This is a genomic window from Chryseobacterium sp. MIQD13, from assembly GCF_050496705.1.
In the GTDB taxonomy this organism is placed as follows: Bacteria; Bacteroidota; Bacteroidia; order Flavobacteriales; family Weeksellaceae; genus Chryseobacterium.
The window spans coordinates 862,906-920,576 of record NZ_JBNWAF010000003.1 but is presented as its reverse complement, the minus strand read 5'-3'; the positions used below and the strand labels follow the sequence as shown (position 1 = coordinate 920,576).

The 57,671-nt window shown below is 36.8% G+C and carries 50 protein-coding genes (2 of these 50 only partly in view); 10 read left to right on the top strand and 40 right to left on the bottom strand.

Annotation, left to right across the window (positions count from 1 at the left end; genetic code table 11):
* On the bottom strand, positions 1–117 hold the 5' end (the start) of the coding sequence (locus tag ACQWU4_RS16510) for a DegT/DnrJ/EryC1/StrS family aminotransferase (RefSeq protein ID WP_429936856.1). 1,008 nt of this gene lie to the left of the window's left edge; only the first 117 of its 1,125 coding nucleotides appear in the window; the start codon lies at positions 115–117; its stop codon lies beyond the left edge, outside the window.
* Positions 118–203: 86 nt separating this feature from the next.
* On the opposite strand from ACQWU4_RS16510, the gene ACQWU4_RS16505 reads away from it, so the two are divergent.
* Positions 204–1,808, top strand: a complete 1,605-nt coding sequence (locus tag ACQWU4_RS16505) for a S8 family peptidase (protein WP_429936855.1) — start codon at positions 204–206, stop codon at positions 1,806–1,808.
* Between the two features lie 85 nt (positions 1,809–1,893).
* Here the strand turns inward: ACQWU4_RS16505 and ACQWU4_RS16500 are convergent, their stop codons facing one another.
* Positions 1,894–4,428, bottom strand: coding sequence for a phosphoenolpyruvate carboxylase (locus ACQWU4_RS16500; RefSeq protein ID WP_429936854.1), 2,535 nt, complete (start codon positions 4,426–4,428; stop codon positions 1,894–1,896).
* A 323-nt stretch (positions 4,429–4,751) separates the two neighbouring features.
* Between ACQWU4_RS16500 and ACQWU4_RS16495 the strand changes: the two genes are divergently transcribed.
* The 5 genes from ACQWU4_RS16495 to ACQWU4_RS16475 all read left to right on the top strand — a co-directional run bounded on the left by ACQWU4_RS16495 (position 4,752) and on the right by ACQWU4_RS16475 (position 8,611).
* On the top strand, positions 4,752–5,156 hold the full coding sequence (locus ACQWU4_RS16495; protein WP_429936853.1) for a hypothetical protein: 405 nt from the start codon (positions 4,752–4,754) through the stop codon (positions 5,154–5,156).
* Positions 5,157–5,196: 40 nt separating this feature from the next.
* Complete coding sequence (locus ACQWU4_RS16490; protein WP_429936852.1) at positions 5,197–5,796, top strand: hypothetical protein; 600 nt, start codon at positions 5,197–5,199, stop codon at positions 5,794–5,796.
* Positions 5,797–5,957: 161 nt separating this feature from the next.
* Positions 5,958–7,121, top strand: a complete 1,164-nt coding sequence (locus ACQWU4_RS16485) for an iron-containing alcohol dehydrogenase (RefSeq protein WP_429936851.1) — start codon at positions 5,958–5,960, stop codon at positions 7,119–7,121.
* Positions 7,122–7,426: 305 nt separating this feature from the next.
* Positions 7,427–7,888, top strand: a complete 462-nt coding sequence (locus ACQWU4_RS16480; RefSeq protein ID WP_429936850.1) for a lipocalin family protein — start codon at positions 7,427–7,429, stop codon at positions 7,886–7,888.
* A 66-nt stretch (positions 7,889–7,954) separates the two neighbouring features.
* Positions 7,955–8,611, top strand: a complete 657-nt coding sequence (locus tag ACQWU4_RS16475; RefSeq protein ID WP_429936849.1) for a GDSL-type esterase/lipase family protein — start codon at positions 7,955–7,957, stop codon at positions 8,609–8,611.
* A gap of 38 nt (positions 8,612–8,649) precedes the next feature.
* Here ACQWU4_RS16475 and ACQWU4_RS16470 read toward each other — a convergent pair whose 3' ends face one another.
* The 3 genes from ACQWU4_RS16470 to ACQWU4_RS16460 form a co-directional block, all read right to left on the bottom strand.
* Positions 8,650–10,002: a DEAD/DEAH box helicase gene (locus ACQWU4_RS16470; RefSeq protein WP_429936848.1), complete on the bottom strand. Its 1,353-nt coding sequence runs from the start codon at positions 10,000–10,002 to the stop codon at positions 8,650–8,652.
* 146 nt (positions 10,003–10,148) lie between these two features.
* Positions 10,149–11,798 (bottom strand): ABC1 kinase family protein, encoded by a 1,650-nt coding sequence (locus tag ACQWU4_RS16465; protein WP_429936847.1) that lies wholly within the window; start codon positions 11,796–11,798, stop codon positions 10,149–10,151.
* A gap of 153 nt (positions 11,799–11,951) precedes the next feature.
* Positions 11,952–12,155 (bottom strand): cold-shock protein, encoded by a 204-nt coding sequence (locus tag ACQWU4_RS16460; RefSeq protein WP_429936846.1) that lies wholly within the window; start codon positions 12,153–12,155, stop codon positions 11,952–11,954.
* 185 nt (positions 12,156–12,340) lie between these two features.
* Here ACQWU4_RS16460 and ACQWU4_RS16455 point away from each other — a divergent pair, with 185 nt between their 5' ends.
* On the top strand, positions 12,341–12,508 hold the full coding sequence (locus ACQWU4_RS16455) for a hypothetical protein (RefSeq protein WP_429936845.1): 168 nt from the start codon (positions 12,341–12,343) through the stop codon (positions 12,506–12,508).
* Between the two features lie 126 nt (positions 12,509–12,634).
* Here ACQWU4_RS16455 and ACQWU4_RS16450 read toward each other — a convergent pair whose 3' ends face one another.
* From ACQWU4_RS16450 to ACQWU4_RS16380, 15 genes are all read right to left on the bottom strand, one after another.
* Entirely contained in the window at positions 12,635–14,143 is a 1,509-nt protein-coding gene (locus ACQWU4_RS16450) for a nitrilase-related carbon-nitrogen hydrolase (RefSeq protein WP_429936844.1), read from the bottom strand.
* Between the two features lie 133 nt (positions 14,144–14,276).
* Positions 14,277–15,221, bottom strand: a complete 945-nt coding sequence (locus tag ACQWU4_RS16445; RefSeq protein WP_429936843.1) for a helix-turn-helix transcriptional regulator — start codon at positions 15,219–15,221, stop codon at positions 14,277–14,279.
* Between the two features lie 190 nt (positions 15,222–15,411).
* Positions 15,412–15,738 carry a helix-turn-helix domain-containing protein gene (locus ACQWU4_RS16440; protein WP_429936842.1) on the bottom strand — a complete coding sequence of 109 codons (327 nt, stop codon included), beginning with the start codon at positions 15,736–15,738 and terminating at the stop codon, positions 15,412–15,414.
* 13 nt (positions 15,739–15,751) lie between these two features.
* Positions 15,752–16,189: a transposase gene (locus tag ACQWU4_RS16435; protein ID WP_429936841.1), complete on the bottom strand. Its 438-nt coding sequence runs from the start codon at positions 16,187–16,189 to the stop codon at positions 15,752–15,754.
* A gap of 101 nt (positions 16,190–16,290) precedes the next feature.
* The gene (locus tag ACQWU4_RS16430) at positions 16,291–17,637 is read right to left on the bottom strand and encodes a hypothetical protein (RefSeq protein ID WP_429936840.1); all 1,347 of its coding nucleotides are present in this window, start codon (positions 17,635–17,637) and stop codon (positions 16,291–16,293) included.
* Between the two features lie 80 nt (positions 17,638–17,717).
* Entirely contained in the window at positions 17,718–17,888 is a 171-nt protein-coding gene (locus ACQWU4_RS16425) for a hypothetical protein (RefSeq protein ID WP_429936839.1), read from the bottom strand.
* Between the two features lie 476 nt (positions 17,889–18,364).
* Complete coding sequence (gene guaA / locus ACQWU4_RS16420; protein WP_429936838.1) at positions 18,365–19,894, bottom strand: glutamine-hydrolyzing GMP synthase; 1,530 nt, start codon at positions 19,892–19,894, stop codon at positions 18,365–18,367.
* 167 nt (positions 19,895–20,061) lie between these two features.
* Positions 20,062–21,300: a phosphoribosylamine--glycine ligase gene (purD, locus tag ACQWU4_RS16415; RefSeq protein WP_429936837.1), complete on the bottom strand. Its 1,239-nt coding sequence runs from the start codon at positions 21,298–21,300 to the stop codon at positions 20,062–20,064.
* 88 nt (positions 21,301–21,388) lie between these two features.
* Entirely contained in the window at positions 21,389–22,906 is a 1,518-nt protein-coding gene (gene purH, locus ACQWU4_RS16410) for a bifunctional phosphoribosylaminoimidazolecarboxamide formyltransferase/IMP cyclohydrolase (RefSeq protein ID WP_429936836.1), read from the bottom strand.
* A gap of 153 nt (positions 22,907–23,059) precedes the next feature.
* Entirely contained in the window at positions 23,060–24,034 is a 975-nt protein-coding gene (locus ACQWU4_RS16405) for a D-2-hydroxyacid dehydrogenase family protein (protein ID WP_429936835.1), read from the bottom strand.
* A 23-nt stretch (positions 24,035–24,057) separates the two neighbouring features.
* Positions 24,058–24,621 (bottom strand): phosphoribosylglycinamide formyltransferase, encoded by a 564-nt coding sequence (purN, locus tag ACQWU4_RS16400; protein ID WP_429936834.1) that lies wholly within the window; start codon positions 24,619–24,621, stop codon positions 24,058–24,060.
* A 76-nt stretch (positions 24,622–24,697) separates the two neighbouring features.
* The gene (gene purM / locus ACQWU4_RS16395; protein WP_429936833.1) at positions 24,698–25,690 is read right to left on the bottom strand and encodes a phosphoribosylformylglycinamidine cyclo-ligase; all 993 of its coding nucleotides are present in this window, start codon (positions 25,688–25,690) and stop codon (positions 24,698–24,700) included.
* A gap of 307 nt (positions 25,691–25,997) precedes the next feature.
* Positions 25,998–26,549, bottom strand: coding sequence for an NADPH-dependent FMN reductase (locus tag ACQWU4_RS16390; protein WP_429936832.1), 552 nt, complete (start codon positions 26,547–26,549; stop codon positions 25,998–26,000).
* Positions 26,550–26,585: 36 nt separating this feature from the next.
* On the bottom strand, positions 26,586–27,314 hold the full coding sequence (locus tag ACQWU4_RS16385) for a pirin family protein (protein ID WP_429936831.1): 729 nt from the start codon (positions 27,312–27,314) through the stop codon (positions 26,586–26,588).
* Between the two features lie 212 nt (positions 27,315–27,526).
* Positions 27,527–27,898, bottom strand: coding sequence for a winged helix-turn-helix transcriptional regulator (locus ACQWU4_RS16380; RefSeq protein WP_429936830.1), 372 nt, complete (start codon positions 27,896–27,898; stop codon positions 27,527–27,529).
* Between the two features lie 83 nt (positions 27,899–27,981).
* Between ACQWU4_RS16380 and ACQWU4_RS16375 the strand changes: the two genes are divergently transcribed.
* The gene (locus ACQWU4_RS16375) at positions 27,982–28,581 is read left to right on the top strand and encodes an FMN-dependent NADH-azoreductase (protein ID WP_429936829.1); all 600 of its coding nucleotides are present in this window, start codon (positions 27,982–27,984) and stop codon (positions 28,579–28,581) included.
* 136 nt (positions 28,582–28,717) lie between these two features.
* Here ACQWU4_RS16375 and ACQWU4_RS16370 read toward each other — a convergent pair whose 3' ends face one another.
* The 10 genes from ACQWU4_RS16370 to ACQWU4_RS16325 all read right to left on the bottom strand — a co-directional run bounded on the left by ACQWU4_RS16370 (position 28,718) and on the right by ACQWU4_RS16325 (position 43,518).
* The gene (locus tag ACQWU4_RS16370) at positions 28,718–29,356 is read right to left on the bottom strand and encodes an MFS transporter (protein WP_429936828.1); all 639 of its coding nucleotides are present in this window, start codon (positions 29,354–29,356) and stop codon (positions 28,718–28,720) included.
* The gene (locus tag ACQWU4_RS16365; protein WP_429936827.1) at positions 29,347–29,874 is read right to left on the bottom strand and encodes an MFS transporter; all 528 of its coding nucleotides are present in this window, start codon (positions 29,872–29,874) and stop codon (positions 29,347–29,349) included. The genes ACQWU4_RS16370 and ACQWU4_RS16365 overlap by 10 nt, the downstream gene beginning before the upstream one ends.
* On the bottom strand, positions 29,871–31,403 hold the full coding sequence (locus tag ACQWU4_RS16360; RefSeq protein ID WP_429936826.1) for a GMC oxidoreductase: 1,533 nt from the start codon (positions 31,401–31,403) through the stop codon (positions 29,871–29,873). Before ACQWU4_RS16360 ends, ACQWU4_RS16365 begins: the two co-directional genes overlap by 4 nt.
* A 460-nt stretch (positions 31,404–31,863) precedes the next feature.
* Positions 31,864–33,282 carry an MFS transporter gene (locus tag ACQWU4_RS16355; protein ID WP_429936825.1) on the bottom strand — a complete coding sequence of 473 codons (1,419 nt, stop codon included), beginning with the start codon at positions 33,280–33,282 and terminating at the stop codon, positions 31,864–31,866.
* A gap of 5 nt (positions 33,283–33,287) precedes the next feature.
* Positions 33,288–33,815 carry a nuclear transport factor 2 family protein gene (locus ACQWU4_RS16350; protein WP_429936824.1) on the bottom strand — a complete coding sequence of 176 codons (528 nt, stop codon included), beginning with the start codon at positions 33,813–33,815 and terminating at the stop codon, positions 33,288–33,290.
* An 11-nt stretch (positions 33,816–33,826) separates the two neighbouring features.
* Positions 33,827–35,677, bottom strand: a complete 1,851-nt coding sequence (locus tag ACQWU4_RS16345; RefSeq protein WP_429936823.1) for a glycoside hydrolase family 13 protein — start codon at positions 35,675–35,677, stop codon at positions 33,827–33,829.
* A 127-nt stretch (positions 35,678–35,804) separates the two neighbouring features.
* On the bottom strand, positions 35,805–37,961 hold the full coding sequence (locus ACQWU4_RS16340) for a glycoside hydrolase family 97 protein (protein ID WP_429936822.1): 2,157 nt from the start codon (positions 37,959–37,961) through the stop codon (positions 35,805–35,807).
* 77 nt (positions 37,962–38,038) lie between these two features.
* Positions 38,039–39,148: a SusE domain-containing protein gene (locus tag ACQWU4_RS16335; protein WP_429936821.1), complete on the bottom strand. Its 1,110-nt coding sequence runs from the start codon at positions 39,146–39,148 to the stop codon at positions 38,039–38,041.
* 16 nt (positions 39,149–39,164) lie between these two features.
* Positions 39,165–40,763: a RagB/SusD family nutrient uptake outer membrane protein gene (locus ACQWU4_RS16330; protein WP_429936820.1), complete on the bottom strand. Its 1,599-nt coding sequence runs from the start codon at positions 40,761–40,763 to the stop codon at positions 39,165–39,167.
* 13 nt (positions 40,764–40,776) lie between these two features.
* Positions 40,777–43,518, bottom strand: a complete 2,742-nt coding sequence (locus tag ACQWU4_RS16325) for a SusC/RagA family TonB-linked outer membrane protein (protein ID WP_429936819.1) — start codon at positions 43,516–43,518, stop codon at positions 40,777–40,779.
* A 331-nt stretch (positions 43,519–43,849) separates the two neighbouring features.
* Here ACQWU4_RS16325 and metG point away from each other — a divergent pair, with 331 nt between their 5' ends.
* Complete coding sequence (metG, locus tag ACQWU4_RS16320) at positions 43,850–45,886, top strand: methionine--tRNA ligase (protein WP_429936818.1); 2,037 nt, start codon at positions 43,850–43,852, stop codon at positions 45,884–45,886.
* 83 nt (positions 45,887–45,969) lie between these two features.
* On the opposite strand, the gene ACQWU4_RS16315 is transcribed toward metG, so the two are convergent.
* The 7 genes from ACQWU4_RS16315 to ACQWU4_RS16285 all read right to left on the bottom strand — a co-directional run bounded on the left by ACQWU4_RS16315 (position 45,970) and on the right by ACQWU4_RS16285 (position 53,921).
* The gene (locus ACQWU4_RS16315; RefSeq protein ID WP_429936817.1) at positions 45,970–46,674 is read right to left on the bottom strand and encodes a class I SAM-dependent methyltransferase; all 705 of its coding nucleotides are present in this window, start codon (positions 46,672–46,674) and stop codon (positions 45,970–45,972) included.
* 169 nt (positions 46,675–46,843) lie between these two features.
* Positions 46,844–47,656: a siderophore-interacting protein gene (locus ACQWU4_RS16310; protein ID WP_429936816.1), complete on the bottom strand. Its 813-nt coding sequence runs from the start codon at positions 47,654–47,656 to the stop codon at positions 46,844–46,846.
* Between the two features lie 122 nt (positions 47,657–47,778).
* Entirely contained in the window at positions 47,779–49,371 is a 1,593-nt protein-coding gene (locus ACQWU4_RS16305) for an MFS transporter (protein WP_429936815.1), read from the bottom strand.
* Between the two features lie 64 nt (positions 49,372–49,435).
* Complete coding sequence (locus ACQWU4_RS16300; RefSeq protein WP_429936814.1) at positions 49,436–50,548, bottom strand: HlyD family secretion protein; 1,113 nt, start codon at positions 50,546–50,548, stop codon at positions 49,436–49,438.
* Positions 50,549–50,571: 23 nt separating this feature from the next.
* Positions 50,572–51,879 (bottom strand): TolC family protein, encoded by a 1,308-nt coding sequence (locus ACQWU4_RS16295; protein WP_429936813.1) that lies wholly within the window; start codon positions 51,877–51,879, stop codon positions 50,572–50,574.
* Between the two features lie 89 nt (positions 51,880–51,968).
* Complete coding sequence (locus ACQWU4_RS16290) at positions 51,969–52,814, bottom strand: helix-turn-helix domain-containing protein (protein WP_429936812.1); 846 nt, start codon at positions 52,812–52,814, stop codon at positions 51,969–51,971.
* Between the two features lie 39 nt (positions 52,815–52,853).
* Positions 52,854–53,921, bottom strand: a complete 1,068-nt coding sequence (locus ACQWU4_RS16285; RefSeq protein WP_429936811.1) for a DUF2891 domain-containing protein — start codon at positions 53,919–53,921, stop codon at positions 52,854–52,856.
* A 150-nt stretch (positions 53,922–54,071) separates the two neighbouring features.
* Here ACQWU4_RS16285 and ACQWU4_RS16280 point away from each other — a divergent pair, with 150 nt between their 5' ends.
* Entirely contained in the window at positions 54,072–54,959 is an 888-nt protein-coding gene (locus ACQWU4_RS16280; RefSeq protein ID WP_429936810.1) for a DUF4349 domain-containing protein, read from the top strand.
* 200 nt (positions 54,960–55,159) lie between these two features.
* On the opposite strand, the gene ACQWU4_RS16275 is transcribed toward ACQWU4_RS16280, so the two are convergent.
* From ACQWU4_RS16275 to dnaA, 3 genes are all read right to left on the bottom strand, one after another.
* Positions 55,160–55,858, bottom strand: a complete 699-nt coding sequence (locus ACQWU4_RS16275; protein WP_429936809.1) for an SAM-dependent methyltransferase — start codon at positions 55,856–55,858, stop codon at positions 55,160–55,162.
* Positions 55,859–55,904: 46 nt separating this feature from the next.
* Positions 55,905–56,354, bottom strand: a complete 450-nt coding sequence (locus ACQWU4_RS16270; RefSeq protein ID WP_429936808.1) for a low molecular weight protein-tyrosine-phosphatase — start codon at positions 56,352–56,354, stop codon at positions 55,905–55,907.
* Positions 56,355–56,490: 136 nt separating this feature from the next.
* On the bottom strand, positions 56,491–57,671 hold the 3' portion of the coding sequence (gene dnaA, locus ACQWU4_RS16265; protein ID WP_429936807.1) for a chromosomal replication initiator protein DnaA. It continues 274 nt past the right edge of the window; 1,181 of the gene's 1,455 nt are visible here — the last part of the coding sequence; the start codon falls outside the window, past its right edge — the gene reads right to left on this strand; its stop codon occupies positions 56,491–56,493.

Below are 57,671 nucleotides of genomic sequence, written 5' to 3'. Positions count from 1 at the left end.
TACTTCAGGGCCGTTGATAAAAGCAGCCGAATCCATTACATTTAAAACCGCATTGTCTACATCATTCTTTATTTTGTAATACTGACTTTGCAAGTCAACCATCTGAATTTTTTTCATAAATAAATATTTGTGTAAAAATAAGGAATTTAAAATCCTATCAAAAATTTTATTGATTTTGTTTTATCTTTATAAAAAATAAGTTTATGAAAAAACTTTTACTCTTTTGTCTTTTAGCGGGTTACTCAGCAGCAAACGCACAAACGGAACTTGTTTTTGTTTATTTTACAGGCAAACCGAACAAAGCCGCTTTTTATGCCAATCCGCTCTCAGAACTGACTCAAAAATCCCTAAACAGACGTACGTCACTGGGTATTGCACTGAATGATCAGGATGCTCCTATTGAACAGTCCTATATTCAAAATCTCCAGAATCTTGGCTTTACGGTTACGGATTATTCCAAATGGCTTAACGGAGCTGCTGTAAATGCAACTCCGGCACAAATAACAATTCTTCAGGCCCAGCCTTATGTATCATCGGTAGAGAGTTTTGCGAGAAACAGTAATTCTGTCCCCAAAACAACCCATCAGAATAAATGGAATTTTTCTTCCGACACTCAAAAAAACCTGACTGTTTTTGATTATGGTTCAGGCTCTGCACAGATTGACCAGATCAATCTAAGACCACTTCACCTTGCAGGATTTACAGGAACAGGAGTTTCCATTGCTGTGATTGACGCAGGTTTTCCTTATGTAAATACCGGATCTGCATTTGAAAGATTACGTACCAATAATCATATTAAGGCTGTTTATGACTTTGTAACCAAAACAAGTGATGTATACAACATAGCTATCAGCAATCATGGATCTGTTGTACTGGGAGCCATTGGAGGCTATATCGAAAATACTTTTGTAGGATCTGCCCCGGATGCTGACTTTTATCTTTACCGCAGTGAAAATGCTGTAGGTGAAATTCCGGAAGAGCAGCTATACTGGATAGAAGCAGCCGAAGAAGCAGACAGAAAAGGAGTTGATATCATCACTTCTTCTCTTGGATATAATGTTTTTGATGATTCCCGCTACAGTTACACTTATTCGGATATGAATGGAACGACCTCTTTTATTGCAAGAGCTGCTGAGATAGCTGCCAACAAAGGAATTTTTGTTCTTGCAGCAGCAGGAAATTCAGGATTACAACCATGGCACTACATTATGACTCCTGCTGATAATACCAAAGTATTCAGCATAGGATCAGTAGACTCAGCAGGAAGCTCTTCTGGATTTTCATCTTATGGCCCTAACTCCCTTGGTGTAGTAAAACCTGATGGAAGCACAAGAGGAACTTCATCTGCTACAGTAAGCAACAATTCTTTAGCTTCAGTAAGCGGAACCTCTATTGCGACCCCTATTGCTGCAGGTGGTGTAGCATGTTTTATGCAGGCTTTTCCTTCTATGAACAGAGACCAGATGAGAACAAAATTACGTCAGACAGCTTCACTTTATCCCAGTCATACTGATCAGATGGGTTACGGTATTCTAAATTTTGGAAGCCTTTACAATCAGGTATTGAATACTTCTGAAATGGTGAAGAAAGAAAAATTTGCAATTTTCCCGAATCCTGTTAAAAATATTTTAAACGTTGCTTCTGAAAATGAAGTTCTGTCGCTAGAAATTTATGATAACTTAGGAAAGCTGATCAGAAAAATCAATGGTCAAAAATCTATAAAAGTGGAGGATTTTCCAAAAGGGACTTATTATCTGAAAATTCAGACGAAAGATCAGATTTTTTATGAAAAATTCTTAAAAGAATAAAGTGATAATTTTCATGTGAAAAAAAATATATTCAACTTATAAAAAGAAAAACGCCTTTCAATCGAAAGGCGTTTTTTATAATCAATTAAGCAGAGTTTCTACTCGCATTAATATTTCCGAATAATGATCTGGTCACCAGTTTTTCATAGGCTTCCCTATTCCCTTCTCCTTTTTGGATCTTCATCAATGCATACTGCTGAATACTCAGCAACGGCAATACAATCTTCTCACGAATTTTTACTGATTTTCTGGAAAGCGGGTCTTCCTCCTGCAACATTTTAAATCCGGTAAGCTCAAGCATAATATCTCTTGAAAGAACATATTCATCAAAAAGCACATTCCAGAATGCCCCGAATTTCGGATTGTTTTTAATATAATAGGTCAGCGGAAAATAAGATTTGTTCATACTCATCATCGAGTTCAGAACTAAAGTTTTAAAGAAATCCGATCCTTTATACAGCTCTTTCACTTCTTCAAGCCTTCCCTTCTCTTTCATCTGCTGCATCGCAAATCCGAATCCGAAAAATCCGGGAACATTCTGTTTCAGCTGCGACCACGAGCCTACAAACGGGATAGCTCTCAGATCCTCAAATTTCAGCTCACTTCCGTTTCCTCTTTTGGACGGACGGCTTCCAATATTCGTTTTACCATAATATTCCAGTGTGCTCATCTCCTGAAGATAAGGAACGAACATTGGATGAGCTTTAAGGTCCGAATATTTTTTATAGCTGATGTCTGCCAGTTCAATAATCAGCTTTCTTTCTTTTTCCGTAAGATCTTTTTTGGAGTTTTTAAAGACATCATTTTCAACTCCGGCAGTAAGAAGCTGTTCAAAATTATATTTAGCCTGCTCTTTATTACCGAAAATACTGGTAATCGTCTGTCCCTGAATGGTCAGTTCTATTTTATTGTTGGCAATGGTATTTCCCTGCGATGCATAGAAATCGTGGGTTTTTCCACCACCTCTTGCTGGTGGTCCGCCTCTTCCATCGAAGAATACGACTTTAATTCCATTCTGAACGGAAAGTTTAGTTAAAACTTCTTTAGCCTTGTAAATTTCCCAGTTTGCTTTCAGATATCCGCCATCTTTTGTTCCGTCTGAAAAACCAAGCATAATGGTCTGCTGATTTCCTCTGCTTTCAAGATGCTTTTTGTAAACAGGGTTCTGATAAAGCTCACTCATTACATTTTCAGCATTGGCAAGACCTTCCATAGTTTCAAAAAGCGGAACAATATCCATTTTAATCTCTTCATCCTTATAGCCGCAGATTTTGAAAAATGCATACACATTCATAACATCTTTTACAGCATCGGAATTCGAGATAATATAACGGTTCATTCCTCTCAAGCCATTCAGATCCTGAATTTCAGAGACCTGTGAAACCGTTAATAATGTATCTTTAACTATATCTTCAAACTGATCTGCATTGACTTTTTCATTGAGCTGAATCAGTTTATTAAACTTTTCTTCTTCGCTAGCTTCGGTATTCCCGTATACTTTTGCAAAAACCTCATCAATTACCTTCTGATGGATTCTGCTGTCCTGGCGGATATCCAGTGTTGCAAAATGGGTCCCGAAAATTTTCACACGGTCCCTGAAATTTGCCAAAAGATCTAAAAACAGGGAATTGTGATCTTTCACTAATATTTTTTCCGCTTCATCAGCCCTTTTCAGAATATCATCTGCTGTGATCATTTTTCCGTTAAAAATAGCACCGTAAAGCTCATCACTTAACTGGGTCAATACTTCGGAGACCCCTCTGAAGCTTAATCTTCTTCTGATAAATTTCAAATGGCTATAGTAGGATTTCAGGATCGCGGAACGAAGCTCCTCTGCCACTCTTTTCGTAACACCAGCAGTCACAAACGGATTTCCGTCCCTGTCACCACCCGGCCAGAAACCAAGCTGAATAATATCTTCATGAAGATGGAAGTGCCCATTTCCAAAGGTCTTTTTGATCTTGGTAAACAGTTCCCCGATCGTGTCATAGTAAACATACCTTAAATAAGAAATAATGCTCAGTGCTTCATCAATCGGAGTTGGTTTCTCTTTATTAACGAAAGGTGTTTTCCCCAATTGCTGGAGAAGCATATCGATCTGGGTAACGGAATCTCCGGTAATAGCTCCCCGTAAATCCTGGATAATCCTCTGTACCGAACTTGGATAAAACTGTGTCGGGTGCGCTGTAAATACCACTTTTACAGTGAAATCTTTCAGTTTTTCACGGACTTTTTCAAGTTTATGATCCTGGTAAGAGCGTTCGAACAGATTGGTTACGGTTCCGCTGTCACTTTCAGAGTGAAGGTTGGGAAATGCAGCATCTTCAATACTGTCAAATAAAACTACCTGTCTTTCGATATATTGAATGATCTTAAAAAGAAGCTCTACTTTTTGCTCCTCCGTTTGGAGATCGGTATGGTTTTTAAAAAATTCTTCGACAATATCTTCAGGGGTTTTGCCTTCTTCGTATCCGTTTCTGCTTTCCTCATAAAGGAAGGGAAGAAGCATCCCGATATTGGTCATTTTATCATAAGGCAGGCTCATAAATAATGAATTGTAGATCTGGAACTTATTCTCCACGATCTGCCTGAATTTTTCTGCTCGTTGGTCGTGTATCATATAACAAATGTAATGGATTTTTATAATTAAATGAATTGACAAATGGCAAAAAACAGTACCGGAGATAAATTTTTTTCAATATTTTTTTAAAACATTTATCAATAAAGAAGACCCTATCCAAAATATTTGTGGAATGACATTCAGCTTGAAAAAATTATTGTGAAACATTTAGTAAGTCGTGAATCCAAACATGATTACAAATCTGAAATTAATTATTTATATTTTTTTCACAACAACCCGTTATGACAATTCATTTTATTATAATTTTGAATACAGCAGTTTAATGATTAATTTTACTTTTCACAGAAATTAATCAACATGCTATGAAACACATATTCATATTCCTTTTAATGACTTTTATTTTCACAGGCTGTAGTGAAGATTGCTATAATGCTCCTCAAACGATTGCTTTTAAATTCGTTGATTCCAATGATGAAAATCTGATCACGAACGGAACACTTACTTCCTATTCAGTCAAAGATGAAGATCAGAATGTCATACAATTAACCAAAACATCTGAGGACATGATCATTTTAGAAAATGTGGGTGCTTATAACGGTACAAAAAATTATACTTTCCAATCTAATATTAAAGTTTTTGATTTTTCAATACAGTCGTCAGAATTTAAAGGCGGTTGTGACGGTTATCAGATCAATAAATTGACATTTACAGGCGTAGGTATTGATGTAACAGACGAAAAAGGATATTATAAAATTGTACTGCAATAGGCTGAAACAGCTGTAATACTTATTTAAGAAAATAATAATTATGAAAATTATTTCAATCATTTCTTTTCTGATACCAAGTTTATTACTTTCCCAAAATACAATTCCCTCCGATTTCAAAAAAATTCCGGATATTCTTGATACTGTGGAATATTTATATCCATTCATTGTTCCTGACAAAGAATATGGATATTGGAGGGTTCTGACTAATGATACAGATCCTGAAAAAGCTGTAATCTACGAAAGCCAGATGCCGGATTTTATGACCATCAATGAACCGGTTCCTGAAAAAGGCTTTTTCCAGAAATGTATTGGCAATGCCTGCTTTTCCTATATTCTTGCCTGTAAAAAAGACCAGTCTGTTTATTTTTCGAATGAACAGCAGCTGAGAGACTTCATCGGAACGGTTGATAATCTTCCGGAAGCTATTCTATTGGCTCAAACTTATGGTTTTAAAATAGATACAAGCAATAGACTAAGTGGTTCTTACAAAATAGAGGACAAACATATTTATCTGTATGTCTCAAAGTCCAAAGGATGCCCGGAAATTAAAGAATCTTATTCTATAAAGATTAACAGAAAAACCGGAAAACTGGAATCAAAAAATAATGGTGTTTATTTTAAAAGTGATCATTGTAACTGAGCCGGTTATCTGGATAAATAAGAAAGTAGTAAACTCTCTCAACTCTCAGAACAGTAAAATTTATATTGTTATTATAAAACATCTTAATAGGAATTTTAAAATTTCATTAACTCAGTTTTCATATTGCATTGCGTAAATTTGAATCAAATAAATTTAGAACAATGCTTAATTTCGAATTTAAAAATCCTACAAAAATACTTTTTGGAAAAGGTGAAATCGCAAAAATCTCCCGTGAAGTTCCAAAAGATGCCAGAATACTAATGATCTATGGCGGCGGAAGCATCAAAAGTAATGGTGTTTACGATCAGGTAAAAGAAGCCCTGAAAGATTATGATTTATATGAATTTGGCGGCGTTCCTGCGAATCCTGAATATGAAGTACTGATTAATGCTTTAAGCTTTATCAAAGAAAATAATATCAATTATCTTCTTGCTGTAGGTGGCGGATCTGTGATTGACGGAACTAAATTCCTTTCTGCAGCTGCCAATTATGAAGGAGAGCCATGGGATATTCTTAGAAATTCCGTGAGGACTTTTGAGGGTGAAGGCATGCCTTTCGGAAGTATCCTGACACTTCCTGCAACAGGTTCTGAAATGAATTCAGGTTATGTAATTTCAAGAAGAGAAACCAACGAAAAATTATCTTCAGGTGGTCCCGGACTTTTCCCACAGTTTTCTGTTTTAGATCCGGAGGTGATCAGAACAATTCCTAAAAACCAAATCGTTAACGGAATTACTGATGCTTATACCCACGTTTTGGAACAGTATATGACTGCTCCTTCTTCTGCAGACCTTCAGGAAAGAATTGCTGAAAGTATTCTCATCAGCCTTCAGGAAACAGCTCCGAAAGTTCTGGCCGATGGTTTTGATTATGATGCTGCAGGAAATTTTATGTGGTGCTGTACAATGGCTCTGAACGGTCTTATCCAGAAAGGAGTGATTACCGATTGGGCTGTACATGCTATGGGCCACGAACTGACTGCTTATTTCGGGATTGACCATGCAAGGACTTTAGCTGTTATTGCTCCTTCCCACTATCGTTATAATTTTGAAGCGAAGAAAGGAAAGCTTGCACAATATGCTGAAAGAGTTTGGGGAATTAAGGATGGAACACTGGAAGAAAAAGCAGAACTTGGAATCAAAAAAATGGAGGAATTCTTTCACAGCCTGGATATTAAAACAAAGCTTTCGGAATATACGGAAGACTATAAAGGTACTGCTGAAAGAGTGGAAAAAGCATTTACAGACAGAAACTGGTCTGGTTTGGGCGAATATAAAAAACTGACGCCTCAGGATGCTTATAAGATTGTAGAGATGAGCTATTAAAAGAAAACCGGAAGAGGAATGAGGAATGATGAATGATGAATGATGAATGATGAATGATGAATGATGAATGATGAATGATAGGCAAAGTTACAACCTATAAAATGATTCATCTTCGCTTGCAAAGCAATGTTTACTATTGACCATATTTAATGGCTGATATGCAAAAATCTTCATTCTCCCTCTTTCTTCTTCCGGCTTTACTACATAAAATTCTTTTATTTATAAACATTCGTTTAAAAAAGCATGATTTCATTATAGATATTTCAAATTTATTTATATTTTAGCATATTCTTAAATTTGTGAAAATGAAAAAACAGCTACTTTTATTTGCCTTTTCAGCTCTGGCACTAACTTCCTGTAAAGATGACAATATCGAAGCTTATGAACTTGAAATGATGAGCGGAGACTGGAAGGTGAGCAAAATAGAAACTATTTCCGGAAAGGACAATAAAACAGTAATTAAGACCGAAACTCCTTCTGACTGTGAGGCTAAAAACATTCTACATTTCAGAAGTGATTATTATACAAGCTATACCTATTATTCCGAAGTTGGGCTTGAATGCCAGATGGCCGGAAAAACTGAAGGTATGTATACTTATACCGAAGAGTCTAAGCTGTTAAGCATTAAAAATGACAATGATACTGAAAGATGGTACAGAGTGGAAGTCCTTACAAGTCATGATCTGAAACTGGCCCACTTATTCGGCGCATTCGATCAGAATGATGATGGTATTGCTGATCTGACCTACGTTTCCTACAAAAGATAAACACAGACTCCCGATAAACCGGGAGTTTTTTATTACATTTATCAGATATTTAAAAAATTGATTACAATGAAGAAGATTCTTTCAGCATTCCTGCTGCTGTATTTTACCTTGTCCTTTTCACAGGAAAAAAAGCCAATGTTCTGGCAGGATATTCAGAACTTCAAAAAAATGGATCAGGAAAATTCTCCGCCAAAAGACGCCATTCTTCTGATAGGAAGCTCCTCTTTTACCAAATGGACAGATGTTTCCAGCTATTTTCCCGGTAAAACAATTATTAACAGGGGGTTTGGGGGTTCAAGAATGACAGATCTCAATGATTTTGCAGATGACCTTTTAAGTCCATATCAGCCAAAACAGATTATTATCTATTGCGGTGATAATGATTTTGCAGACAATCATGACCTGAAGGCCAAAGTAGTAGTTAACAGGTTTAAAACATTCTATAAAAAGATCCGTGAGAGATTTCCGGATATTGAGGTAGACTATATTTCCATAAAATATTCGCCCAGCCGCGAGATCCTTTGGCCGCAGATGAAAAAAACCAATAAGAAGATTGCCGCTTTCATGAAAAAAGAACCTCATGCAGAATTTATTGATATTACAAAAGCGATGGAAGATGCAAACGGTAATGTAAGAAGAGATCTTTTTGTGGAAGATATGCTTCACTTGACTCCGGAAGGATATGCAGCCTGGACGAAAGTAATGAAACCTTATATGAAATAATATCTGATACAGAAAAAGCTCCCAATTGGGAGCTTTTCTTATTTCTTTCTTTTAGATTTTGATATTGCTTTCTGTTGAGCCCTGTTAGCTCCAAATTTCTTCGGTGCTTTTCTTTTTGAAGGTCCACCCCAGTTTTCTTTTTTGTTTTTATCCTTTTTCTCGTGAAATGCTGCTCCTCCTTCATTAAGTTTTACCGGAGCCGGATTTTTCATAACGACCACATCTTCCTCGGAAGCAATCTTCTTAGGATTTATTTTCACTTCTGCAGGGAAATCATTGAACTTAAGATCTTTGTCCATCAATAGCTCAATGTCAAGAACGTAAGCTTCTTCTTTTTTAGTTACAAAAGTAATTGCCTTTCCGTCTTTGTCTGCCCTACCCGTTCTTCCTATTCTGTGGATATACTGTTCAGGAATCTCAGGAGTTTCAAAGTTGATGACATGGGTAATATCTGAAATATCAAGACCTCTCGCCATTACATCGGTAGTAATCAGACCTCTGATCTCTTCATTTTCAAATCTTTTCATGGCCTTAAGCCTGTAGTTCTGAGATTTATTTGAGTGAATCACATCAAACTGCTCTGGAAAAAGCTCATCAATTTTGGTAAACAGAAGATCAGAATTCTTTTTATTATTAGTGAAGATCAATACTTTGGACATATCTTCATTGGTCTTCAGTAAATGTTCAAGAAGATTGATCTTTGTATTAAAGTTTTCCACTTTATATCCGGTTTGCTCTATTTTTTCAAGAGGTGTTCCTGATTTCGCCAGTGAAATTTCGATCGGGCTTGCAAAATACTGATCCAACATTTCATCTACAGCTTCTGTCATGGTAGCCGAGAAAAGAATGTTCTGTCTCTTCGGCTTCATCATTTCAAAAATATGGGTAAGCTGCGGTCTGAAACCCAGGTTCAGCATCTCATCAAATTCATCAATGATCAGCTTCTGAACTTCTTTCAATGAAATTGCGTTATCAATAGCAAGGTCCATTACCCTTCCCGGGGTTCCTACCAGAATATCACAGCCGTCATTAAACAACAGTTTCTGTGTATTGATATTTTTCCCCCCATATATTCCAATCACTCTTGTAGTGATGTTTTCTGTAAGTTTTTCAAGGATCTCAGCCACCTGTACTACCAGTTCTCTTGTAGGTACAAGAATTAAAACGGTAGGATTTCCTGTTTTGTTGTATTTCCATGTTTTAAGTACCGGCAAAAGATAGGCTAATGTTTTCCCGGTTCCGGTTTGTGCAATTCCCATTACATCCCGCCCGGAAAGTATAGGGCCAATGCTCTTTTCCTGAATAGGTGTAGGTTCAAACAGTTCCAGATCCGCTAAAACATCAAGAATTTTAACCGGCAGGTCAAAATCCGCAAAAGTGAGTTTTTCCATGGTGCAAAGATAGTTATTTAAATTTAGAGGCTGGAAATTAGAGATGAGAAGTTAGTCTTCTAACCTGGACCTCTTATAACGATCTCATACTTTCCATCCTATATTCTGATTTTATATCTAGCTTCTAACCTCTGGTTTCGAACTTCTCATTTTCTGGTTACTCTCAATAAAATAATCAAAACCAATATTATTGAAAATACAAAGCCTAAAACCGCAACCAGAGACAACTCTCCTATTCTGGGACCGGATTCTGAAACGAAAACAATAGCTGTGGCAATGATATTAGCTCCCAGAACCATAGCTAAAATTAAATTGATGATACTGGATTTGATCAGCTGGTTGGTTTTTTCAATATTTTTAATTTCACTGGATACTGTGAATTTATTGTCATCCAGTTTCTGAAGTACAGATCTGAGTTCTTTGGGAATTTCATCAACATTATCCGTGAAATTCATCATCCTGTCCATTCCTGTTTTTAAAAGATTTTTAGGCTTGATCTTTTTTGTCAGGATCTTTCTTGTATAAGGGTGAAGACTTTTCACAATATCCAGATCCGGGTTGATTGTTCTTCCAACGCCTTCTATCAGGCTGATTCCTTTAAAAAGAAGATAAAAATAATCCGGCATATGAAGCCTGTTATCTTTCAAAATATCTTTCATCTTATTGATAATCACCTGAACATTGATATCCTGCAGCGAAGAGCTGTGAACGAAGTTCAGAATATCTTCCACATCGTTTTCAAATCTTCTTTCATCAGGGATTTCATAACTGACTGCCATTTTTTTGAGATGACGGACAATTTTATGTGAATTTTTAGCAACAAAGCTTACGATCAAGCTTTCAAGAATCTCCTTATCATTCGGCTGGATCTTTCCTACGGCTCCAAAGTCAATGAAAACAATTTTTCCGTCTTTTTTTACTAGGATATTACCGGCATGCGGGTCGGCGTGGAAAAATCCGTAATCCAGAATCTGTGAAACAAACAGCCTCAATCCTGCTTCCGATACTTTTACGGGATCAATATTATGGGCTAAAAGAGATGCTTTGTCGGTCACTTTGATACCATCAATAAACTCCATACAGAGAATATTGTTGTTCGAATATTCTTCATAAACCTTTGGAACATAAGTTTCTTTATTACCTTTAAAATTCCGGGCAAAATGCAGGATATTTTCTTTTTCGTTGATCAGGGAAACTTCTTCAAGCAAAGATTTTTCAAAAGTGGAAATAGCCTGTTTCAGATTAAGCTTTTCTCCTATTTCAGAATAGGCGGAAACCAATTTTTCAAGGTCTTTTATAAGAAGCAGATCGTCTTCAATAACGGTCTGTACATCAGCTTTTTTAAGTTTGAGGATCACAGGACTTCCGTCCAGCAAAACAGCTTTATAAACCTGTGCGATGGACGCTGTAGCCAAAGGTTCTTTCTGAATCTCCTGAAAATGATCTTTGACTGATATGTTGAATTCATTTTCCAGAATTTCTTCAACATCCATATCTACTGTATCTACTTTATCCTGAAGCTTCTGCAGTTCCTGAATCAGCTCCGGCGGAAGCAGATCTTCCCTGTTGCTGAATGTCTGTCCCAGTTTTACAAATGTAGGGCCAAGCTCTTCCAGCACCAGCCTGATTCTTTCATATACCGTACCTTTAGAAATGACTTCATCCGGATCAACAGAAACCATTTCCTGTTTATTTCCCGTATTCATTCTCGCCAGCATATCTTTAAATCCGTATTTGCTTAATACAGATATAAGCCTTGCCGATCTTTTCAGTTTTCTTTGCTGCTTGTCAAACATATATTTCTAAATAGTTGATGCAAATTACTCCAAAAATTGTTCCTATCGCCAATTTTAGTCCTTTCATTTGTATATTAAACAAAAGAACGGAAAGTCCATGAAAAAAGCTGCCATAAATGGCAGCTTTTATTTTAACAATATCTTAATAAGTTATTATCCTACTACTTTAACATTGTCTGCTTCAGGTCCTTTTTTACCTTCTTTAATATCATATTCTACTGCCTGTCCTTCTTTCAAAGTTCTAAGGCCTGAAGCCTGAATAGCTGAATGATGGCAAAAAATATCATTTCCGCCTCCGTCTGGTGTAATAAAACCAAAACCTTTCGTTTCGTTAAACCATTTTACTGTTCCTGTCATTATATTTTATTTAAATTGATTAGTGAAGATAATGATTTTTAAGAACAATGCTGAAAAAAAGTCATATTCCTGATTCTTTTTTATGACAACTTGAAATATTAAAAGGAAAAAAATTATACTCCTGATGTTATTTAAAGGATTTTTTTATCTTTATACTTCCCAAACTAACCTATAAATATTAAAAAATGAAAAATTTACGTAACAACAAACTTTCGAGAGAACAATTAAAAGGAATTAACGGAAGCGGTATTATTATTGGTGGCAACTGTTCATATGAATGTTGTCCTACTGATGGAAGGCCAAGATGTCCGAGACTGATCTGCCCTGCAGTAATCTGTCCTGAATATGTATAAAAAATGAACATATTTTAAATATAGAGCAGATAAAATCTGCTCTTTTTTGTTTTATGCAACTGTTTTTAATTTCAATAAAAAAATCCTGCCGCTATGGACAGGATATTTGTATTAAAGCTATATTGGCTATTTAAGATAGGTTTCATAAAGATCTTTTCTGCGGTCGTTCATCACCTGTACAGAGCCGTTATGGTGAAGATCTTTAAGAAGATTAAGGTCTACGTCTACAATAAGGGTCATTTCTGTGTTTGGGGTTGCTTCACCCTTTACTGCATTGGACGGAAAGGCAAAGTCTGAAGGGGTAAATACGGCTGCCTGGCCGAACTGGATATCCATATTATTCACTCCCGGAAGGTTTCCGACACAACCTGCAATAGCTACATAGCATTCGTTTTCGATGGCTCTTGCGGCTGCACAGTGGCGTACCCTGATATAAGCATTCTGAGTATCGGTAAGATAAGGCACAAAAAGGATTTTCATCCCCTGATCGGCAAGAATTCTCGGTAATTCAGGAAATTCCACGTCATAGCAGATCACAAGGCCTATTTTTCCGCAATCGGTATCAAAAACTCTGATCTCATTTCCACCTTTCATTCCGTAATATTTTCTTTCATTAGGCGTAATATGGGTCTTTCTGTATTCATCAATTCGGCCGTCTCGGTGTAAAAGATAGCTTACATTATACAGGTCATTATTCTCATTATCAAAAACGGGTATGCTTCCTGAAATAATATTGACGTTGTAGCTGATCGCCAACTCGGAAATTTTATTTTTGATTTCTTCGCTTAGTTTAGCCAGCTCTATCATGCTGTCTCTTTCTGAAAGTTTATTGAACGGAGCCAGCAGTGGTGTATTGAAAAGTTCAGGGAAAAGGACAAAATCGGATTTATAATCGCCCATTACATTAACAAAAAATTCTACCTGTTCATAGAAGGCATCAATATTTTTAAAGTGTCTCATCTGCCATTGTACAAGTCCAAGGCGAATGATACTGTCCTGCATTGTATTCGGTTTTTTGCTGTAATAGATATTGTTCCATTGCAGCAATACGGCATTTTCCAGTGATGATTCGTCTTCGGGAAGGTACTTTTTGAGAATTTTTATGGGCAGAAAATTATTGGAGAGCTGGAAAGAGAGTACTGGATCGTAAATTTCCTTGTCTCTCACTCTGCGGATGTATTCTCTGGGAGAAAGTTCATCGCTATATTTATGGTAATTCGGAATTCTTCCACCCAAAATAATGGATTTCAGGTTAAGCAATTCACATAATTCTTTTCTGGCATCATACAATCTTCTTCCTAAGCGCAGCTCACGAAACTCGGGATCTACAAATACTTCAATTCCATAGAGTACATTTCCGGTTGAAAGATGAGTATTGAAGGTATAATTTCCTGTAATATCCACGTAGGTATGATCATCCCCGAAGTCGTCATAATTTACGATAATGGAAAGCGCTACGGCAGCCAGTTTTCCATCTACTGTAATGCATATCTGACCTTTAGGGAATATTTTGGTGAGTTTTTCAATACTCTTTTTAGACCATATTGATTCTGACATCTGCGGATAAGCACGCTTCATTGTTACTACCAGTTCATCATAATCCTGAACAGTCAGGGGTCTCGTTTCTATTTGCATTGGATGTAATTTTACTTAAATTTAGGGAAAAATTTTCAGCGAAAAAATTTATTGCAAAAACACAGGCGTTTCTCCTATTATCCACGTTGGCAATTCGAACAATTGGGTCCTAAAGAAACAGATTTGCCCCAGACTATAATGTATCTATCCATTTGTAAAGATCTGTATCAGCAGATATCCCGAATGATTTCCTCAGTCTGCTTTTTCTTGTCTGAACTGTCCGCACGGAAATATGATGGTATTCCGCTATATCTTTTGTAGTGAAACCCAGCTTAAGAAGCGCACAGAGTTTGAACTCTTCTGATGTAACATCCGGATTTATCTCTGCGATATTATCATACAAATTTGGAAATGAAGATTTTATTTTGGGTATAAAGGCAATATCATCATTCATGGCCAGCTTTACCAGATTTTCCAAATCCATATCATCTTTTCTGTTAAACTTTTCACGCATATTGACGATTAACTTTTCACTCCGAAGAACTTTCTGATACAGTTCCAACACCGTAAAATGTTTTAACAGAATAAAATATCCCAGAATTGCAAACCAAACGAACACCACTATAAAAGTAACCAGTCTTTGATTTTTTGAAAACATTAAGCTTCCCCTCTCTCCTATGTCGAATATTCTGAAATCATAATAATGGCTTATGAGAAAAAGAACAAATGCACTGGCAAAAACAATTATGATATACTTTGATGTTTTCCTTGTATTAAAAATAAATAATGAAGTAATAAACAGCAAAAAATAGTATAGCGACAAGCCGTTTTCAAAACCTGATGTAGATGAAAAAAAGAAAACCAGCAGCATAGAAAACTCTATAACGATCAGGCATACCAGCGCGCTTTGTCGTGCCTTTGTAAAAAAGAAAAGGAGAAGAAAGATAATTCCCAGTATAAACAAAACCAAAAAATAATCCTTAAAACCAAACAGTAAATCCCTGAATCCACTCAAAATCAAAACAATTCCGATAGAAAATGAAAACAAATTTAATCTTTGCGCATCAATACGCTTAAATCTGTCCGCATTGGGATCAATATGCAGATTCTCTATATAGTTCCATAATCGACGTAACATTGTTTATAAATAATTGTAAAAAGATAACACTTATTTACTGATAAACTTAAAGTTTTTAAAATTTATTCTTTTCAAAGTTAGAGAATACAATAATTTATACACATTTACATAACATAATCGGAATTTTCTATAAAAATTTTAAAAACATCCTCTGAATGTTTACTGTTAGACAAAAAATTGCATGCCCATTTTATATCCTGAATTTTTTTCTCCATTTGGCTACTGTATTTCGGCTTAATTTAAAATGGCTTGCAAGCTGGGTATTGGTGAGTTGATTTCTTTGCTGATAATCAAGTATTTGAAGAATATCTGTTTCTCTATATGAGCGGTGTCTCTGGTTAGCTATAAAAGTTTCTTTATCTGGTATGCCGAAAATTTCTTCATTAAGCCTTATAATATCAATAGCAGACAAAATTTCTTTCTGTAATAATTGCAGACAGCAATTTCTTTTATCTGGAAACTCTTTCGTAATAATATCACTGTAGATTCTCTTATAATCAGGGACTATTTTTTTCATAAGTAGTTTATATTTACTTTTTTTCATCTTTATATTTGCTTATCCATTTATAAAGTGTAGATTTTGGGATCTTGTAAAGTTCCAGTACTTCCGATTTCGACATTTCTCCTGTCTGTATTTGTGTCAGAATAAAACCTATAACTTCTTTTGTATAAATATTTTTGCGAAACTGCGGTAAAATTGTTTTTTTGTGCTTTCTGTTCTCTGTATTTTTTTCTGCTGTCGTTGGAGCATATAGCATCAAATGTTGTGAATACAGCCTGAAAAAATCATATTTTAATAGTTTGCTCCATTTCAACAGACTTTCTGTTTCTATACTTGTTGCTTTGTACATTCCTTTTATTTCCTGTTCTGTACATTTCATGAAATTACAGATGCGGGTAAGTTTTATCCCGCATTCTGAAACTTCTTTTTCAATCAGGGATCCTATTGAAATCTTTTTAAAATTCATTTGTTTATGTTTTTAGAATCTGATAGTTTTTTAAACGTATGGCCGTTTTAGAGATTTATATTTTACCCGGCAGATAAATTCGTCTGCCGGGTAAGATAAATTTAAGGTGCTTTAATCTGTTCTATTTTTATATACACTTTCATATCACCAGGATTAGTTCCGGTTGGCCCATTATTAGCACCTGCCATTATAGTTACAAGATAAGCGGTTTTTGTTGCTCCCTGCTCTATCCAGCTGTAATATCTAAATTCCGGTCCGTTATTAACCCCTTGATAGATACCTGGGTCTGCCCAATTTCCTCTGACGGATGTTGTAGCCTGATTCCAAGTATTATCTGTTGTTCCTCCCCACTGGTTTGATGGCAGTACAACAGAATTACCAGAGCTGGTAGTCGTTCCTCCCCCATAACCCCCAAGGTGATTGTACATCAGTGTTTTGTTTACCGTCACATTACTTCTTATCTGAGCATCTGCATTTTGTACCTGATTGGTATTATCGGTAGCAATCCCTGAAGCCTGGTTACTGTGTCTTAGAAATGCTCTTACGGTATATAGGCCATCCGGTGTGGTAAGGGCAACCTGAAAGCCTCTGGTATTAGTAACAGGATCTACAACATATTTCAGGAAATCCATTGTTGCTACCACCTGTATATCAGCCTTAACTTCTTTTCCCACCGTAACACTGGAGCAGGAATTGGTAATGGATGGGTTTGCCGTATAAAAAGGGGTAAGATCAAATGACATACCGGCAGGAGCCTGTTGCGCAGCAGTAGGTGTACCGCTGATGTTAAAAACCAATGTGCCTGATCCTTGTTCAAATGTTCCTTCGCTTAGTGTTGCTGTTACTGCAGGATTCCCAACAGACGCCAAAGTCACGCCATTATAGCTTCCTCCGTTACCGGCAACATACGGGATTTTGAGGATTGTTCCTACTGGAAAAGCAGTTCCGCCTGTGATTGACTGTGCCGGGTCCAGATATGCCTGCGTGCATTGTAATGTTGCATTAGGCGTAACAGAAGATTTATTGTCTATTCTTCTCCATTCCGTGCCGTTCCAGAAAAAATAACCTTCTTTAAGGGAAGTCGCAGAACCTCCAATATTGTACACTAATAATCCTTTGGGCTGGTTGGCAACATTATTATCTCCATCTGCATTCAGATCCAGGTTGGCAGATGTTAAGTCTATCCTTGGAACCAAAATTCCTTTATTCGATGCATTCACATCCAGTGCAGCATAATCATTGGGTAATGTTCCAATCCCGGTAGATGCTTTGTTTGTTACAATAAAATCATCTGCTAATTGCATTGCAGTTGGAGTTCCTATGGCAGCATTATTTTTGCCACCGTCTATATTGAAAGCTCCTTGTGGATTTTGAGTGTTAATACCCACTTGTCCGAAAGTTAATGAACCTATTGCTAATGCAAAGATGGTATAAAATTTATTTCTCATTTGTTTATATAATTTAGAAGAAAAAGAGTAATTGTAAAGTTCTTTTCCTGAGTTGATATGTTTGAATTCATGTTTTATGCTTATGATATATTAAAAAAAGCAGGAGGAGGGCGGATTTGTATTCCTGATAAATATGTATTTTCAGATAATCCGACTTTAAGAGATGGGCCGTCATGTGTTCCGATGTATAATTGTGCATTGGCATTATAGGAAGAGCATAGCAAAAGAAGCATACCGGATGCTTTTTTCATACTGTAGCTGTTTTTCTTTAAATACATTTCTTACACCTTAATAATTAAGATGCAAGATTAGTCCTATTTCAGACTGTAGTAAAGAAATGAGATACGCTACAGATGCTTTATTAAGCTTCTGGGACATACTACATAGGTACGTTCAAAAACAACGGTGAAAATTAAAACACTTATAATCAATTAATTAATGATAAATTCCCCAAAATAAGGAAGCTTGCCAATTTGTATAATATCTTTACCTATAATCAAAATGAACTTCCTGTTAAAAGAGTATACGATTCTGCAAAAGGGATCAGGTGATCTTAAGAAATTGTCTGACAGAAGTCTGAAGCATAGTTATAACTTCACCTATTTTCTATGAATTATTAAAGAGTTTTCAGATATAGAAATTTTCCTGGGACATGACATCCACAATTAACAAAAGCCAGCGATAAAGCTGGCTTTTGTTAATATATATTACCTTTTTTAAAAAAGGATTATTCCCACTCAATCGTTGCAGGCGGTTTGCTTGAAATATCATAAGCTACTCTGTTGATACCTCTTACTTCGTTGATGATTCTGCTGGATACAGTATCCAAAAACTCATAAGGAAGTCTGCTCCATGTTGCTGTCATAAAGTCGATGGTGTTGGCAGAACGTACTACAGCTGTGTATTCGTAAGTTCTTTCGTCTCCCATTACTCCTACTGATTTCACAGGAAGAAGTACTACGAAAGCCTGGGAAACTTTTTCGTAAAGATCGTTTTTGTAAAGTTCTTCAATGAAGATATCATCCGCTTCCTGAAGGATTCTCACTTTATCAGCATCTACAGCTCCCAATACTCTGATTCCTAATCCGGGACCAGGGAAAGGGTGTCTGTGAACCAAATGATGCGGAATACCTAGCTCCTCACCTACTTTTCTCACTTCGTCTTTGAAAAGCTCTCTTAATGGCTCCAGTAATTCGAATTCCATATCTTCAGGAAGTCCTCCAACATTATGGTGGGACTTGATTACTGCAGATGGTCCGTTTACAGACTGGCTTTCGATAACGTCAGGATAAATGGTTCCCTGAGCTAAGAATTTAGCTCCTTCAATTTTATGGGATTCTTCATCAAAAACATGAATAAACTCGTTTCCGATGATTTTTCTTTTCTGTTCAGGATCGTCGATTCCTGCTAATTTTGAAAGGAATCTTTCTTTAGCATCAACCATTTTAATGTTCATATGGAAATGTTCTCCATAGTTATCCATTACTTTCTGGCCTTCATCTTTTCTCAAAAGACCTGTATCAACAAAAATACAAGTTAGCTGATCACCGATTGCCTTATGAATTAAAACTGCTGCTACAGAAGAGTCAACCCCTCCTGAAAGTCCAAGGATCACTTTGTTGTCTCCTACTTTTTCACGGATTTCTTCAACTGTTTTTTCGATATAATTGGTCAGTTTCCAGTTTTTCTCAGCATTACAGATCCCAAAAACAAAGTTTTCAAGCATCTTTCCGCCTTCTTCTGTGTGGGAAACTTCCGGGTGAAACTGAACGCAGTAGATTTTTCTGTCTTCATTGGAAATGGAAGCTATCACTCCTGATTTTGCATTTAATTCAAAACCTGCAGGTAAATCCCCTACTTCGTCAAAGTGACTCATCCATACAATAGAATTCTGAGTAACCCCTTTCAACAAAGAGCTTTCTTTGATAATATCCAAATGGGCTTTTCCATATTCTCCTTTTTCCCCTTTATTTACTTTTCCGCCTAAAAGATGAGCTGTAAGCTGCATTCCGTAGCAGATTCCCAAAACAGGAACTCCCTGTTCGTAAAGTTCTTTTTCTACTAGATTTGCATTTTCTGCATTTACAGAACTTGGCCCTCCGGAAAGGATGATTCCCTTTGGCTGTTTTGCTAAAATATCCTGTAATGGTGTATTGAAAGGAAGAATTTCAGAGTATACACCCATTTCACGGATTCTTCTTCCGATAAGCTGGTTGTACTGTGATCCGAAATCTAATATGATAATACCGTTGTTCATTTTGTAAATGATAATTGATGATTGATAAATGATAATTGATTTCAGATGCCAGACATCAGATATCAGACCTTTTTATCTGACGTCCTGAATCTGTCATCTGTATCTTATATTAACTGTGTTACAAAAAAAGACTTGGAAATGTTCCAAATCTTTTTTCGTGATTTATTTTAAAACTTTCCGATGTCTTCTCTGTAGAATCCGTAATCGAAATGAATATGACTTGCGTCTTCGTAAACTTTCTTGCGGGCATCGTCATAAGTAGCTCCTGTAGCAACGATGTTCAGAACTCTTCCGCCGTTGGAAACCACTTTGTCGCCTTTTCTTATCGCTCCTGCATACAGAAGTTTAGAGTTTTTCAGTTTGTCTTCCCCTACGATTTCGTAACCTGTTTCAATGTTTCTTGGATAACCTCCCGAACACATTACAAGGCATACTGCTTTTTCGTCTTTGAATTTAAGCTGAATGTCTTTCCCGTCCATACAGTCCTGGATAACATCAAGAAGATTGTTTTCCATTAATGCCATTAATACCTGAGTTTCAGGATCTCCGAATCTCATATTGTATTCAAGAAGGTAAGTTCCGTTTTTAGTTACCATTAATCCGAAGAAAATGATTCCTTTAAAGCTGAATCCTTCTCCTTTAAGACCGTTAATGGTAGGCTCCAGGATATTTTTTTCAAAGTCGGCATAATGCTCCTGAGTGAAATCAGGGCTTGGCGCTACAGATCCCATACCACCTGTGTTTGGTCCTGTGTCTCCGTTTCCTGCTTTTTTGTAATCTTTTGCAGCAATACAAGGGAAAATCTTTTCACCGTTTGAGAATGCAATGATTGAAGCTTCAAAACCTTCTAAATATTCTTCAATAACCAGACGGATCCCCGCATCTCCATAGATTCTTCTGATCATGAAGTCGTGGATCGTAGCTTCTGCCTCTTCAAGGTTGTCACAGATAACAACACCTTTTCCGCCAGCTAAACCACTTGCCTTAACCACTAAAGGATACTGCTGTGTCTGAACATATTCTTTAGCATCGTTGTATGAATCAAATACTACAGCTTTCGCTGTTTTGATATCATAGGTCTGCATAAATTTCTTAGAGAAAGCTTTACTTCCTTCCAGACTTGCTACTTTTTGGTTGGGACCGAAAACTTTAAGATCATGTTTTTTGAATTCATCTTTCAATCCTGCTACAAGAGGAGCTTCCGGACCTACGATGGTAAGATCTACCTTTTCTTTAATGGCAAAATCTCTCAGTTCTTTGATTTCGGATAAATGAACATTTTTCCCTATTACATCGGTGGTAGCATTACCATTAGCAAAAAACATTTTAGAAATTCTCGGGTCATTCTGAAGTTTTGCCGCTAAAGCAGATTCTCTACCGCCTTCACCTATGATTAATATTCTCATACTTTATTTATTATCTAGTCTAATTTACAAATATATAATTTTGAATGCTATATATACAATCCCAAATTATTTTTTAATTCTATTTTAATTAGTGTAAAAAATGTCTTACTCCGGTAAACATCATTGGAATACCGTGTTCATTGGCAGCTTCAATACTGTCCTGATCTTTTACACTTCCTCCAGGCTGGATGATTGCTTTAATACCTTCCGCTGCACAGAAATCTACCACATCACGGAAAGGGAAAAATGCATCTGAAGCCAAAACAAGATCTCCGGAGAATTTCTCTTTCGCTCTTTCAATCGCCTGCTGGGTAGCCCAGATTCTGTTCACCTGTCCGCCACCGATTCCGAAGGCCTGAATACCATTGGAAACAACAATCGCGTTTGATTTTACATACTTCACTACTCTCTGGGAGAAAAGAAGGGCTTTTTTCTGCTCTTCTGAAGGCTGTACATTCGTTACTACTTTGATATCGTCAGAAAAATGAGTGTCATTGTCCTGAACCAGAATACCGCCGTCGATCTTCACCCAGGTTTGCTTGTCAGAAACAGGGTTAACGATTTTTATAATTCTAAGGTTTTTCTTTTTTCTTAAAACTTCAAGAGCTTCTTCATCAAAATCCGGAGCCATTACGATCTCAAGGAACGTTTTGTTCAGCTCTTCAGCTGTTGCCGCATCGATTTTGTAGTTCATTGCAACAATTCCGCCAAAGATGGAAACCGGGTCACATTCGAAAGTTTTCTGGTAAGTTTCTAAAGCAGAAGTTCCGATAGCAACTCCACAAGGTGTAGAGTGTTTTACTGCACAACATGCCATTTCTTCTTTGAACTCATTGACTACTTTCCAGCAAAGGTCCATATCACGAAGGTTATTGAAAGAAAGTTCTTTACCGCCAAGCTGTTCGAAATCCTTCATTGCACCGTTCTCGAAAGTAGAAACGTAATAAGCAGCCGTTTGGTGAGGGTTTTCACCGTATCTTAAATCTGATGCTTTTTTGTATGAAGCATTTAGATAGGCAGGATATTCTTCATCCAAAAGCATTCTTGAAATAGCTCCGTCATACGCTGAAGTAAGATTGAATACTTTTCCTGCAAGCTTTTTACGTGTTTCAATGTAGGTATCACCGTTCTGTTCCATTTCCAGTTTTACAATAGAATAATCTTCCACATCGGTAATTACGGTAACAGAATCAAAGTTCTTAGCCGCAGAACGAAGCATTGAAGGGCCTCCGATGTCGATAAATTCAACTTTCTCATGTAAAGAAATGTCTTTGTTTACATTTTCAAAGAAAGGGTAAAGGTTTACGATAACCATATCGATCAAATCAATTCCATGTTCCTTAACGGTTTTCATGTGTTCTTCATTTGAACGAACTGCTAAAAGACCTCCGTGAACTTTCGGGTGAAGGGTTTTCACTCTTCCATCCAGCATTTCAGGGAAATTGGTCACCTCATCAATCTGAATCGGATTTAAACCAGCGTCTTTCAAATGTTTGAACGTTCCTCCTGTAGAAATCAACTCATAATTCTGGGCTTCCAAGAACTGGGCGAACTCGATCAATCCGCTTTTGTCAGAAACACTGATTAAAACTCTCTTTTTACTCATTTTACTTTCAATTTTTTACTTTTTACAGCTATTCCAAACTGTAACCGGGTCTTTCACCTCCGGTTTTACTTTATTTTACTTAGATTTTTTTAGTTTTTTTCGAAATATTTTTTATCAAAAATCTAAATTATGTTTTTTTCTTCCCAAGCAGTCTTATAATACTTCCGGATTGGCAATATTAACAGGATTTCCATTGATAAACTGTACCACATTTTCGAAGGCTTTCTCAAAATAAAGCTCATATCCGTTCCTTTCTACATAACCTAAATGCGGAGTACAGACAACATTATTCATTTTAAGAAGTTCAAAGTTTTCATTGTACACGGGTTCTTCTTCATATACATCTACTCCTGCAAAACCCGGTGTTCCTTTTTTCAAAGCGTTAACCAATGCATTTTTTTCTAAAAGCTCTGCTCTTGCTGTGTTAATAAATACGGCCGTAGGTTTCATAAGCTCCAGATCGGTTTGCTTTACAATACCGAATGTTTCATCATTCAAACGGAGGTGCAGGGTAACCACATCAGCATTTTTAAAGAAATATTCTTTCGATTCTGCTTTTTTAAAGCCATCATTTACTGCATTTTCTCTGGATGTTTCGCTTCCCCAGACCAAAACGTCAGCTCCGAAAGCCTTCGCATACTGGGCAATTTTTTTTCCGATTTTTCCATATCCCCATATTCCGATGGTCTTTCCACTGATGGTTTCTCCAATATTGACCTGCCATTTTCCCTGCTTCATTGCTTCTATTGCCTGTGGAATCTGTCGTACTGCATTCATAATCAAAGCCCAGGTTAATTCTGCCGGAGCAACGGGTGAACCTATTCCTTCCGCAACTGCAATACCCAAACGGGTACAATCTGACAGTTTTAAATGGTTTGATATTTTTCCTGTCTGGCTGATCATTTTAAGTTTTGGCAACCTGGAAAGCAATGCTTCATTTATTTCTGTTCTCTCCCGGGTCAGAACCAAAATGTCTGCTTCTTTGATCTTTTCAGCTAAAATCTCCGGATCTTTATATGTTTCATGAAGAATCATAACATTCTGATCTTTGATCATGTCAAAACATTTCAAAGTACTGATCACATTTTGATAATCGTCCAGAATGGCAATTGTTGAAGTTCCTTCCATTTTTCGCTTTTGTATTTATAATATCAAATATTTAAAACCTTGTCAATAGCTTTAGGAAATATTTCATATTCAATATAGTGGACCTTTTCTGCCAGGGTTTGGGGAGTGTCTTCTGCTGTTACTTCAAATGATTTCTGAAGTATAATTTCTCCTTCATCAATTCCCCGGGTTACAAAATGTACCGTAGCGCCACTTTCTTTTTCCTGAGCATCAATCACCGCATGATGAACATGATGCCCCCACATTCCTTTTCCTCCGAATTTAGGAAGCAATGCAGGATGGATATTGATGATTTTACCGTTCCAGGTTTCACAGAATTCAGGTTTCAGAATGGATAAAAATCCTGCCAGTACAATAAGGTCTGTAGTTACAGGAATTACTTTTTCCAATTCATTGCTGAAATTCTTTCCTCTTGGAATCAGAATGTTTTCTATATGATGATTTTTTGCTCTTTCAAGTCCGTAACATTCTCTGTCTGCCACTACCAGAGATACTTTTGCATTCCGGATCTCTCCGCTTTCAATGGTATCTATGATTCTCTGGAGGTTGGTTCCGGAACCTGAAACGAGTATAACGATGTTCTTCATACTATTAATGTAACAATGTATCAGTTTAACAATGTAACAATGAATTTAATTGGTACACCGGTACATTGATAGATTGTTATATTGCTAAATTAATCTTCTCACTGCCTGCCGTAATCTCTCCGATCTCGTAAGCATCATCTAAAAGGTGTAATACTTTTTCAGCGTGGTCTGCATCTGCAACGATGATCATACCAACACCCATGTTGAAGGTTCCGAACATTTCTTCACGGGATACTCCTCCTCTCTTTTCCAGTTCGAGCATTACACTAGGAATTTTGATCTTGGAAGCATCGATGGAAGCACACAACCCTTCAGGAATGATTCTTGGAACATTTTCATAAAGGCCACCTCCTGTAATGTGGGCAATACCTGCCACTTTTACTTCTTCCAATACTTTGTGGATGTCCTGGTAATAAAGTCTGGTTGGTACCAAAAGGGTTTCGTATAATGGTTTTCCTTCAAATTCTTCTTCGAAGTTCGGGAATACTTTTCTTACCAGTGAAAATCCGTTTGAATGGAATCCTGAGCTTGGCAAAGCAATGATTTTATTTCCTGTTTTGATAGCAGACCCGTCAATGATCTGATCTTTTTCTACAATTCCTACACAGAATCCTGCAACATCATAATCTCCCGGCTGGTACATTCCCGGCATTTCAGCAGTTTCACCGCCAATTAATGCACAGTTGTTGTCCTTACATGCTTTCACCATTCCAAGAACGATTTCTGCAGCAATCTCTGAATCCAGCTTTCCGCAAGCTAAATAATCAAGGAAGAACAATGGTTTTGCACCATGGCAAAGAATATCGTTGGCACACATTGCGAAACAGTCGACACCGATAGAGTCGTATTGTTTGGTATCCAAAGCTACTTTCAGCTTCGTTCCTACTCCGTCTGTTCCTGAAACCAGCACAGGATTTTTATATCCTCCGATCTCATAGAAAGCTCCAAAACTTCCCAAATGATTCAATACATTTGAATTATGGGTTTCGCCTACCGCTTTTTTGATCTTGTCAACCGTTTTGTATCCTTCCTCTTTGTCTACGCCTGCTGATTTGTAAGTGTTGCTCATGTTTAATAATTTATTAATGTAGCAATGTATCAGTTTAACAATGTAACAATCATCTTATTTGGAAACCAAAAAATGGATATATTGATACATTAGTATATTGGTACATTTTTATTTCTATAATTACTTTTTATTTAGGTTTAAAAAATAAAAAAGCCGACAATCTTGGTAGATTATCGGCCGTTATTTTATCTCAGAATTTCAGAGCCCACAGTTTTCCCTTTCTCTGAGAAACATTCTTTAAAAGTGGTCTGAATTTTCATCTTTTTTCTTTTTGCAAAAATAGTAATTTTAAATTAATATTCAAATTCTATTTTTCAAGGATGGTTTCAATGGCAGCAATCTTCTTGATTTTGTCCTTTAATTCACTGTCTTTCTCTTCATTAGAAATTTTCTGGGCAGCTTTATCAAAGTTGTCATTAAAGAAAGGAAGTGAGAAAGTTTCTACAATATTTCCCCCGTGGAAAGGGAAACGCTTTGATGCAGCCTCTAAAACTCCGGCTCCGCCTCTTCCTCCTGGAGAAGTAGACATCAGCAGCATTGGTATTTCATTCCATACCGTTCTGTCTTTAATTCTGGATACCCAGTCGAATACATTTTTGAAGGCTGTGGAATAGGTTCCGTTATGTTCCGGAAGTGATACCAGAAGAAGATTGGCTCCGTCAATTTTTGCTGCAAAATCATAGGCTTCCTGAGGAACACCGCCTGCCAATTCTCTTTCGTGCTTATAAATGGGCATTTCAAAGGGATTAAGATCCACTACTTCCACTTCTGCATTTTCAAAGATTGATGATGCATAGGCTACTAACTGTCTGTTCATTGAAGCTTCTGAATTGCTTCCTGCTATTGCTAAAACTTTCATTATTCTTTATCTGTTTTTAATGTACAAATTTAATTTTTATTTCATGTAGGCCGGTAATTCCATTGGTACTTCCATTAATAGGATCTCGGTATCTTCTACAGCTTCGATGTTAAAGCTCTGGGTATCCCAGATTCCCAATCCGTCTCTTTCATTTAATACTCTGTCCCCCACTTTGGCACTTCCTTTTAGTACAAAGGCATAGACTCCGTTTCCTTTTTTGTTGAGCATGTAGTTTTTACCGTTTCCAGCCTTGAAATTAGCTAAATTGAACCATGCATCCTGATGAATCCAGACTCCGTCATCATTTTTATTCGGAGACAAAATCTGCTGGAATCCATTGATTTTTTCTCCTTCTTTGATGCTTTTCTGATCATATCGTGGTTCAACATTCAACTCTTTAGGAAAAACCCAGATCTGAAGAAACTTTACAGCTTCTTCTTTATTTTTATTGTATTCGCTGTGCATTACTCCGGTTCCTGCACTCATTACCTGGATTTCTCCTTTTTTGATAACAGCTGTGGTTCCCATTGAATCTTTATGTTCCAGATCTCCTTCCAAAGGAATAGAAATAATTTCCATATCTCTGTGCGGGTGTGTCCCAAATCCCATTCCCTGAGAAACGGTATCATCATTCAATACCCTTAATACCCCGAAATTCGTTCTGTCTTTATTCTGATAATTGGCAAAGCTGAATGTGTGGTAACTATTTAACCAGCCATGGTCTGCATGACCTCTTGAATCTGCTTTATGATATACTGTTTTCATACTGTGATTATTTATGGTACAAATGTAGTGGATATGGGTGGCTGAAAATGTTGATGTAGGTTAAGAAAGGATTCTGAGCTTTAGTAAAGGCTAAATTACTTGTTATAATACAATTTTGAAATATATTTTTTATCTCTCGATGATCTGGCAGATTGGGCAGATTTACAAAGAGTAAGTATCTGTAAAATCTGTGGGAGAAATATTTTTATAACCTATTCTACTTTCGGGGCTTCCGCAGAGCTTCCGAAAATATGTTTACGATGATTTTCGCCCCAATCTTTTAAGGATTCTACCACAGGATTTAATGTATTCGTATATGGTGTAGGATAATATTCTATGCTTACAGGATAAGTATCTTTTACTACCCTTTCCACCAGACCATTCTGTTCCAGCTCTTTTAATTCTTTGGCTAAAACTTTCGAGGTCAGCTTCGGAATACTCCTTTCAATTTCTGTAAAACGTTTATTTCCGGCATTTAAGGAAATAATAATCTGCAGCTTCCATTTACCATTAATAACATCTAAAGTATCACGGATAGGCCTCAGTGCCTGCATACAATCTTTATGGTTGTGCTTCTTTTCCATTTTTTCACTTTCCTTTAGGTAACTACTATATTTTGGAAAGTGAATTTACAATAATTTTGTCATTAATAAAAATCTAAAACAAAATGGCAAACATTTTAAATATTCAGACAAGTATCAGCGGAGAAACTTCTGTAAGTAATCAACTTTCTCAGATTGTTATCAATCAATTACTGGAAAAAAGACCTGATAGCAAAGTTATTCTTCGTGATCTGGCTTTAAACCCGATTCCTCATTTTGACATTCATCATTTTAGTGCTTCCATGGTTCCGGATGAGGAAAAGAGTGATGAACAGAAGCAGGCTTCAAAATATTCTGCGGAAGCATTAAAGGAAGTTCAGGAAGCTGATACTATCGTTATAGGTGTTCCTTTTTATAATTTCACGTTCCCCTCCACTTTAAAATCATGGATTGATAATATTGTGGTTCCCGGAAAAACATTTTCTTATGCTGACGGAACACCAAAAGGTCTTTTACAAAACAAAAAGGTGTATTTAAATTTTGCTGTTGGCGGTGTTTACGAAAACGGGATTATTGAAAACATGGAGCATTATCTAAAAACTTTATTTAGCTTCATTGGGATTACTGATGTAGAAGTCTTCAAATCTCAGGGAATGATGGTTCCCCAATTGAAAGAAGAGAATTTTTCCAAGACTGTTATAGAGATTGAAACTTCTTTGGCGTAAATACAATGAATTGTCAATAGTGAATTGTTAAAAACGCTATTGACAATTTTATTTTAAACCATTAAGGAGAACTAATTGTTTAAGATCATTAAGCTGATAAGGCTTTCATTTTATCCTATTTTACACTTTTTGTGATTTAAAAAGCTTCTTTTATTTTAGAATTTCTCTTTAAATAGAAAAGTAGGAGGCAAATAAGAATCATACAAACAATAAGAAATTGGAAAATGATATTGGTTTGATCTGATAAACTTCCCAAAACATTGGTAATAATTCCCGTGCCCACCTGATTGGCTGCCATCAGAAATCCGGAAACCACTACTGAAAGTGTTGGAAACTCCACTGTTCCCCAGCCGATAGATCCGGGAAATATACTTCCCATAAAAAAACCGATCAGAAACATCATCAGTACAATGATATTTACATTTGAAGCAAATAACAGCATTAAAAGTGATCCCGCTACAGCCAAAGGTGAAAAGAGGAACAGATAAGACAGATCATTCTTTCTTGAGAAAATCCCGAAAAGCAGACGGTTCAAAGCAATTCCTCCCCAAAACAGAGATAGCCCCAGACTGGCTTTACTATTATCAAGCCCCTGATTTTTAAGAATTATAGCTCCAAAACTACCGAATGTACCTTCAGTACAACCATACAGAACAATGGTTATAAAGAACAGCCATAATTTAGAAGGAATTTTAAAATCCCCGGGAAGCTCGAAAAATGTTCCTTTTTCTAATTTTAATAATAAAAATACAGCAAATGCAATACTTATATGCATCCCGGAACATACATCCAGTTTTTTATATTTCCTATCAGATTCATCATCAACGGAGCAGTAGATGTCCCCAATCCAACCAAAAATTGCAAAATCAAAATAGCTGAGGACTTATTATTTTCAAATAAACTTGCTGCCAGCGGGTTCAAAGTGGTAATGCAAAGTCCAAAACCGGAACCCATCAATGCTACCAAAATCATTAATCCTGGAAATAATACAGAGGTATCATTCATGAGAAACTGAAGCATCCATAAAACTCCTGTCGATGTAATCATCAATAATAATCCAATAATCAAAACTATTTTTGGTCCCCATTTATTGACCAAAAACGGGGCTCCAAGGCATGAAACAATAATGCAAATAACCTGAGGGATAAATAAATTTCCAAACTGTGAGGAAGAAAGCCCAAAGAGTGAGGAATCCGTAAAAGCTGTTCCCAATGCCGGAAATACAACAAAATTAACTCCTGTTAAAAAAGCTAATAAAAAGACAATAATAATCCTGGCTACTTTGGAATTCATGATTTTAAAACATGATTTTTAAGATGATCTCCTACTCTCAGTGCCATTGCAATGATGGTAAGGGCCGGATTTACCGCACCGCTGGAGACGAAAAATCCCCCGTCTACAACATATAGGTTTTCCAGATCATGTGCTTTACAATTAGTATCAACAACTGAGGTTTCCGGATCAAATCCCATTTTTGTGGTTCCGCTTTGATGAGCCGGCGAAGAAATATCCATTCCTTTGCTAAAATACATTCCTTTAAATAAAAAACTTTCAAATTTTCCTGATGCTTTCAGGGCTTTTATCAGTTCGGATTTAAGGAGCTGATGGCCTTCTTCATTATTGGAGCTGTAGCTGACTTTAATTTGTCCGTTTTCTACAGTTACTCTATTTTCAGGGTCCGGAAGATCTTCTGAGGTAAGCCAGAAATCAACAGCATGCTCAGCCATTAATTCAAAAGTAAAGCCCGGTGCCGGCATAGGACTATCAGCCTTGATCTGATGCTCATCCGATTTTCCCAACATTTGAATATGCCCCAAAGGGAACTCATATCCTCTGTTGGCATGGTAAAAATCATTAATACCAAATGTCTTTCCGAATTTGGTAGGATTAGGTTCTGTATATAAAGCTACCAATGCGGTATTCTGATGAAACATATAGTTTCTTCCTATCTGGTCTGAAGTATTGGCAAGACCATTGGGAAATTTTTCATTTTTGCTTTCCAAAAGTAAAGCTGCAGAATTAATAGCACCTGCTGAAAGTATCACCAGATTTGTACTTAATGTTTTAGTTTCCCCGTTTTGTTCTATTACAATTTCGGAAACCCTGGTTCCTGAATCATCGGTATTGATTTTTACAACTTTTGTATTGGTCATCAATTCTACATTGGGGTATTCCAAAGCTTTTGTCAGTGCACAGAGATGGGCATCACCTTTTCTTTCGGAAGCATCGGGAAAGCCATCGAAACGGTCCAATGTATAGGGAGCATTCGCTGTTTGGTGGGGTTTAAAATTAACTCCTATTGGCAATTCAAAAGGATGCAAACCGTAGCCTTGTAATTCGTCAAAAATTTCCTGAATTCTTGGCTCATGAGGTAAAGGCGGATTAGGATAAGGCTCTGAATCAAAAGGTTCTGTAGGATCTGAGCCTCTTTTTCCGTGAACGTGAAAGAGTTTTTCAGCTTCAAGATAATAATCTTTTAGATCTTCATACTGAATAGGCCAGGCTGGTGAAATTCCCCCGTAATGTTTTATTTCCTTAAAATCTTCTTCACGCAGACGGAATAAGGCAGCTCCGTAAAATTTGGTATTCCCGCCTACATTGTAGTGCATACCGGGACGAAATGATTTTCCATGTTTATCCAACCATAGTTCTGTAGTAGTATATCTGTTTTTCTCAAAAACTTCCACAGAATCCCAATTTTCTTTTTCTACAGGCACATAATCTCCTCTTTCCACCACCAGAATCTTTTTCCCGCTGTCTGCCAGCTGATATGCCATGGTTGCTCCTCCTGCTCCGCTTCCTATAATGATAATGTCATACATTTCTTACTATTTTAATCTAAACCAAGGTAAAGAATTAAAATATGGACTTGCTTAATAAAAAATTAAATTTCAATTGATTGTATAAATAAAAGATGCTCAGGTTATTGATGGATTTTTATAATGTGATGTTTTATTTATTTTCGATAAGCTTGTCGATATTTAATTACTAAGTAAATTTGAAATATCGTTTTCATTACCTCTCGGATTGAACAGATTAGGCAGATTTATATCCATAAAAAATATCTGTAAAATCTGTGGGAGATTATATTGTACAAATAGTTCATTAAACAATAGTACTTAATTGGAACTGTAAGTTTTGACTAAAGCCTTTATCGATATGATTAATGAAAAAAGCGGGCTATAAAGCCCGCTCCTATTAAATTTCACTGTTACAAATTGATTGAAAAGATATTCTGATCTTCCATCTAATTTCTAACTTCTAATTTCTAATTTCTATTCTTTAAAAATGCACCTGCTGAATCTCCTCCTCTATTTCTTTAGGTGTTTCATCTTCTGATTTTACAAAAATCATGGTAACCACAGCTCCAATCAGCATACAGACACCTCCGACTACAATATAATCAATAGCCTGTTTTCCAAAAACACTGCTTACAATAGGTCCTCCAAAAACTCCGTTGATAATCTGCGGAATTACAATAAAGAAGTTGAAAATTCCCATATACACACCCATTTTTCTTTGTGGGATCACATCGATCAGCATCGCGTAAGGCATTGCCAAAATACTTGCCCAGGCAAAACCTAATCCAATCATGGAAATCCAAAGGAGACTTATATCTTTAATAAAGTACATAGAAATCAATCCAAACCCTCCACACAATAAAGCTAAGGCATGGGTTTGTTTTTTCCCGATAAATTTTGCGATAGGTGTCAACAGGAATGCAAATGGAATCGCCCAAAGGTTATACATCCCGAAAAGTTTTCCTGTTAAATCTCCTGCATTATTGAATGCCTTTGAATGGGTATCATCCGGTGAAAGCCCAAAATGATGGGTTGCCAGAGCGCTTGTGGTGAAAACCCACATCGTAAATAAGGCAAACCACGAGAAAAACTGAACGATTCCTAATTTCTTCATCTGAACAGGAATCTTAGCAAAATCCTTGAAGATATCTGAAAATTTAGAATGCTCTTCCACAATTTCTTTTCCGTCTGAAAATTCAGCAAATTCCTGCGGAGAATATTCTTTGGTCGTGAAGATTGTATAAAGGATTGTTAATATAAGCAAACCCGCTCCCACATAAAAAGAAAAAATCACATTATCTGCTACGAACCCTGCAGGAGCTTCGTTAGAAACTCCTAATTTGGTCAGCCAATCCGGAAGATAAGAGCCTATTACAGCTCCAATTCCTATCAGAATAGTCTGAACTGAAAAGCCCAGCGTTCCCTGATGTTTCGGAAGCATATCTCCCACCAATGCGCGGAAAGGTTCCATTGCTACATTGATAGAAGCATCCATCATGGCAAGGAAAATCACTGCTATCAGTAAAACATTAGCAGCCATCATTTGTGTTGCAGAAGCTGCATTGGGAAGCATGACCAGACCGATTGCACATAAAACGGCTCCGATTAAAAAGTAAGGTTTTCTCCGGCCAAGCGGACTCCAGGTATTGTCTCCCATGTGCCCAATAATTGGCTGAACGATTAATCCTGTAATAGGCGCAACGAGCCAGAACCATGATAATTCATGAACATCTGCCCCAAAGTTGGCAAGAATTCTACTTGCGTTACCATTTTGCAAACCAAAAGCCATCTGGATTCCCAGAAATCCCATGCTCATATTAATAATCTGAAGCATCGATAAATTTGGCTTTTTCTTTCCGCCAAATTTGCCGCCTTCATATTTTCCTTCCATTACTGCCATTGTGTTTATTTTTTAGTTTTTAATTCTTGTATTAATACATCTTCAATCGGAGCTTTTTCCACTACCACTTTATTTACAACATCATTTGGAACGGTTACGGAAAGTACATACTGCTTTACTTTCCAGCTTCCATTTATCTTTTCTACAACCCCTGAACCTCTGCAAATTTTCATTTGGGTATCCAGAAGCTCATCAAACCAGGCTAATTTTCCGTCTTTGCTGAAATAAATATTTCTTTTCAGGGAAGTGAAGTTCCAGGTTTTCTTTTTATCAAAATAAGGCTTTGCCCAGACCATAAAGGCTTTTTTATCCCATACTTCCGTGGCGTCTGTTCCGATAAAGGTAGATTCATCTGCAAAATAATTGAAATAAGCAGTAAAATCAGCCTTTGCTGCTGCAACATTGAAACTATCTAACATTACTCCTATTGCTGCTTTGTCTTTCTCTAATTTAGCATTACCGGACTGTGCATATATTCCTGTAAAACCAAACATGAGCATCATCATTGTGTAGATAAGTGTTATTTTTTTCATAGGTTGTTTTTTTAGTTTTGTAATTCAATAACCATAGGGGTCTTTGCAGGAATCGTTAAGGTATTCTGAATAGACATTTCTTTTTCTGAAATGATATCTTTACCTTTTGTGAATCCATTCAGAGATTCTGAAAAATGTTTCATATCTATGGTCTGTTCTTTTTCATTATTGTTAACAACCACCATTACACTTTCTTTTTCATTATACCTGAAATAAACAAAAACATTATTCTGGGGAACATAGTTTTTTGTCTTACCGGTATGAATAACTTCTTTACCTTTTCTCCAGTTTAATAATTTTTTGGTAAAGGCAAAATACTGATTCTGTGAATCTGTTCTTCCTGATTTTACGAAGGCATTATTGGCGTCTCCATTCCAGCCTCCCGGAAAATCGCGACGAATATCCCCGTCACCTTTGGTGGCTTTATCTCCTGACATTCCGATCTCTGAACCATAATATAACTGAGGAATTCCACGAACTGTTGAAATCAAGCTCATCACCAGTTTATAGTCTTCTACTTTGGGATAAGTCTGATTAAAACGCTGTGTATCATGGTTTTCCGCAAACACCAATATATTATTAATGTCAGGATAAAGGAAATCATTAGCAAAGTTATCATACACTCTCTGCATACCAGAATCCCATCCTGAATTTTCCTTAAAAACCTGACCAATAGCATCATGCAATGTAAAATCCATTACAGAAGGAAGGTAAGAATTGTAGTTTTCTATTGCCGAAATTTTGCTGTCTTTCTGCCAATAGGAAATTTGTGCCTGGTTGTGCATCCATACTTCGCCTACAATATTAAAATTCGGATATTCATCGGTGATTCTCTTCGTCCATTCTGAGATTCCTTTTTTATCGTTATAGGAATAGGTATCTACCCGTAATCCGTCAAGACCAGCAAATTCTGCCCACCAAATAGCATTCTGAACCATATAATTGACTACCAACGGATTGCTTTGATTCATGTCCGGCATTGTAGTATCAAACCAACCGTCCATACAGTTTTCCATATCCACTTTAGCAGCATTGGTATCAAACTGGGTAGTCATTCTGTAATTACTGCGTTTGAAACCTTTTTCTCCATCTTTCCAGTAATGAATCCAGTCTTTCGCGGGAAGATCTTTAATAATCCAGCTTTGCGATCCCCAATGGTTGGTTACATAATCCATAATAAGCTTCATATTACGCTTATGAAGCTCATCTGCCATTCTTTTATAATCCTCGTTACTTCCGTAACGCGGATCTATTTTGTAATAGTCGCTCTGCGCATAGCCATGATAAGAGTATGAAGGTTCGTTGTCTTCCAGCAAAGGGGTATTCCAAACGGCAGTAACGCCTAATTCCTTAAGGTAATCGAGGTTTTTAATGATTCCCTCAATGTCTCCTCCATGACGGCCTCCGGGATTTTTACGGTCTGATTTTTCAGCTGTATCTTTGGTATTGTCATTGGATGGGTTTCCGTTGGCAAAACGGTCCGGCATGATAAGGTACATGACATCTTTGGAAGTAAAGGATTCACGGTCCGCAGATCCGGGAAGTCTCTGTTTTAACTCATATGAATAAGAGCTTATATTTTTCTTTCCTTTTTTCAGATTGATTTTAAATGACGGAACATTAATTTCGTTGGTATTGACAGTAATGAAAACATAATTAGGATTTTCTACCTTCTGAATATCCTTAATCTGAATATTATCTGAAAGTTCAATTTCATTATTAGCAATATCTTTTCCGTATACGAGTATCTGCAGTTCAGGGTTTTTCATTCCTTTCCACCAAAAAGCAGGTTCTACTTTCTGAATCTGGGCAAAAGCTATTGAAGCTGCTGAAAGAGCAAAAATTGTGTATATTTTTTTCATTTATGATTGTATTTTGAAGGTCAGTTGTGTTCCATATTTTACCTGATGATTTGGCTTAAAAAGCTATGCCCCAGCCCATTTTTCCGAATATAATGAACCGGGGCATAACAAATTTAGAATTTATATCTTACTTGACGGGTTTAACAGAAACTGCAAAGCCTCCGCTTCTCGCCATTTTGAAATTCAGTTTGGATTTGCTGGTAATCTGTTTTTTGTAGATGTTATAGCTTTGAGGATTGTCAATGTAATCCGCATCTTTTCCATCTTCGTAAACTGTTACTTCATACTTTTTATCTTTATCAAGGAAAGAGAAGTCTACGGTATATTCACGCTTATTTTCATCGGTAATACCTCCTACAAACCAGTTATCAGTTCCTTTTGCCTTTCTGGCTGTGATTACGTAATCTCCCGGTTCAGCAGATAAAATTTTGGTATCATCCCAGTCTGCTGCAACATCTTTGATAAACTGGAATGCATCCATATGCTTTTTATAGTTTTCAGGAAGATCCGCTGCCATCTGAAGCGGCATATACATCGTTACATATAAAGCAAGCTGCTTAGCAAGAGTGGTTTTAACAAAACGTTTATCTCCAGGGAAATAATAATCAAGTTTTGTCTGGAAAATTCCCGGTGTATAGTCCATAGATCCTCCCATCCATCTTGTGAACGGAAGAACGGTCTGGTGATCAGGTTTATTCCCTCCAAATGCTTCGTATTCAGTTCCTCTGGCTGCTTCTGCAGAGATATAGTTCGGATAGGTACGGCTTTCTCCTGTAGGGCGCACTGATTCGTGAGAGTTGACCATAATTTTATAGTCATTTGCTTTTTCAGCAATTCTGTAGAAATGGTTGATCGTCCACTGAGAATAGTGATGCTCGCCTCTTGGAATGATATCTCCTACATAACCTGTTTTTACGGCATCATAACCATATTTGTTCATCAGCTGGAAAGCTTTGTCTGACCATCTTTCATAGTTCGTTGCAGAACCTGAAGTTTCATGGTGCATGATAAGTTTAATTCCTTTTGAATGGGCATAATCATTCAGCATTTTGATATCAAAATCAGGATATGGAGTGATGAAATCGAAAACAAATTCTTTGGAATGTCCGAACCAGTCTTCCCAACCAATGTTCCAGCCTTCAATCAGTAATCCTTTGAAACCATTTTCAGCTGCAAAATCAATATATTCTTTTACTTTGGTATTGTTTGCTGCATGTTTACCGTTCGGGGTAAGTTTTGAGAAGTCTGTTTTATCCAGATGTACATTTTCTGCTGTAGAATAGGCCCACTGGGATTTTCCAATGATCATTTCCCACCATACACCCATATATTTTGTAGGGTGAATATAGGAAGTATCGGTATATTTTGTAGGCTCATTAAGGTTGAAAATCATTTTGGAAGCCATCACTTCTTCTGCTTTCGGGGAAACGATAATGGTTCTCCATGGCGTTACCGAAGGAGTTTGGATATATCCTTTTGCTCCCTGTCTGTCTGCAGTAAGATGTGTTTTGAATTTATAATTCTGGGCATCCACTTCAAGATGTGAGGCTGGATAGTCTAAAACAGCTGCTTCTGCAACGTTTACATATAAAGGATCTTTACCTTCCTTTTTCAGCATTAATGGAGACTGTACCGCATTTTTCACTAAAGTCTGAGAAGCATTGGCATCAAATGCTTTGTCCCATCTGGAAGGGATCTCAGAGATTTTTGTTTCCTGATACTGATATTCCTGGGAATCATAGTCTGCAACGATCCACCATGCTTTCATATCTGTAGGGAAATCTATTTCGGAATCTTCTTCCCTGATTACAAAATAGTTCAGGTTTTTCTGCTGTGGGAATTCGTATCTGAATCCAAGACCGTCATTGAACAGTCTGAACTTTACAACGATACTTCTGTTTGTAGAAGTCTGGTCAAGGGTAACTGCAAGTTCGTTGTAATTGTTGATATAATTTTTCTTTTCACCAAGAACCGGCTGCCAGGTTTCATTTTTAGAATCACGTTTTTCATCTGTTTTGGTGAAACCATTGTTCAGGTCAAATTTTGCATCTTCAGCTTTAGCAATTTCGGAAGCAAATTTGATGGCTGTGTCTTTAAATAATCTTAATCCTAACTTAGAATCTTCTACTACCACAGTACCATTATATTTCAGATTATAATATGGTACTCCCTGTTTCAGCTGGAAATTCATTTCGAACTTTCCATCCGGTGATTTCAAAGATTGTGCTTTAACACCCGCGAACATCATTGAGAGCAGCATGGCTCCAACTGTAATTTTCTTCATAATGATTATTTATAAACTTTAAAAATAGATAAAGTGCTGCGGTAAAGCAACACTTTATCAACTTATTTTAGTATGTTTTACAATTTTGTAACAGTTAACTTATAAAATGCTGAATTATGTAAATCCAGTTCTATTTTATAGTTTCCTGCTTCAGATACTTTATAATTAGGATCGCCGTCTACTGTATTTTCAGCATTGAAATAAGATTGTACAGCCTTTCCAGAGATAAGAGTCTCGTCATCTTTTTTAGGCTGGAACTTAAATGCCCAGTCGTCATTTGCTCTAAATTTAAATACTCCTGTATTACTTAAAGCAATTGAATTAATGACATACGTTTTTGTGGCAGGATTATATACAAAATTTGTATCAGATCCCCAACCTGTAGGTGTAGCGTCTCCAATAACACCAAAGTTTGCCAACACAGAAGAATAGGTATTTCCAGCCCAGTCAACTTTTAGGTAATAGGTACCAGCTGTTGCAGCTTTTGCATTAACTTCCCCTGTTTCTAATAATTTACCAGTGAAAGTTCCATCATCACCTTTATCTCCTGTCCAGGATTCATTGATTGTGAATTTGTATTCACTTGCAGGAGATCCAACATAAATAAATCCTCTATACTGATTATTTTTCTCAGGAGAGAATAAGTTGGGGGAATTGGTAGGCTCCCAATTTGCATAACCTGCCGCTCCAGCATATCCACCGGGTACATTAATCTTAGGATATACTAAATCCGGGTTCGGGGTATAAGGTGTTACCTTAATAGCTACTACATTTGAATAAAAAGCTGCTGCTCCTACAGATGTTTTCAATCTTGCCTCAATATCATTTACAGCATCCGGTGTTGCTCCAATACTGAACATTGCAGCATTCATTGCAGCGTGAGTGATAGCGCCTGATGTAGCGTCATTGGAAAAATCAACAGTAGCACTTTTTTTAAAGTTATCTCCTTTAATTCCCAACTCTATCTGCTGAGTGGCAACTACAGCAATATTAAATGTCGGCTTTGTCCATGTAAAATTGATTACAGCATCATTGGCAGTAAGCTCATTAAGAACTATTACACTTTTATCGGCAGAGAGTTTGCCTGTGGCTGTTTCATTAATTACTGCCTGATCCTCATCTTTTTCACAGGAAATAACCAGAAAACCAATAAAGGCTATGGCTAATAATCTAAATATTTGTTTCATTTTATAGTGTTTTTAATTAATATCCAGGATTCTGAATTAAATTTGGATTGGCAATGATATCTTTTGCCGGAATCGGATAAAGGTTTCTGTAATTTTCTACTGCTTTACCATCTTTAACATTTCCTTTCCAAGGCCATAGATAATCTCCTGTCGTAAATCTTCCGAATCTAATTAAGTCAGTACGTCTCGTCATTTCCCAAGATAATTCTCTTGCTCTTTCATCTAAGATGAAATCCAGAGTTATTGAAGTTACATTCCCATTTGTATTTCCGTAAGCTCTTTGTCTTAAATTATTTACATAGGTAATTGCAGTTGCCATATTTCCGTTTCCACCTCTAAGAGTAGCCTCAGCATACATTAAATAAATATCTGCTAAACGGTATAATGGAATATCTGCTTCAACCCAGTTATTATTAGCTCCCGGAGTTCCGTCACTTTTAACATTTTTAAACTTGATGAATGCATACCCGTCATTAAATGAACCTAAATCATTGATTTCCAGGTTTTGCCCACTTGTATAGAAATTACCTCTTTTATCACTCCCATTTGTCGGAAACTTATTTACAAACGCCTTTGTCGTTCTAATACCACTCCATCCACCGTTAATACCAAAATCTGAAGCCGGCATTGTTCCTCCTACTGAAGCATGTACCAAATAGGTTGTTCCACCATTTGTCTGAGTATTAATTCCATCAAAATTCACTGTTAGAATTGCCTCCGGATTATTGGCATTATTATCAGCTAAGAATAAAGAGCCATAGTTTGATTTCAATGAGTATCCTGCACCAATTATTTTATTACAGTAAGTGATAACATCATTGTTTCTTTGTGTACCAGTATATACACCTGCATTTAAATACAATCTTGCCAGCAATGACCATGCAGCTGCTTTATCAGCTCTTCCATACACATTCGTCTTTGGATCTCTTAAATCATTTGCACAAGCTAATAACTCCTGCTCAACATAATTGAACAATGCTGCTCTTTCTATTCTTTGAGGCGGATTAACTGATCCCGGAAGATAATTTTCATCTACAAACGGTACATTTCCAAAAAGATCTAAAGCATGATAATATGACTGAGCCCTCAAAAATCTTGCTTCAGCTCTCATACGTTTAGCTTCTGCCAGATTATCTCCTGTAATATTATTGGATGTCAGCTTTTCATCTGTTACATTTCGAAGAAATTCATTACAGAAAGCAATTTCTGTAAAAATTCGGTAATACATTGCAGCTACAAACTCATTGGAAGAATCCCAGGTCATTTTATGAATAGTATGCAGGTTTCCGTCATTCCATCCAATTACAGCTTCGTCAGTAGAAATTACATTCAGAGTATACATCAATCTTGTATACTGGGAAAATCCTCCATTTACACCATTAATATCACTGTTTGGCGGATCTCCGTCACCACCTACCTGTCCACCCATAGCAAGACCACCATATAATTTGGCTAATGCATTAGGATAATTTGTAAAATCGGCAAAAACACTGGCAGATGTAACATCGGTAATAGGCTCTCTTTCAAGATCTTTAACACAGGATGTTGCTGAAAGCAGCATTACAACTGAAGCCGATAAAACTATACTTTTGAATTTTATTTTATTTGATTTCATCTTTTTTACTTATTTAAAATTGAAAATTAAAGCCTAAAGAATATACTCTTGGGCTCTGATAATAGCCATTATCAATTCCACCAAAAACTTCAGGGTCAACACCAGAATATTTTGTAATTACAAAAACATTCTGAGCCATTGCATACACTTTCAGGTTACTTCCTTTTGTAAATAACTCTCCAAAATTATACCCGATATTTACGTTGTCTAATCTAAAGAATGAAGCATTTTCTACAAATATATCTGAAAAAGCTCTGTTAGCATCTTTAAACTGATATTCCGGTGCGGTATAAAAAACGTTCTGTAAATATTCGTTGGTTGATGCAGATTGTAAAGAACTGTTAGATGAAGCATTGTTATAAACATAGTTACCCAGTACGGCTCTTGCACTTAAACCAAAATCCCAATTTTTCACAGATAATTTGGTAGAGAATCCTAAGAGAGCATCAGGAGTGGTAGATTTATAATAGTATTTATCATAAACATCTATTTTACCATCACTATTTCTATCTACAAATGCACCGTCTATAGGTTTTCCTGCATTGTCATAAACCTGCTGGTATACCCAGAATGCATTCGGAGCGTAACCTACAGCATGAGCTTGTATTGTATTTCCAGCTCCTCCTTCAATTCCTCCTACAGGAATATTAAAGCTTGCATCCGCTCTTGCCAGCAAATTGGTAATTACCGGCTTATAATGGGTAGCGTTGAAACTTACTTCCCATGTCGTTTTCTCATTTTTAATAGGAATTACGGTAATACTTCCTTCAATCCCTTTATTTTCCATATTCCCTACATTTAAAAGGTTGTGATTACTTAAATCACCTGCTGCAATAGGAGAATCTACAAGAAGCTTTTCAGTATCCTTTCTAAATAAATCAATGGAACCTGTTATTCTATTGTTAAGGAAGCCATAATCTAATCCTATATTTTTTGTAGTTGTTGTTTCCCAGGTAAGGTATGGATTATAGATATTGGGACGGAACATAAAATAATATTGTTCTCCAAATTGGTAATTGGCACCTCCTGAACTAGGATTGTAAGCTGCAAAAGCAGGATAGTTATTAGGTTTATTGGCATCAAGTCCCGGAAGTTCCTGCTGTCCTGTTTTCCCCCATCCGGCTCTTAACTTCAATGTGCTTATAGAAGAGATATTTTTAATAAAATTTTCTTCATTTAATTTCCAAGCAACGGAAACTCCCGGAAAGTTCCCCCAGAGGTTATCTCTTGTACCGTTAAAGAATCGTGATGATCCATCTCTTCTTAAAGATCCTGAAATAATATATTTATTAGCAATTGTAAAAATTGCTCTTCCATAAAAAGATATTAACGTATTTCTCGTTTCAAAATCATTATTGATTTGAGTTGGAGCATTTCCTTTATAATTTATAGATCCAGGAATAGAGGTTATGAAATCCTGATAAGAATATCCGGCAGTAATATCTACTCCTGTATTAATAGCAGAAATATTTTTGACATAGTTAAAATAAGTTTCTAACAACTTATTCTTTTTTTCCATACTGTAAATGCTCGAGCTTCCTTTATCATTGAAACCTGATTTATATTGGGCATCAACTTGCTTTTGCCCTTCACTTTTAGTATAGTCATATCCGGCATTTACATTAAAATGTAAGTCTGGAAGGAAGTGAAATTTATAATCCAACTGCACATTTCCTAAACCTCTTGTAACTGATGAAACATCATGAATAGCCATTAAAGTAGCAAGTGGATTGGCATTCGCATTTACGTTTAGCCCTCCGTTTAGCAACCATTCATAATATCCGCCATAGTTTGAATTACCTGAATATACCGGCTGAGTCGGATCAAAATAAGTGGCAGATTTAATTACTCCCCCATCTGCAAATCTGTTATCTGTAAACGTACCTTTAGCACTTACATTAACGGATAAATGATTATCAAAAAACTTAGGATTTAAATTTAATCCTAATGAAGTTCTTTTAAATGAGTTTGTTCTTACAATACCATTCTGCTCATTATATCCAACCGATAATCTGTATGGCAACCCTTTAATTCCTCCGGAAATAGCAACATTATTGTCTGTTCCCCAAGCACTCTGATAAATCAGATCCTGCCAATTTGTATTTGCTGTACCCAGTTTTGCTTTATAGGCATCAGAAGCGTATGTATTAACAAAGTTTCTAAATTCATCTCCGTTAAGAACGTCTACATTACCCATTTTAGTAGACATGGATGCTACTGTTGTAAAGTTAACTTTAAGCTTTCCAGCAGTTCCTTTTTTAGTAGTAATTAAAATAACCCCGTTCGTAGCACGGTTACCATAAATTGCTGTTGCAGAGGCATCTTTTAAAATATCAAATGTTTCAATATCATTTGGGTTAATTAAAGACAATGGATCTGCTGCACCATTTACTCCCGTAAAATCCTGTGGTACGCCATCAATTACAATAAGTGGAGAGTTATTACCATTTAAGGACGCTGTACCCCTGATTCTAATTGCGGTACCCGACCCTGGCGCACCACTGTTATTAGTAATCTGTACACCAGGCGTTTTGCCCTGAATCAACTGACCTGCAGAAGTTGCCCCTCCGTTGAAATCCTTGGCAGTAACTGAAGTGATAGACCCTGTAAGGTCAGACTTCTTCTGCTTTCCGTATCCAATCAATACAACTTCTTCGATCTTTTTTTCCTTGGTTATAGAGTCCTGAGCGTGCATTATTGAACTGGCCAATAAAAAAGCAGGAGCTATTTTTAATACCGTTGTAAAATTTTTCACAATATCGTTTTTTTTAGTTTCGTTTTCTTAATAAGGCTGTACAAACCAGCCTTGCAATTTATAAAAAAATTAGAATTAGCATAATATTATTGAAAATTTAGATAATTTTATGTAAATTGCTTGTCTATTCCAAAACCAAAGATCTGTTTTTCATAACATTACGTTAACATATGCATTGCATAGCACAAGGTAATAATTAACAAAAAGTTAAACATTTGTTTAACTAAATATAATATTTCAACCTGCCACAAGAGCTAAAAAACTTATTATAACCGAATATTAGGCGGTTTCGTGGGATAATCATTATCTTTGCAATTAAACTTTACTATAAATGTCAAACAGAAAGATGATTACGGCAGCTTTGCCTTATGCAAACGGACCGGTTCATATAGGACATTTGGCAGGTGTATATATTCCTGCGGATGTCTACGCAAGATTTCAGAGAAGATTAGGAAAAGATGTAGCGTTTATCTGCGGATCGGATGAACACGGGATTCCTATTACCATCAGAGCAAAAAAAGAAGGGGTAACACCTCAGGATATCGTAGATAAGTATCACGAGATCATCAAAAAGTCTTTTTCTGATCTGGGAATTTCTTTTGATGAATATTCCAGAACTACTTCTAAAAAGCATTATGAAACCAGTCAGGATTTCTTTAAAGTTCTTTATGAAAAAGGAAAATTTACAGAAGAAATCTCTGAACAGTATTTTGATGAACAGGCCGGAGAATTCCTGGCAGACCGATATATTGTAGGAACGTGCCCGAACTGTGGCAATGAGAATGCTTACGGAGACCAGTGTGAAAAATGCGGTACTACCCTTTCCCCTTCGGAACTGATCAATCCAAAATCTATGTTGAGTGGAAATGTTCCGATTCTTAAGGAAACCAAAAACTGGTATCTTCCTTTAAATGAATATGAAGACTTCTTAAACGAATGGATCATTGAAGGTCATAAAGATGACTGGAAACCCAATGTATACGGACAGGTTAAATCCTGGTTAAATGATGGTCTGAAGCCACGTGCCATGACGAGAGACCTGAACTGGGGAGTTCCTGTTCCCCTTCCGAATGCAGAAGGAAAAGTTCTTTACGTCTGGTTTGATGCACCTATCGGATATATTTCTTTTACAAAAGAATGGGCCGAGAAAAACGGAAAAGACTGGAAAGACTACTGGCAAAATGAAAACAGTGATCTGGTTCATTTCATCGGAAAGGATAATATTGTATTCCACTGTATTATTTTCCCTTCGATGATGAAGGCTCACGGTGACTATATTATGCCGAAAAATGTTCCGGCTTTTGAATTTTTAAATCTTGAGAATGATAAAATCTCAACATCAAGAAACTGGGCGGTATGGGCACATGAATATGTAGAAGATTTCCCTGGACAGCAGGATGTTTTAAGATATGCACTTCTTTCATCTGCACCGGAAACAAAGGATAATAATTTTACATGGAAGGATTTCCAGACTAAGAATAATTCTGAGTTGGTAGGAATTTTCGGAAACTTTATTAATAGAGTTGCTGTTCTTATCCATAAATACTATGATGGTATTGTTCCTCAGGGAAATGTAAACAGTCCTGAGCTACAGGAAATCAATAAAGCAGCTAAAGAAATTTCAGGATTCCTGGAAAACTATGAATTCAGAAATGCATTAACTGCATTGATGAATCTTGCCCGTTTCGGAAATCAGTATCTTCAGACAGAAGAGCCTTGGAAAACAATCAAGGATAACCCTGAAAAAGCAGCACAATCCTTATTTGTAGGAGCTCAGCTGGCTGTTGCATTAGCACAATTGTGTGAACCATTCATGCCATTCAGCTCTGAAAAGTTGTTAACGATGTTCAATGCTGAGCAAGTGAACTGGAGCGATGTGGAGAACAAGTCTGTTTTAATAGAAACAGGCCACAAGATCAATGAAGCATCTCTTCTTTTCTCAAAAATTGAAGACAATGTAATTGAAGCTCAGATTGAAAAACTGGAACAAACCAAACAAAACAACAAAAAAACAAACCCTAACGCCAACCCTATGAAAGAAGAAATTTCTTTTGATGATTTTGCAAAAATAGATCTTAGAACTGCAACTATTCTAGAAGCTGAAAAAGTTGAAAAAGCAGATAAATTATTGAAATTCAAGGTAGATACAGGTGTTGATATCAGAACTGTAGTTTCAGGTGTTGCAGAAAGCTTCACTCCTGAAGAGCTGATCGGGAAGCAGGTAATGATCTTATTAAATCTTGCTCCAAGAAAGATCAGAGGAATTGAATCTCAGGGAATGTTCTTATTAACAACTAAACCGGATGGAAAACTGTCTTTCGTAACACCGGATGACAGCAATGTAGAAAACGGTATTGAAATAGGATAATTCATATTTAAGATAAAGTAAAAGACACATGAAAAATCATGTGTCTTTTTTATTGTCATTGCAAGTGAAATAATATACCTTATTTATTTCTTGGTAAGTTTTGCCAGATAAGAATCTTCATCCTGAAGCACTTTTTCTACTCTAAAACCGTTATTTTCTGCAGCTTTTTTCAATGTTTTGTAATCAAGATATAACCATTTGATCGGGTTTTCAGATTCTCCTTTGTAATGAACCACGTAATCCAGCTCACCATAATAACCTCCTGCCGGAATATAAACTCCACCATCTTCATCACGGTCAAACATGTACAGGATATCTGTACTGTCGATCAGGATCTGTCCGTTATCATTCACTAAAGTATACAGCTTTTGAAGATAGGTATCAATTTTTTCCAGACTTTCAAAAATCCCCGTACCGTTCATCAGGAGCAGAACAGTATCAAAGGTTTCTCCAGAAAAATCCAGCATATTTTCACATATTGCTTTTCTGATTCCTCTCAGCTTACAGATTTCAACAGATTTTGGTGAAATATCAAGTGCCAGAACATCAAGGTTTCTTTCATTCTGAAGATATAAAGCATGAGAACCTGCACCAGCACCTATATCCATTACTTTTCCCTGAGCCAGCTCCAATGCTTTCTGTTCAATATCATTCATTTCCTCAAAATCTCTGAAAAGATAATCTACCGGAAGCTCATCCTGTTCCGAAATTGAAGTTTCTGTCTGCAGATCCTCAGGATTTTCATTGTGAAAATAGTCCCAGATTGCCTTACCCATTAAGTCTTTCATTGCTGTTTTTAAAAGTGCAAAGATAGGAGTTTTCTGAATGATCAATGATAAGTGACAAGTGATAAATAAAAATACAACTATATATCGTTATTATAAAGCTTACCATTGATATGCTTTGTAATTACTCTTATAATTAATATTTCTGGCTACCAATTAAAACATTACCACACTATCCTATCGAATCCTTCTCTTTATGTCTGTCTTTCTCCGATTCGTTTTCTGCTACACCGGCTTTCCAGTATGAGTAGGCATTGAGTTCCTGTGAAGTCCAGTTCTTTTCTTTCCTCAGGTAAGTACGGATTTCTTTAACACTTGAAAATTCAGCTGCAACATATCCGAATTTAGTTGTTTCCGGAATAATTATATTTCTTACAGTATCAGCCATATCACTGCTGATATGGGGAGTGGCATTATAAAGCCATATGAATTCAATATCAGCCCTTGTTTCAAGGATCTGTTCATCTTCTTTTCCGTGAACTTCAATGATACAGACTCCTTTTGCTGTTTCCGGGAGTGTTTCCAGCATAGCTCCCAGAACCGGGATTGCTGTGGCATCACCTGCAAACAGATACCAGTCAGCTTCAGGATACATTTCTTTAGCCTCAGTCCGCATCATGATTCCCAATTTTGCGCCTGCTTCAGATTCTCTTGCCCATTTTGATGCCGGACCGCCATCGCCATGGTCTACAAAGTCAATGATCAGTACATTTTCCTCAAGGTCAATTCCACGGTGAGTGTAGGTTCTTACTGAAGGAGCCACTTCTTTTGGAGGATAAACCCACTGACGGTTTTCATCCAGTACAGGAAAATGGATCTCATCCAAACCTTCCGGTGGTACAGCAATCTTATTGTTATCACCAATGGTTGTATTTTTAAATAAATGAGCTTCAGGTGAATACAGATAAACTCTTATATAATGCTCAGTGATATATTCTTTTCTTATCATTTCGGCAACAATGCGGCCTGTTGAAATTCTTGTCATATATTTTATTTTGCTTGCACAAATTTAATTTTATTTTGTCTAAATAAAAATAATTAAATTAAAAAATGTAAAGCTCCACTACAAAATATAGCAGAGCTTTACTGATGAAAAACAAGGTATTTTTAAACCGCAGGTCCGGCTGCGTCTTTTATTTCTTCCAATAATTTTTTTCTTTCACGGAGTCTTCTTCTGGCAATAACAGATTTACCTCCGAGAACTCTTATAAATCTGAGGTATTGGAATCTTTCTCGTCCGAAATGATGGGTCAGTACATAAAAAAGCACCCCAAAACCAGTTAAAATAATATATCCGAAAATCTTTTTACCCGATACGATAATGGCATTAAGCTGTAATGTTTTCATATTGGCAGCTAAAGTTTGAGGCGTAACTGTCATTCCGTCAATATACACAGCAAGATCACCCACTGCTGTTACCTGAAAACGGTACTGAAACCATGAATACAATGCCGAAAAGAAACCTACCGCCAGAAAAGTTCTCCATACCAGCACCAATCCGATGGCAGCCAGCATATCATCCATTTCAAGTTTATCCAGGGTGTAAAACCAAACTGAAATGAATAATGAGCACATCCCATATCCTTTTAAAAACATAGGCAGGTACCAATTTTCATAATTGAATTCCAAAACCATTGAAAAATACATGATCAATGAATATCCCATCATTGCTGAGAATCCTGAGAAGATGTACATTTTCAGGGGGATTTCTTTTTTAAACCAGAATACGGCGATGATTCCAGCCATAATAATTCCGGGGATCATAAGCATATTCAGTCCTGCATTTGTTTTCTGGTCATATCCGAGAACCCCTACTGCAAATGTATTCTGAAGGGAGGTCGTTCCCAAAAACATTCCCAGCCACAGCAACATAAAGAGACCATGCTGCACGTTATTTTTAGTAAATATTTTGAATGACAAATAAGGCCTTTTTAAAGTAAACTGGCGGATCACCAGCAAAGCAAAGCTTATAAAAGCGGCCATACTTGCATTGATAATATTCTTTGAATTCCACCAGTCCTGCTGCTTTCCGAAAGAAAAAACATAGGCAGAAAACATAAACGTGGAAATAAATAACAGGATACTCATCCAGTCTATATAATGCAGTGGAACTTTTAATGCAAAATACTTATCATGCATAAAAATCCAGTGGATCAGGGCGAGAATAAAGCATAGTACTGCAGCAATCAAATAGAAATGCTGCCAGTTATAATTAATGGAAACTACCACTGCATAATAAGCTGCCACCTGATTCATCACTAAAACAAAGGTGTAAAACAGACCGTAAAACATTCCTCTGTTCCCAATCATTACCATTAACGGAAGGAATAATTCAATAGTTACCATCATTTTTAAAAATCCGATAACCAGAGCCGTACATACGAATACCATTGGCTGCATTGTAGTTCCGTTAATATAGCTTAACAGTCCCAAAAGTACGAGCAGCACCGTCATTTTATCCCTTACCTTAAATCTCATTTTCATTCTGAGAACAACCGGCATGCAGGCCCCCATTCCAATAGTTGTGGCATAATTCGCCCACATAAAATATTCTGTCATCGAACCGGTACCGCTCACCAGATAACTGATGTTTCCGGTATACACCCCTCCAAGCGGCATCACTACTGCTAACAACAGCACGATAAGCAGCAGTTGTACGGGTTTGGGTACCCAGTCGTTATATAATCCTTTGTTGTACATATTTTTAGATATGAGATTTCAGATAAAAGATTTTAATACTCCATCTTCAATCTTTTATTCAGTACTAATTTATATTCACGTTCATATTCATTCCCGCGCTCAGCTTTTCCAGATCTTCTTTTTTATTGGAAGTACTGAATTCTATCCTTACAGGAATTCTCTGCTGTACTTTGATAAAGTTACCTGTGGAATTATCTGTAGGAACACTTGAATATCTTGAGCCTGTTGCAGCAGAAATAGCCGTAACTATCCCCTCAAATTTCTTTCCTCCTAAAGCATCAGCAGTCATCGTCATCTTCTCTCCGACCCTGATATTTGGCATCTGGCTTTCTAAAAAATTAGCTGTCACCCATTTCTGACCATTCAGAACAATAGTGGCTACCTGCTGTCCCGGCTGGATCAACTGTCCTTCGGAAATAGTCCTACGCCCCATTATTCCGTCATATGGTGCAGTAATGACAGTATAGGAAAGATTAATCTTTGCCATGTCCAGTGCTGCCTTTGTTCTCTTGATTTCTGCATCATTAATTCCTAATTTACTTTTAACCTCAGTGGTAGAAAGATTTGCAGACTGTTTCTGATTGACCAGTGTTTCATAGGCCGCTTTCTGGGCATCATACTCAGTTTTTATCTGGTCGTATTGCTGTCTGGTAACGGCTTCTGCTGCAAGAAGATTTTTGTATCTGTTTAAATTCTGTTCAGCATTCCATAATCTTGCTTTAGCCCCCGCAATGTTAGATTCCATTACATTTACGTTATTGGAAACGGTATTTACGGATGAACTGGTTGCAGATCTTTGTGCCAATGCATTCTGATAAGCTGCTTCGGCCTGACCTAATTGAGTTAAGATCTCATTTTTATCCAAAATCACCAGTGTATCTCCTTTTTTAACCTTCTGATGCTCTATGAATTTAATATCTTTAATGTAAGCCGAAACCCTTGTATTGATCGGGTTAATGAATTCTTCTACCTGAGCAGCTTCTGTATATGTTTTATTTCCAATGTGAAAATACTCACGGACCAGCCAGAAAAGCCCGGCTCCTATCACCAGAAATACAACAATATTAGAAATTATAGCCCTGATCTTATTCTTTTTATTCTGTTTCTTTTTAACAGCTGCTCCCGACTGTACCGGAGCTGCCTGAGTATTTTGTGTAGTTTGTTCCTTGTTTTCCATTATCTTGATTTTCAGTTTTAAAATTAAAGTGTCCCTGCAGCTTTCAGCAGGTTATAATATTGATACAGTACGCTGATTTCTGCATTTGCAAAATCCAGCTCAGATTGAAGTTTCTGGTTCTGTGCATCAATCATTTCGGCCTGCACAGCTAATTGATTCAGATATTTGGCTTCTGTGATTTTGTAGTTTTCTTCCGCAAGTCTTTTCGCATCATTCAGAATATCTGCCTGTTGAATGGATTCCTGATATTTTACATAGGCTGCATTCACTGCCATATCTACATTCTGCTGAACCAGTGTCACCGCATCTCCGGCTTGCGTTTTCTGCAGTTCACCCAGCTTTACTTTTTCTTTTGTTTTATATAAATTATCAATATTGTAGCTTAATGAAACCCCAGCCTGCCATCCTCCGGAATACATATCCAAAACCGGATTTCTTGTTGTAATAGGACGCTGCAGGGTATAACCTCCGAATCCTGAAAGTGTCGGTAACTGATCTGTTTTAATGATTTCGATGTTTTTATCAGCAACATCAATGTTTTTCTTTGCAGATTTCAGCTGAGGATTACTGTCGTGGGCAAGATCCATATAATAATCCATCCCAATTCCTGATTCTTTATCTTCTAAACTTTCGACCGGAATAATCTCCGTTTCGGAAGGAAGTCCCAATGCAATATTTAAATTATAATTAAGAATCTTTTTGTTGTTTGTAAGCGTCAGAATTCCCTGATCCAGATTTTTGATTGCCAGTTCTCCACGAATGACTTCATTTCTTGTCACCATGCCCTGCTGATAGAATTTCTGGATATTTTTCAAACGTTCCTGAGCCAGTTTTTTGTTATTCTGAAAAACAGATTCCTGGTTCACCATTTTGTAAACATCCAGATAATTGGAGATTACAAGAAATTTCACATCAAGCTTATTTTTCTCCAGATCCAGCTCAGAAATCTGTTCCCGAAGCCCGGCCATTTCAATGGATTTATTTACCAAACCTCCTTTAAAGATCAGTTGGGTTGCCTGTACAGCATATGAACTTCCGTAATGAGGCATCGGAATATTGGTAGAGTTCGAAAAGTCTTTGTCAATGGCTACAGCATCCCCTAAATAAAACTGGCTTGTGGAAGCTGTAATATTGGGAAGCTTTTGGAGTTTTGCAACATTTGTATTCTGTTTTGCAATGTCAATATTCTGAGCAGCCACTTTTAACTGCTGGTGATTTTTCACTGCCATATCGGCAACTTCACCTGCAGTCATCTGTTTCTGCTGAGAAAAAAACAGCGCAGGAAATAGAGCTATCACGAGTGATAGTGCTGTTTTTATATTCTTTGTCATTTTACCTTGTTTTACAAAGGCAAAGTTACGGCAGCAAAAAAGTCAATCAAATGTTTGAATTTTGGAAAAAGATGTTCAAATGTAAGATTTTAATTTTCAAACTGATGTCTGTACTGGCTTGGGCTTACCTCCAAATGTTTTTTGAAAAAGTGAGAAAACGAGTATTGATCACTAAAACCAAGGATTGATGAAATCTCTGAAACAGGCTTACTTGAAGAGTTAAGAAGCACTTTAGCTTCATTCATGACAATCAAAGCTATGATCTGACTTGCAGATTTCCCGGTAATGGACTTTACAACAGACGAGAGATGTCTGGTTGTAATTGACTGCCGTTCGGCATAAAACTCTACGGTCCTTTCTCTGAGATGGTGTTCGGAAAGATCTGTAAGAAATACAAAAACAATCTCTTCCTGTCTGGACATCTGACTCATGGAGCTACTGTCTTCATTAGATATAATCCCTGCAACCTGATAGCAAAAAACAGAAAAAAGATGTTCTACCACTTCTTTTTTATACATCATTTCTGTCTCTGAATCCAGAATATATTTCAGAAAATTGATACTTTTCCAAACGACCTCCATTTCATTTTCAGGAAAAGGAACTCCTATATTCATCTGCTGACGGAAGTAGCGATAGGTAATCAGCCTGTTGAATTTCAATGATAAGGCAGCAATGAAATTTCTTTTATAAGAAACCATTCTGGATTGGAAATCGCTGCTGACAGAGACCATTTCATATACCGTCTGCGGATCGGTTACCATAAACATATTGGCAGAAAGCTCCAGATCGCTGAAATGCTGACGGAGCTTTATGGTTCCAGATTTAATAAAAATAAAAGCAGGGTTTTCCGGACGGAAAGGCTTATCCGCAGAAATTCTTTCGAAAATATTGTGCTGGGTAAAAATTTCAACACCGAATTTTTCTAAAGCTGACATAAGACAAATGTAGCCAATAAATTCTGTGCTTCCAATATTTTAATCTTCCAGAGAATAAACTGCAAAGCTGGCCAGCCAGTGATCTCCGCCATAATTTCCCTGAAACAGAAGAGGAATCCCGTTTGCTAAAAATACATCTGCTGTTTTCTTAAAGACCTTTTTCAGAGGATGTCCATCAGGAAGAGCTTTTGATATACCTTTCATGCACCATGCTTTGGAAAAAGACAGCCCTACAAGGTGCACGGTCTGGTAATCGCTCAGATCACTTACGACAGGGATTTTTTCAATATTTTCAAGACTTCTTTTCTCATAGAAATTATTCAGCCACAACACGAATTCTTTTTGCAGGAGCACTCTTCTCATCAGATCAGCAATTTCAAGGCTTGGCGAGAAGAAATCTGAGCCGTCCGGTTCCAGATAAGCCGGTGTTTTCTGATCTTTTCCGTAGAAATACTTTGCTTTCTCTTTCAACTGATTTTCAAATTCTTTGTCATTATTGGCAACAGCCCAATCAATTGCAAAAGCCAGCCCGAATGCTGTATTTGGATGAACTCCGGTTCTGTTTGGGTAGGTTTGTTTAGGAAGATAAGCTTTCCATGATTCCAGGATCTTATCTGTCAAAGGTTTTAGATTCTGATGCCATAGTTTTGCCTTTGGGTGATCCCAGGTGATGAGCTCTTCATCAAGCTTCAGCAGCCATGCCCAGCCGTAGGTTCTCTCAAAAGTAGCCGTCAGCTGATACTTTGTAAAATAATCAGCTTCAATCTGCAAATTCTCTCTACTTAAAGAATTGTCAAGAATATTTTCAATGTCTTTTGCATTGGCAAGATTAGGTTTTGTCTTTAGCAGCCTCACCAGCATCCAATGTCCGTGAACTGAACTGTGCCAGTCGAAACAGCCATAAAAACTTGGATGAAGGTCTTTTGGAGTCAAAGTAACCTCACCGGCATTATTAATGATATGAGCTGTTTTATTAGGATATTCCTGATTGATACAGTGAAGTGGTTTTTCCAATAACTTACCTGCCATTTCATCAGTAAGTTTCGGAACTTCCTGAGCACACATCAAAAATGGAGAAAACACGAATGCTAAAAGACTTTTTTTCATTCATTAAAAATAGAAAAATATTTAGATTTTCATTTATTTTAAACTGCATTAAAAAATGATCTATCCGCAACCTTTTAGTTAAATATTACGAATTTGAAATCAAATAAGGATTTAAGCACAATATTTGATAAGTTTCAAGAAAAAATACTCATGAAAAAATTACTTTTGACTATATTATTAATATTTCTGATAACCGGATGCAAAAAATCTGAGCTGGAAACTGTAATTTCTCCTGCTACTGCAATAGTGTCAAAAGATGAAGTAGCTGACGAAGTTTATCAGGTGGCTCCTCCTTCTCCAAAAGAGATGACTGAAAAACTGCTTCCGGATGAGAATAAGTCCCCTCAATCACCGCCAGCGTTGAAAAAAACAGATACCATCTCAAGAAAGGTTATTAAAAGCGGTAACATGAAAATCCAGGTCGGGGATATTAAAAAAGCCCAGGTTCTGGTAGGAGATATTCTAAAGAAAAATAATGCTTACATTCAGAGTGAGAAGTTCCAAAATACTGATATGGACGATAATCTGGATCTTGTCATCCGTGTACCCCACAGGAATTTTGATACACTTGTTAATTCATTTTCTGACGGAATGGGATCTGTTCTGTCCAAAAACATCTCTTCTGATGATGTTACCGAAGAATATACAGATGTTTCCATAAAGCTGGCCAATAAAAAGATCTATCTCGAAAAGTACCGTGACATGCTCAGAAGTGCTGCCACTACAAAAGATATGATTGAAATTCAGGAAACAATCCGTGAACTGGAGGATGAAATTGATGTAGCAGAAGGGAGACTTCGTTTTATCGATGATCGTGTAAATTATAGTACTCTCAATCTGAGTTTGTATAAAGAAAAAGTAAGAAGTTCCTCAACCTCAAAGATTGGTTTTGGAAGCCGTTTTGGTGATTCTGTGACTGAAGGCTGGAATACTTTTGTAGGATTTCTTCTGGGAATTATTTCTTTGTGGCCGTTCTTTTTACTGATTCCTGTTCTTATATTTCTATGGAGGAAATGGAAAGCAGGAAGGAAGAAATAAATATCAGGGGTTTTATGGCTAGGCTACCTTTTACATTTCCCACAGATTACACAGATTAAAAAAAATCTGCTTGATCTGCTAAATCTGCGAGAGACAAAGGCAAATATGAACAGTTACTTAATATATAACAAAATAATCTCCGCAATAAACTAATAAATTTTACTGCAGAGATTATTTAAACTATAATAGTTATTGACAGGCTATTTTCCCAGCACAAATACAGCTGGAATTTTATGAAGTTCCGGTTTTGATTTTTTCCAGTCGTTGATGGTTTTTGTCTGAATAAATTCGTGTTCCGGATCGTTGATATTGGCTGCAATACAAAGCTTTGTATTCGGAGATAAGAATTTAGTCAGGTCTTCAAAAAGAGCATTATTCCGGTAAGGGGTTTCCATAAAAATCTGGGAATATCCGGTCTGCTGCACCAAACTTTCCAGACGCTGGATTTGTCTTTTCTTTTCACCTTTATCAATAGGAAGATAACCGTGGAATGTAAATTCCTGCCCGTTGAATCCACTGGAAATCAAAGCAAGAATGATAGATGACGGTCCTGAAACAGGGATCACTCGGATATTTTTCTCGTGACACCATTTTACAATAAGGTTTCCCGGATCTGCAATACATGGAAGGCCGGCTTCAGAAAGGAGTCCGAAATCCTGTCCTTTCAGCATCAGGCTCTGGGCTTCTTTTATGTCAGCATTTTCTGTGTATTTATCTAATAAAAACAGTTTCAGATCAGCCTGTTTTTTTTCAGGAGCGAAGAATTTAATAACCTTTCTGGCGGTTTTTTCGTTTTCCACAAAGAAATAATCCGTCTGCATGATATAATCTTTCAGAACAGGTGAAAAATGAGTGATAGAAGTATTTTCAGATAAATAAGCTGGAAGTAAAAAAAGCATTTTATTGTTTTTTGGTTCTTTGTTTGAGTAAAAATTGAGGGTATATTTATGGCAGGATTTCACTTATAATAGCATCACAACCCCTGTCCAACAGCTGAAAAACCTCTTCAAAGTCCTTCATATCTCCCCAATATGGATCTGGAACTTCAGCATTTTTATGATCACCTGAGGCTTCAAGAAATAATGATATTTTCTTACGCTGCTCCTCATTTTTTACTTTTGAGATCACATCTTCGTATACATCAATATCCATGCAGTAGATCTTGTCAAAGGTGTCAAAATCGGCTTTAGTAATGGGTCTTGATTTCTGTCTTGAAATATCAATGTTATGATTTGAAGCTGTTTTTATAGCTCGTTTATCAGGATGCTCCCCTTCATGCATGGAAATTGTTCCTGCTGAATCTACAAAAAAGCTTTCAGAAACTTTTGTCTTCATAATGCCTTCTGCCAAAGGGCTTCTGCAGATATTACCAAGGCAAACCATCAATATTTTCATATCAGTTTATTATTGTTGAATGATTAAGTGATTTAATATTAAAAAATTTTCAGTCATCCTTTTCAGCAGCAAAACTAAATAAAAAATGAAGAATAAAACTATTCTCCATTTCAATTTATTCAGATTAAATTATTTTCTATTTTTTGATTCTTTCTGCAAGATCCTTAACGTACTTCTTTACTTCTTTATCTATTTTCGATACATCTTTAATGGTATCACAAGCATACATTACTGTTGAATGATCTTTTCCGCCCATTTCTTCGCCGATCTTTGTAAAGGTGGCATTTGTTAACTCTTTTGAGAAATACATTGCCAATTGTCTTGGTAGAGCAATTTCTCTTTTTCTGGTTTTTGAAAGAAGTTGTTCTTTTTTGATCCCGAAATAATCACACACCACTTCCTGAATATAAGGGATATTGATAACTTTCTTCTGGTTGGCAGCAATCTTATTGATCGTATCTTTCAGTAATTCAAGACTTAGGTCTGTTCTGTAAACTGTAGAATAAGCAATTACGGAATTGATTACCCCGATAAGTTCTCTTACATTGGTTTTTGCTTCTGCAGCAAGGAAATCAAGCATATCGCCCGGAAGAACAATTCCGTCTCTGCTTAATTTATCAACAATGATCTGTCTTCTTGTAGAAAGGTCCGGCGATTTGATCTCGGCAGAAAGTCCCCATTTGAAGCGGGAAACAATTCTTTCCTGAATATCCATAATATCTGCAGGCGCCTTATCTGATGTAAGGATGATCTGTTTTCCATTCTGATGCAGGTGATCAAAGATGTGGAAGAAACTATCCTGTGTGGCAGATTTACCGGACAGGAACTGAATATCATCAATAATCAGAACATCAACCATCTGGTAGAAGTTGGCAAATTCTGTTTGTTTATGAGCTTTAGCTGCAGAAATGAACTGCTGGATAAATTTTTCGGAAGATAGATAAAGGACGACTTTATCCGGAAACTGATTTTTTACCTCAAGACCTACAGCCTGTCCTAGGTGTGTTTTTCCAACTCCGTATCCTCCGTGAAGAAATAATGGGTTGAAAGCCGTTGCACCCGGTCTTTTAGCAATTGATCTTGCTACCGTAGCAGCAAATTTATTACTTTCTCCTTCTATATAATTATCAAAAGAATAATCAGACTTCAGGTTGGAATCTATATTTACCTTTCTTATTCCCGGAACTACAAAAGGGTTTACAATATTCGCAGAGAATCCCTGCGGCATTGTTTCCTGTATTTTTGGAGTGGGAACACTTTTTCCCTTCATATTCATGGTCACTGGCTTTTCCTCACCGGTTGGCCTGTTTTCCATAA

Excerpts from the sequence above, each read along its gene's own strand:
- ACQWU4_RS16505 (WP_429936855.1), top strand. The coding sequence starts at position 204 with ATGAAAAAACTTTTACTCTTTTGTCTTTTAGCGGGTTACTCAGCAGCA.
- ACQWU4_RS16500 (WP_429936854.1), bottom strand. The coding sequence starts at position 4,428 with ATGATACACGACCAACGAGCAGAAAAATTCAGGCAGATCGTGGAGAAT.
- ACQWU4_RS16495 (WP_429936853.1), top strand. The coding sequence starts at position 4,752 with ATGAAACACATATTCATATTCCTTTTAATGACTTTTATTTTCACAGGC.
- ACQWU4_RS16490 (WP_429936852.1), top strand. The coding sequence starts at position 5,197 with ATGAAAATTATTTCAATCATTTCTTTTCTGATACCAAGTTTATTACTT.
- ACQWU4_RS16485 (WP_429936851.1), top strand. The coding sequence starts at position 5,958 with ATGCTTAATTTCGAATTTAAAAATCCTACAAAAATACTTTTTGGAAAA.
- ACQWU4_RS16480 (WP_429936850.1), top strand. The coding sequence starts at position 7,427 with ATGAAAAAACAGCTACTTTTATTTGCCTTTTCAGCTCTGGCACTAACT.
- ACQWU4_RS16475 (WP_429936849.1), top strand. The coding sequence starts at position 7,955 with ATGAAGAAGATTCTTTCAGCATTCCTGCTGCTGTATTTTACCTTGTCC.
- ACQWU4_RS16470 (WP_429936848.1), bottom strand. The coding sequence starts at position 10,002 with ATGGAAAAACTCACTTTTGCGGATTTTGACCTGCCGGTTAAAATTCTT.
- ACQWU4_RS16465 (WP_429936847.1), bottom strand. The coding sequence starts at position 11,798 with ATGTTTGACAAGCAGCAAAGAAAACTGAAAAGATCGGCAAGGCTTATA.
- ACQWU4_RS16460 (WP_429936846.1), bottom strand. The coding sequence starts at position 12,155 with ATGACAGGAACAGTAAAATGGTTTAACGAAACGAAAGGTTTTGGTTTT.
- ACQWU4_RS16455 (WP_429936845.1), top strand. The coding sequence starts at position 12,341 with ATGAAAAATTTACGTAACAACAAACTTTCGAGAGAACAATTAAAAGGA.
- ACQWU4_RS16450 (WP_429936844.1), bottom strand. The coding sequence starts at position 14,143 with ATGCAAATAGAAACGAGACCCCTGACTGTTCAGGATTATGATGAACTG.
- ACQWU4_RS16445 (WP_429936843.1), bottom strand. The coding sequence starts at position 15,221 with ATGTTACGTCGATTATGGAACTATATAGAGAATCTGCATATTGATCCC.
- ACQWU4_RS16440 (WP_429936842.1), bottom strand. The coding sequence starts at position 15,738 with ATGAAAAAAATAGTCCCTGATTATAAGAGAATCTACAGTGATATTATT.
- ACQWU4_RS16435 (WP_429936841.1), bottom strand. The coding sequence starts at position 16,189 with ATGAATTTTAAAAAGATTTCAATAGGATCCCTGATTGAAAAAGAAGTT.
- ACQWU4_RS16430 (WP_429936840.1), bottom strand. The coding sequence starts at position 17,637 with ATGAGAAATAAATTTTATACCATCTTTGCATTAGCAATAGGTTCATTA.
- ACQWU4_RS16425 (WP_429936839.1), bottom strand. The coding sequence starts at position 17,888 with ATGAAAAAAGCATCCGGTATGCTTCTTTTGCTATGCTCTTCCTATAAT.
- guaA (WP_429936838.1), bottom strand. The coding sequence starts at position 19,894 with ATGAACAACGGTATTATCATATTAGATTTCGGATCACAGTACAACCAG.
- purD (WP_429936837.1), bottom strand. The coding sequence starts at position 21,300 with ATGAGAATATTAATCATAGGTGAAGGCGGTAGAGAATCTGCTTTAGCG.
- purH (WP_429936836.1), bottom strand. The coding sequence starts at position 22,906 with ATGAGTAAAAAGAGAGTTTTAATCAGTGTTTCTGACAAAAGCGGATTG.
- ACQWU4_RS16405 (WP_429936835.1), bottom strand. The coding sequence starts at position 24,034 with ATGGAAGGAACTTCAACAATTGCCATTCTGGACGATTATCAAAATGTG.
- purN (WP_429936834.1), bottom strand. The coding sequence starts at position 24,621 with ATGAAGAACATCGTTATACTCGTTTCAGGTTCCGGAACCAACCTCCAG.
- purM (WP_429936833.1), bottom strand. The coding sequence starts at position 25,690 with ATGAGCAACACTTACAAATCAGCAGGCGTAGACAAAGAGGAAGGATAC.
- ACQWU4_RS16390 (WP_429936832.1), bottom strand. The coding sequence starts at position 26,549 with ATGAAAGTTTTAGCAATAGCAGGAAGCAATTCAGAAGCTTCAATGAAC.
- ACQWU4_RS16385 (WP_429936831.1), bottom strand. The coding sequence starts at position 27,314 with ATGAAAACAGTATATCATAAAGCAGATTCAAGAGGTCATGCAGACCAT.
- ACQWU4_RS16380 (WP_429936830.1), bottom strand. The coding sequence starts at position 27,898 with ATGGAAAAGAAGCACAACCATAAAGATTGTATGCAGGCACTGAGGCCT.
- ACQWU4_RS16375 (WP_429936829.1), top strand. The coding sequence starts at position 27,982 with ATGGCAAACATTTTAAATATTCAGACAAGTATCAGCGGAGAAACTTCT.
- ACQWU4_RS16370 (WP_429936828.1), bottom strand. The coding sequence starts at position 29,356 with ATGCATATAAGTATTGCATTTGCTGTATTTTTATTATTAAAATTAGAA.
- ACQWU4_RS16365 (WP_429936827.1), bottom strand. The coding sequence starts at position 29,874 with ATGAATTCCAAAGTAGCCAGGATTATTATTGTCTTTTTATTAGCTTTT.
- ACQWU4_RS16360 (WP_429936826.1), bottom strand. The coding sequence starts at position 31,403 with ATGTATGACATTATCATTATAGGAAGCGGAGCAGGAGGAGCAACCATG.
- ACQWU4_RS16355 (WP_429936825.1), bottom strand. The coding sequence starts at position 33,282 with ATGGCAGTAATGGAAGGAAAATATGAAGGCGGCAAATTTGGCGGAAAG.
- ACQWU4_RS16350 (WP_429936824.1), bottom strand. The coding sequence starts at position 33,815 with ATGAAAAAAATAACACTTATCTACACAATGATGATGCTCATGTTTGGT.
- ACQWU4_RS16345 (WP_429936823.1), bottom strand. The coding sequence starts at position 35,677 with ATGAAAAAAATATACACAATTTTTGCTCTTTCAGCAGCTTCAATAGCT.
- ACQWU4_RS16340 (WP_429936822.1), bottom strand. The coding sequence starts at position 37,961 with ATGAAGAAAATTACAGTTGGAGCCATGCTGCTCTCAATGATGTTCGCG.
- ACQWU4_RS16335 (WP_429936821.1), bottom strand. The coding sequence starts at position 39,148 with ATGAAACAAATATTTAGATTATTAGCCATAGCCTTTATTGGTTTTCTG.
- ACQWU4_RS16330 (WP_429936820.1), bottom strand. The coding sequence starts at position 40,763 with ATGAAATCAAATAAAATAAAATTCAAAAGTATAGTTTTATCGGCTTCA.
- metG (WP_429936818.1), top strand. The coding sequence starts at position 43,850 with ATGTCAAACAGAAAGATGATTACGGCAGCTTTGCCTTATGCAAACGGA.
- ACQWU4_RS16315 (WP_429936817.1), bottom strand. The coding sequence starts at position 46,674 with ATGAAAGACTTAATGGGTAAGGCAATCTGGGACTATTTTCACAATGAA.
- ACQWU4_RS16310 (WP_429936816.1), bottom strand. The coding sequence starts at position 47,656 with ATGACAAGAATTTCAACAGGCCGCATTGTTGCCGAAATGATAAGAAAA.
- ACQWU4_RS16305 (WP_429936815.1), bottom strand. The coding sequence starts at position 49,371 with ATGTACAACAAAGGATTATATAACGACTGGGTACCCAAACCCGTACAA.
- ACQWU4_RS16300 (WP_429936814.1), bottom strand. The coding sequence starts at position 50,548 with ATGGAAAACAAGGAACAAACTACACAAAATACTCAGGCAGCTCCGGTA.
- ACQWU4_RS16295 (WP_429936813.1), bottom strand. The coding sequence starts at position 51,879 with ATGACAAAGAATATAAAAACAGCACTATCACTCGTGATAGCTCTATTT.
- ACQWU4_RS16290 (WP_429936812.1), bottom strand. The coding sequence starts at position 52,814 with ATGTCAGCTTTAGAAAAATTCGGTGTTGAAATTTTTACCCAGCACAAT.
- ACQWU4_RS16285 (WP_429936811.1), bottom strand. The coding sequence starts at position 53,921 with ATGAAAAAAAGTCTTTTAGCATTCGTGTTTTCTCCATTTTTGATGTGT.
- ACQWU4_RS16280 (WP_429936810.1), top strand. The coding sequence starts at position 54,072 with ATGAAAAAATTACTTTTGACTATATTATTAATATTTCTGATAACCGGA.
- ACQWU4_RS16275 (WP_429936809.1), bottom strand. The coding sequence starts at position 55,858 with ATGCTTTTTTTACTTCCAGCTTATTTATCTGAAAATACTTCTATCACT.
- ACQWU4_RS16270 (WP_429936808.1), bottom strand. The coding sequence starts at position 56,354 with ATGAAAATATTGATGGTTTGCCTTGGTAATATCTGCAGAAGCCCTTTG.